This window comes from Ancylobacter terrae, assembly GCF_045108345.1.
Classification (GTDB): Bacteria; Pseudomonadota; Alphaproteobacteria; order Rhizobiales; family Xanthobacteraceae; genus Ancylobacter.
Genome location: NZ_JBJGXH010000003.1, coordinates 282,005 through 338,192, shown reverse-complemented (window position 1 = coordinate 338,192; position 56,188 = coordinate 282,005). Strand labels below are relative to the sequence as shown.

Here is a 56,188-nt window from a genome sequence, read left to right as displayed (position 1 = left end):
CTACGCCTATGACGTGAAGTACGGCCTGCGCGACCACCGCGGCGGCGGGCGCTCCTCCGCGCGCGAGACGGCGATCCGTGTCGCCGCCGGCGCCATCGCGCGGAAGGTGGTGCCCGGCCTCGTGGTGCGCGGCGCGCTGGTGCAGATGGGCGAGATCGCCGTCGACCGAGCCCGCTGGGACTGGAACGAGATCGACCGCAACCCCTTCTTCTGCCCCGATGCCGCGGCGGCGACGGCGATGGAGGATTATCTCGACGGGCTGCGCAAGGCCGGCTCCTCGGTCGGCGCGGTGATCGAGATCGTCGCCGAGGGCGTGCCGCCCGGCCTCGGCGCCCCGCTCTACGGCAAGCTCGACGCGGATCTGGCCGGCGCGCTGATGGGCATCAACGCGGTGAAGGGCGTCGAGATCGGCGAGGGCTTCGCCAGCGCAGGCCTCACCGGCGAGGCTAATGCCGACGAGATGCGCATGGGCAATGACGGGCGCCCGATCTTCCTGTCGAACCATGCCGGCGGCATCCTCGGCGGCATCTCGACCGGCCAGCCGGTGGTCGCGCGCTTCGCGGTGAAGCCGACCTCCTCCATCCTCACTCCGCGCCGCACCGTGACGCGCTATGGCGATGATGCGGAAGTGCGCACCAAGGGCCGGCACGACCCCTGCGTCGGCATCCGCGCGGTGCCGGTCGGCGAGGCGATGGTCGCCTGCGTCGTCGCCGATCATTTCCTGCGCCATCGCGGCCAGGTCGGCACGCCGCCCGTCTGGCCGTTCCCGCGCTGATCTTTCAGTATTACTGAAAGTTCGCCCGCTCTTCATTGCGGACGAAGGGTCGGCGCCCTATAACACCGTCATGAAGCTCGACGCCTGGCTGGAGATGACCGGAACCTCGCGCAGCGCCTTTGCTCGCGCGGCCGGCCTGTCGCCGGCGAGCGTCACGGCCCTGTGCAAGGACGAGGGCGCGTGGATCTCCCGCGACACGGCCGGGCGCATCGCCGCGGCGACCGGCGGCGCGGTGACGCCGAACGACTTCCTCGGGATCGATATCCAGAAGGTGGTGCAGATGACCGATACCATGCAGGCCCGCGTCGAGGCGGCGATCGAGGCCTTTGCCCGCGGCGAGATGCTGGTGGTGACCGACGACGACGACCGCGAGAACGAGGGCGACCTCATCGTCGCCGCCCAGTTCGCCACCCCCGAGAAGCTCGCCTTCATCGTCCGCCACACCTCCGGCATCGTCTGCACGCCGCTCACCGCCGAGCACGCCAAGCGGCTGCGCCTCAGCCCGATGGTGAGCGACAACGACGCCCCCCACGCCACCGCCTTCACCATCTCGGTGGACTACCGCCACGGCACCACCACCGGCATCTCCGCCGACGACCGCACCGCCACGGTGCGCGGCCTCGCCAATCCCAATGCCGGCGCCGCCGATTTCGTGCGTCCCGGCCATATCTTCCCGCTGATCGCCAAGGAAGGCGGCGTGCTGATGCGCTCCGGCCATACCGAGGCGGCGGTCGACCTGTGCAAGCTGGCCAATCTGGAGCCGGTCGGGGTCATCTGCGAACTCGTCAACGACGACGGCTCGGTGATGCGAGGCACCCGCGTCGCCGACTTCGCCGCCGCCCACAAGCTGCTGCGCATCTCGGTGGCCGATCTCATCGCCTACCGGCAGGCGCGCGAGCGTCTCGTCACCCGCATGGCCGAGTTCACCACGCCGACCGTGGTGGGCGACATGCACGCCATCTCCTACGTCACCCCGTTCGAATCGGTGAACCACCTCGCCCTCGTCCATGGCCGTATCGGCGATGGCCGCGACGTGCTGGTGCGGCTCCACCGCGCCGACCCGATCGGCGACGTCTTCACCGGCGGGCGCGCCATCCTCTCCTCGCTGGAGCGGATCCGGGCCGAGGGCCGCGGCGTGTTGGTCTATCTGCGCGACGGCACCGCCGGCGTGCCGCCCACCGCCATGGGCCCCGAGGACGGCAAGAGCGATTCGCAGGCCCTGCGCGACCAGAACTGGCGCGAGGTCGGGCTCGGTGCCCAGATCCTGAAGGATCTCGGCATCTCCTCCATCCGCCTGCTCGCCTCGCGCACTCGCACCTATGTCGGCATCGCCGGCTTCGGGATCGAGATTGTCGGGACGGAACCGCTGGATGGCTGACGGTATCGGTGGAGCCGGCCCCCGCAGGGCCGGCGATCACGAAAACGGGTAGCGGCACAGCGCCCGCTGCCGCCAATTTCGGCTCGTGCGGACCCGCCTCGCATGGCACCATGTCGTTGACGCGTCATGGACACGTCGATGTGCCTCTCGAACGGGGGACGCGATGGTGCAAGCGGTGCGCATACGCAGCAGGCGAAGCGGGAGGCGGCCGGCCCTCGCCGCCGTCGTCCTCTGGCGGGTCCTGGTGCTTCTGGCCGGCGCCGTGCTGCTGGGCCAGCTAGCGGCGGTCACGTCCGCGAAGGCGGCCGACGAACCGGTCGACGTCGAACTGGTGCTGGCGGTCGACGTCTCCTACTCGATGGACCTCGACGAACTCGCCCTTCAGCGCGAGGGCTATACCCAGGCGGTTACCTCCCCAGAATTCCTCAACGCGCTCAGGCTCGGCCCGAACGGCCGGGTGGCGCTCACCTATGTCGAATGGGCGGGCGTCGAGGAGCAGAAGCAGGTGGTTGGCTGGACCGTGGTCGACGGTCCCGACACCGCGCGGGCCTTTGCCGCGGCGATCGCCCGCGCGCCGCTGCGCCGCGTCTACCGGACCTCGATCTCCGGCGCGATGGAGTTCTCCGCCGGCCTGTTCGAGGGCAATGGGCTGCGCGGCCTGCGCCGGGTGATCGACATCTCCGGCGACGGCACCAACAATCAGGGGCCGCTGGTCGAGCCGACCCGCGACGACATCGTCGGCCGCGGCATCACCATCAACGGCCTGCCGCTGCTGCTGAAGGTGCCGGCCGGCTCCATGCTCGATATCGACCAGCTCGACGTCTACTACGAGGACTGCGTCATCGGCGGCCCCGGCGCCTTCGTCATCCCGATCCGGGCGAAGCACGAATTCGCCGATGCCATCAAGACCAAGCTGGTGCTGGAGGTGGCGGGCGTGAAGCCCCCGCCCGAGGTCGCGGTGCGCTACGCCGCCAGCCCGCCGCGCATCTCCTGCTCCATCGGCGAGCGCATGTGGATGGAGCGCTGGGGCAACTGAGCCCGCTCAGGCGGGGCGGGGCGCGCCCAGTTCCACCAGCACGATTTCCGGCGGCACGCCGATCCGCACCGGCAGGCTGGTGCAGCCGAGCCCGCCGGAAACGATGAGGTGGCGCCCATCCTCGACGATGTGGCCGTAGGCGAAGCGGTTGCCGAATTCGGACGGCACGATCGGCGACCAGCCGGCGATCCGGACCTGCCCGCCATGGGTGTGCCCGCACAGGGTCAGCGCCACCCGGTCCGGCATGTCCACGAAGATGTCCGGCTCATGCACCAGCATCACCACCGGAGCGTCGTCGGTGATCTGGGCCAGCGTGCCCGGCAGGTCGTCGACGCCGAGGAAGTTGCTGTGGCCGGGCAGGCGGAAGGCGATGGTGTCGCCCAGCCCCGCTAGCCAGAACGGGCGCCCGTTATGGATGAGGCGCACCACATCGTTCTGCATCACCGGAATGCCCGCGCCCTTGAGCGCCAGTTCCGAGGGGGTCGGCCCCCGCCGCAGCAATTGCGCTTGCGGGTCGTCCCACCAGTCGTGATTGCCGAGGATCGAATAGACCCCGAGCGGCGCCTTCAGCCTGGCGAGTTCGCGCGCCGCGACGTCGAGCGGCACCGGCGTGGTGACGATGCGCGGGGTCGGCGTGTAGTCGCCGAGCAGCACGATGAGATCGGCCCCCAGTGCATTGGTGCGCGCGACGATCTCCTCGATGCGGTCCACCCCCATGATCGGCGCGCCGACATGCAGGTCGGTGATGACGGCGATGGTGAGCGGGAAGTCGGCGGGCCAATTCGCCGGACGCGGCCGGTAGGTGGTGACCACCAGCCGCACCGTCGGCTCGACATAGCCGGCATATCCCGCCATCGCTGCGCCGCTGCCGAAGAAGGTGACGCTGCCGGCGAGCACGGCGCGCCGGCTGAGAAGGCGCGTCATGGCGGCTCCGGTCGCGGGCAAAGGACCGGAGCCTATCAGCCGAGAGTTGCGACTTTCTCAAGGCGCGGGCCGGGGCAAGGCCCCGGGATCACGCGGCCTTGAGATTCTCGCGCGTCACCCAGTCGAGCGTGCGGTCGAGCGCGCGCGTGAGGCGATCGAACAGCTCGTCGATCTCGGCCGGCGAGATCACCAGCGGCGGGCAGATGGTCACCGCGTCGCCGAACACGTTGCGCACGATCAGCCCTTCCTCCTGGGCGAAGGCGACCACCTTGGCGGCGACGCCGCGCTTGGGGTCGAACTGCGCCTTGCTGCGCTTGTCGGCGACGATCTCGATGCCGGCAACGAGGCCCGCCCCGCGCGCCTCGCCCACCAGCGGATGGTCCTCCAGCGCCGCGCGGCGGGCGACGAAATGCGGGATCTTCGCCTTCACCCGCTCGAACACGTTGTCGCGCTCGTAGATCTCCAGCGTCTTCAGCGCCACCGCGGCGGCGACCGGATGGCCGGAATAGGTGAAGCCGTGGCCGAACGAGCCGAGCTTGCGGCTCTCCTCCAGCAGGGCCTGGTACATGCTCTCGGGGATCATCACCGCGCCGATCGGCTGGTAGGCGGAGGAGAGCGCCTTCGCCACCGAGATCGAATCCGGCTTCATGTCCATGGCCGTGGCGCCGAAGGCGGTGCCGAGCCGGCCGAAGCCGGTGATCACCTCGTCGCCGATGAAGAACACGTCGTACTTCTTCAGCACCGCCTCGATCTTCGGATAATAGGTCTTCGGCGGCACGATCACCCCGCCCGCGCCGAGCACCGGCTCGCCGATGAAGGCGGCCACCGTCTCCGGGCCCTCCTTCAGGATCAGCGCCTCCAGGTCGGCGGCGAGGCGGGTGGCGAAATCCTCCTCGCTCTCGCCGGGCTCGGCGAGGCGGTAATGGTGCGGGCAGGTGGTGTGGCGCACGCCGGCGATCGGCAGGTCGAAATCGGTGTGGTTGCCCGGCAGCCCGGTCAGCGAGGCCGAGGCGATGGTGACGCCGTGATAGGCGCGCTGGCGCGAGATGATCTTCTTCTTGTTCGGCCGGCCGAGCGCGTTGTTCATGTACCAGACGAGCTTCATCTGGGTGTCGTTGGCTTCCGAGCCGGAATTGGTGAAGAACACCTTGGAGATCGGCACCGGTGCCATCTCCTTGAGCTTGTCGGCGAGCTCGATCGCGGGGTCGTGGCTCTTGCCGCCGAACAGGTGCGTGAAGGGCAGCTTGCGCATCTGCGCCGCCGCCGTCTCGACCAGCTCCTCGTTGCCATAGCCGAGCGAGGCGCACCACAGCCCGGCCATGCCCTCGAGATAGGCCTTACCGTCGACATCGTGCACCCACACGCCCTGGCCGCGCTCGATGATCAGCGGCCCGTTGTCGCGGAAGGCGGCGAGGTTGGTGTAGGGGTGGACCAGCGTCTCGACGTCGCGAGTCTGCAGGTTGGTGAGCATGGTTGGTCTCCGGCCGTGATCGGTGCGTCGAGCGGCACAGTAGAGCGCCGGACGGCGCGCCGGAAGCCGGCCCTTGGTCTCACTTGCGCGGGGTTTTCCGTACCCGGCCGCCCGATCCGGCCGCCCGTCCCTATGGCCCGGCGGTGCGGTCCGTCTGCCAGTCGCAGATCGCCGCGCCGTTGCGGCGGGGGGCGAGGTCGACATGCAGGTGGGTCTCGTGGAAGCCGTCCGAGCCGGGGCCGAGCACCGTCTTGAAGCGGGCGCAGGCGCTCTCGCGCAGCGCGGTGCGGAAGGCGGCGGGCATGTCGGCCGAGCCGATGTCCAGCTCGCGCCCGTCGATCAGCACATAGCCGCCGGTGTCGAGGGCGTTGCCGCGCCCGTGCTCGCTGATCTTGGCGTTCTCCTGCCGGTTGCGGCCGCGGCATTCGTAGGAGCCGGCTACCTTGACCGTCTCCAGCGCCGTCCCGGCGGTGCGCGCGAGGTCCGGCGCCACCGATTCGCGGATCCACTGCGCCACCGCCAGCGCCATGTCGCAGCGCAGCAGCGCCACCGGCTCCAGCGCCACCAGCGCGCCGTTGGCGAGGCGCACCGCCGCGAGGCGCACCGGCCGGGGGATGCCGCAGCCGTTCTCGCCCGTAACTGGGTCGCCCGGCGCGGCGATGGCGATATTGGCCTGCGCCAGCGTGGTGCAGGCGGCGGCCAGCGTCTCCGGCGTGTCGGCCGGGTTCGGCGCGAGCACCTGCTGCGCCGGAACTGCCGGCGCGGGAGTCGTCGGCGCCGTGGTGGGCGGCCGTGCGGCGAGCGTCGGGCGCGCCGGCTCGCCCGGCCGGGCGGGACGGGGAACGGGCAGCGGCACCGGCCGGCCGGCGAGCCGCGCCGGCGCGGTGGCGGCGGGACCGAAGGTGGAGGTCGGCGGCGCGGCGTAGGGGGTCAGCGAGGGCACCGACGGATCGGGGGCGGTCGCCGGCGCGGTAACCACCGTTGTCGGTGCCGGGCGACCGGCCCCTTCGCCCGGAGTCGCCGGCGGCGGGGCGGGTGGGGCCGGCACGGTCGCCGTCATCGGCGGCGTCGATGGTAGGGGAGCCGCGGCGGCGGGCGGCGCGGCTCCGGGCGCGTTGTCCTGACGGCTCGCCGCCACGGGCGGCGCCGGGGCTGGCGCGGCCGCGCCGGGGGAGGGCATGTCCACGGCCGGCGCGGCAGGCGCCGCCGCGAAGGGGCCGGGTTCCGACGCCGGCGGAGCGCCCGGCGGGACCGGGGTTGGCTGCGCCGGGGCCGCAGCGGCGGTTGCCGCCGGAGAGGGGCGGGGCAGCGGCCGGGGGGCGAGGGCCGGCGGTGTGGCGGCTATCGTCGTTTCCGGCGCTCCCGGCTTCGGGGCCGAGGCCGGCCGCGGCAGCGGGCGCGGCACCCGCGCGGGAGCCGCCGCCACCGGTGTCGGGTTCGTGGCGGCGGGCTGCCGCTTCTTGCCGGTGATGCGCTCGATCGCGCCGTTCAGCGCCTTGCCGACCCGCGAGAAGCTCTCGGTGACGCTGTCGGACTGCGCCGCCGCCGGAAGCGGTGCGAGCGCCAGCAGCAGCGGGATGCCGAGCGCGGCGAGAACCGTCCGCCCGTGCCGGCGCACCCGCCGGCCCGGCCTCGCGCCGCCCGCGCCCGTCCGGTGTCTCGCTGCTGCGCCCGCCATTGCCCCGCCTCGCCCGGTGTGAGCCGTCGAAATTTTATGATATCAGCGCCTTGGCGGCTCTCATACCGATTGGAAACAGTCCACAGTGAATGCGGTTCGCGCGTTTTTGTTCGACAAGGACGGTACGTTGGTCGACTTCGACCGCACCTGGGGTCCCGCCGCCCGCGAAGTGATGCGCCGGCTCGCCGCGGGCGATGCGGCCACGCTCGCCCGGCTGCACGAGGTGAGCCATTTCGTGCCGGAGGAGGATCGCTTCCGCGGCACCTCGCCGCTCGTCGCCGGCTCCTCCGCCCAATATGGCCCGCTCTGGGCGCAGGTGCTGGCGCGGCCCTCGACGCCCGACTTCTTCGCCGAGGTGGATTCCCTCTTCGGCGAGGAGGGGCTGCGCTCGCTCACCGCCATCGGCCGTCCGAGCGAGAGCCTCGCGCGCCTCGCCGGCGCCGGCTTCCCGCTCGGCATCGCCACCAACGACAATGAGGCCAATGCCCGGCTCCAGGCCGAGCATCTCGGCATATTGCCGCTGATGGCCGGCATATACGGCTATGATTCCGGCCACGGCCCCAAGCCGCAGCCGGGCATGGTCGAGGCCTTCGCGCGGCAGGCGGGCGTGCCGGTGGAAACCGTCGCTCTCGTCGGCGACACCCATCACGACTTTGCCACGGCGCGCGCCGCGGGCGCTCTGTTCGTGCTGGTGCGCTCGGGCCCGGAGCGTATCGACGCCTTCGCCGACCAGGCGGATCTCGTGGTCGACGACGTCGCCGAGCTGGTCGACCGCCTGCTCGGCCGGGAGGCGGTGCCGGCATGATCCGCCGCCGCCTCTACATCGACGAGCGCATGTCGAAGCTCGCGGTCTGGAGCCTGCGCCTCGCCGTGTTCGCGATTCCCGTCACGCTGCTCGGCATCGTGCTGCAGCTGACCGAGACGCTCGACATCTATTCCGGCTTCATCACCATGCTGGCCGGGTTCGGCATCGCCGCGCTGGCGCTCGTCGTTGCCATCGCCGCCTTCGCGGTGATCTGGAGCGAGGGGTTGAAGGGTCTCGGCCGGGTCGCCGGGGCGGGGATCCTGGCGCTCATCCTGCTCGGCCCGCCGGCGGCGGTGGTCGCTTACGGCTCGCGCCTGCCGGCGATCCACGACATCACCACCGACACCGACGACCCGCCCGATTTCCATGTGCTGGCCTTCGCCCGCCCGCGCGCGGCCAATCCTCTCGACTATGCCGGCGAGGACGCGGCGCAGGCGCAGCGCGAGGCCTATCCGCAGGTGAAGCCGGTCGATCTCGACGCCACTCCCGACGAGGCCTACAACTCGCTGATGGCGCTGGTCACCCGCCGCAAATGGCAGCTGGTCGACGCCACCCCGCCGCGCGGCGGCCTGCGCGAGGGACGCATCGAGGCGGTCGCCCGCAGCCTCCTGCTCGGCCTGCGCGAGGATGTGGTGATCCGCGTGCGCCCGACCCTCGAGGGCGCCCGCGTCGACATCCGCTCAACCTCGCGCTACGCCCCGCGCGATTTCGGCTCCAATGCCAGCCGCATCGACGGGCTGCTGGCCGATCTCGCCGACGAGCGCGGCCGGCGCCGGCGCTGATCAGGCCGGCCGGAAGCGCCCGTCGAGGGCGGGCGGGCCGTCGGCGCGCACCGCGCCGCGCGCCACCAGCTCCTCGAGATGGGCGAGCGTCGACAGCCCCGCCGCCCCGGCGAGCCGGGGGTCGAGCCCGATATAGATTGCCCGCACCATCTCCGGGATGGTCGTCGCCCCGCGCGCCAGCGCCCGCAGGATGGCGCCCTCGCGCGCCTCGCGGTGGTTGATGTAGCGCCGCACGAAGGCGGGCGCGTCGCGCACCGGCCCGCCATGGCCGGGCAGATAGAGCCGCTCGGGTCGGGCGGCGAGCCTGCGCAGCGAGGCCATGTAGTCGCCCATGGCGCCGTCCGGCGGGGCGACGATGCTGGTCGCCCACGCCATCACATGGTCGCCGGCGAACAGGAGCTCGCCTTCGGCATGGGCGAAGGCGAGGTGGTTTGCGGTGTGCCCCGGCGTCGCCACCGCCGTCAGCGTCCAGCCCGGGCCGGTGACGGCGTCACCGTCGGCGAGCGTGACGTCGGGGCGGAAGCCGGTGTCGGCGGCGGCGTCGAGCGGATTGACCTCGCCTAGGTGCAGCGCCCGCGCCGGCCGGTGCGGGCCCTCGGCATAGCTCGGCGCCCCGGTCGCCGCCTGCACCGCCGCCAGCGCGCCGGAATGGTCGCGATGGGTGTGGGTGATGAGGATATGGCTCACCCGCTCGCCCGTCACCGCCGCCAGCAGCGCAGCGACATGGCCGGCGTCGTCCGGCCCCGGATCGATGATGGCGACCTCGCCGGTGCCGACGATGTAGCTGCAGGTGCCGGTGAAGGTGAACGGCCCCGGATTGGGCGCCAGCACCCGGCGCACGCCCGGCGTGACCACCTCGGCAACGCCCGGAACCGCGTCGAAGCGGCGGTCGAAGGGGATGTCGTCGGCCATCGTTACCCGCTTGCGCTGCCCGTCCGCCGCGGCCCGCCCCGGCTCCTGACGGCGGCATAGCCGGTCGCGGCGCGCGCGTCGATTCCCGCGTTGCACCCGCCTCCGCTCCCGCCTGCGGCCAGCCGACGCGCCCCGGCCGGCCGGACGAGGGGCGCGGGGGCTTGCCGCGGAGTGATCCGCGAAGGATGGTGCGCCGTTGTGAACACGGCACGCGGCGGACCGGGGCGCCGCAGAGGGATGAGGGACGCATGGACGAACTGGTCGACGGCTACAAGCGCTTCCGCGAGGCTTCCTGGCCCGAACGCCGGGCACTGTTCGAAAAGCTCGCCTCCCGCGGCCAGAGCCCGCAGACCATGGTCATCGCCTGTTCGGACAGCCGCGTCGACCCCTCCATGATCTTCGATGCCGGCCCGGGCGAGCTCTTCGTGGTGCGCAACGTCGCCAATCTCGTGCCGGCCTACGGCACGCCCGACCACGGCCATCACGGCACCAGCGCCGCGCTCGAATTCGCCGTGCGGGTCCTCGCCGTCCGCCACATCGTCGTGCTCGGCCACGCGCTGTGCGGCGGCGCCCGCGCGGCGCTGGAGGGCGCCCCGCCGGAGGCGCAGGACTTTCTGCCGGACTGGATCCGCATCGCCGAGCCGGCTGTCACCGTCGCGCTGAACCTGAGCACCGACCCCGAGGAACGCCGCCGCATCGCCGAATATGCCTGCGTCAAGCTCTCGCTGCGCAACCTCGAGACCTTCCCGTGGATCCGCGAGCGGCTCGAGGGCGGCCACCTGACCTTGCACGGCGCCTATTTCGCCGTGGCCACCGGCCTGCTGGAGCGGCTCAAATCCGACGGGACCTTCGCTCCGGCGTGACGCCATCGCCCGCGCCGGCGTCCGCGTGTTGGTGATTTCGCGCCGGCGCAAACGATTCTACACTGCCCGCCAGCCGTCCGGATGAAGGCGGTCATGCGTGGAGGAGTTTTGCGAATGCTGAAGGAACCCGCGGAAGGCCAGCTGATTCGTGGCCTGGGCGTGATCGAGACCACCGAGACCGACAATGTCCTGCGCTGGGACGGGACGATGCTCTATGTCGAGCACGACATCTACCACAATGGCCAGCTGGTCCACCGCAAGTACCGCCGTCGGGTGACGCGCGAGGTGGCCAAGGCGCTGCTGACGGTGATCACCCCGTCCAGCTGAGCCCCCCTCAGCTCCCGAAGATGACCCGCCGGAAGCGGCGCAGCGCGAGCGCGAAATAGACCGCGCCGATCGCGCTGAGCGCCGCCACGTCCCGCCACACCACGTCGAGCCCGGCGCCGCGGTAGAGCACGCCCTGCGCGAAGGCGACGAAGTGCGGCGTCGGCGTGCCCGCCAGCATGGTGTAGCGCAGCCAGGCGGGCATGCTTTCCATCGGCGTGGTGCTGCCCGACAGCAGCTGCAGCACCACCATCACCGGGATCGCCAGCAGGCCGAACTGGCCCATCGACTGGGCGATGGTGCCGAGCAGGATGCCGAGCGCCCCGATCGCGAGCGAATAGAGCGCCGCGCCGGCGAGGAACAGCGCGATGGCGCGGGGCCCTCCGGTCGGCACGCCGAGCCACCAGCCCACCACGAAGGTCAGCGACAGCGCCGAGGCCCCCAGCACCACGAGGCCGTTGGCGGCGATCTTCGCCAGCATGATCTCGGCCGGCACCACCGGCATGACGAGGAGATGCTCGACCGTGCCCTGCTCGCGCTCGCGGATCAGCGCGGCGCCGGTGAGGATGAGCCCGAGTATGGTGATGGAGTTGATCACCTGCATCACCGAGGTGAACCAGCTCGACAGCAGGTTCGGGTTGAACTTCACCCGCACCACGACATTGATCGGCGGGCTGGCGAGCCCCTCGCGTCCGGCCAGGAAGGCGTTCACCTCGCTGGTGATGATGCTCTGGATATAGACCGCGCCGTTGCCGGCCTGGGTCATGGCGGTGGCGTCGACATTCACCTGCACCGAGGGGGTGCGGCCGGCGAGCAGGTCCGCCTCGAATTTCGGCGGGATCTCGACCACGAAGACGAGGCCGCCCTTGTCCATCTCGGCGTCGATCGCCGTCGCCTCGATCGCCCGGGTCTCGCGGAACAGCGGCGGGCCCATGGCGTCGCGGATGCGGCGGGAGAGCACCGACTGGTCCTCGTCGACGACGCCGACCGCGAGGTTGGTCGCCTCCGTCGAGGCGCCGCTGGCCACCGTCACCACGGCGACGCTGAAGGTGTAGACCACCAGCACCATCATCACCGGATCGGCGCGGAAGGAGCGCAACTCCTTCACCATCAGCTGCCACAGCGTGGCGAGATGCTCGGCGAGGCGGGTGCGGCGGGATCGCGTTACGGTCTCCATCGCTCACGCCTCCTGCTTGCGCAGCAGAAGCTGCGCCACGACGAGGAACAGCAGGGCGAAGCCGGCGAGGACGAGGATGTTCGGCCAGAGCTCGTCGAGGCCGAGCGACTTGGTGAAGGTGCCGACGCTGACCGGCTGGTACCAGGCCGGCGGAAAGCCGAGGCCGAGGATGCGCGCCCCGCCCGAGAGCGAGGAGACCGGCACCAGCAGGCCGGAGAAGTTCACCGCCGGCACGATGGAGAGGATCGAGGTGGCGAACACCGCCGCCACCTGCGTGCGGGTGAAGGCGGAGACCAGCTGGCCGAAGCCGGTGGTGGCGCAGACATAGGCGAGCGTGCCGAGCGCCAGCGTGCCGAGCGAGCCCTTCACCGGCACGGCGAAGAGCGTGGTCGCCAGCAGCACCAGCATCGCGAAGCTGGCCATGGCGACGGCGACATAGGGCAGCTGCTTGCCGACCAGGAATTCGAACTTGCTGATCGGGGTCGAGCGGAAATTGGCGATGGAGCCGGTTTCCTTCTCGCGCACCACCGCCACCGCCGACATCACCGCCGGGATCAGCACCAGCATCAGCATGACGACGCTGGGCACCATGGCGTTCACGCTCTTGAACGCCTGATTGTAGCGGAAGCGCGTCTCGATGCTGATCGCGCTCACCGCCGCGTTGCGGCCCCGGCTTTGGAGGGCCAGCTCGCGCGCGTATTGCGCCGCGAGGCCGGTCACGTAGCTCTTGGCGGTCTCGCCGCGGAACGGCATGGCGCCGTCGATCCACACCGCCACCTCCGGCGTGCGGTTCGCCATCAGGTCGCGCCCGAAGCTCGGCGGGATCTCGATGGCGAGCTGCAGCTCGCCGCTGCGCAGCCGCGCGTCCATCTCGGCGCTGGTGCGGATGGGCGGTTGCTCGGCGAAGTAGCGCGAGCCGGCGAACTGGTCGAGCAGCGCCCGGCTCTGCGGCGTGTCGTCCTGGTCGAAGGCGGCGTATTTCAGGTTCTCGACGTCGAAGGAGATGCCGAAGCCGAAGGCGATCATCAGGATCATCGGCCCCAGCAGCGCGAAGGTGAGGCGGATCGGGTCGCGCAGCAGCTCCATCGCCTCGCGCCTTGCATAGGCCCAGAGCCGGCGCTGATCGAAGGCGCGGTGCGGGGGCGGCGCTTCCGCCGCGAGGGCGGCGGCTTCGGCCGCCTCGGCCTTGGGCGGCGGCCAGACGATGCCGGCGGCATCCGCCAGATAGCCGATGAAGGCGTCTTCGAGGTTGGCGCTGCCGCGCTCGCGCACGAGCTCGTCCGGCGCCCCCACCGCCAGCACCCGGCCCGCATGCATCAGCGAGATGCGGTCGCAGCGCTCCGCCTCGTTCATGAAATGGGTGGAGAGGAAGATGGTGACGCCGTCGTCGCGCGACAGGTCGATCAGCGTGCGCCAGAAGGCGTCGCGGGCGATCGGGTCGACGCCGGAGGTCGGCTCGTCGAGGATCAGCATGCGGGGGCGGTGCAGCACCGCCACCGCGAGCTGGAGGCGCTGGCGCTGGCCGAGCGGCAGGCTCTCGGGCCGCGCATCGGCGACCTCGGCGAGGTCGAACCGCGCCAGCATCTCCGCCACGCGCGGCCCGCGCTCATCGGCGGGCAGGTGGTAGAGATGGGCGTGCAGGTCGAGATTCTGCCGGACGGTGAGCTCGCCATAGAGCGAGAAGGCCTGGCTCATGTAGCCGACCTGGGCGCGCATCGCCATGTCGTCGGCACCCATCGGCTTGCCGAACAGCGTGGCGGTGCCCTCGCTCGCCGGCAGAAGGCCGGTGAGCATCTTCATCGTGGTCGACTTGCCGCAGCCGTTCGAGCCGAGGAAGCCGAAGATCTCGCCGCGCGCGATGCGGAAGCTGACATGGTCCACCGCGACGAAATCGCCGAAGCGCCGCGTCAGCCCCACCGCCTCGATCGCCGGCGGCTCGTCACCGTCCGCCGCGCGCGGGCGCACGATCACCGGCTGGTGCAGCGCCCGCTTCAAAGGCGGCAGCAGTGCGATGAAGGCGGCTTCCAGCGTCGGCTCGCCCGCCGTGGCGAGGATGTCGGCCGGTGCGCCGTGCGCGATCACCCGGCCGTCATCCATCGCCGCGAGCCAGTCGAACCGCGCCGCCTCGTCCATATAGGCGGTGGCGACGATCACGCTCATCTGCGGCCGGCGCAGGCGGATGGTGTCGATCAACTCCCAGAACTGCCCGCGCGAGAGCGGATCGACGCCCGTTGTCGGCTCGTCGAGGATCAGGAGATCGGGATCGTGGATCAGCGCGCAGCACAGGCCGAGCTTCTGCTTCATGCCGCCCGAGAGCTTGCCCGCCGGCCGGGCGAGGAACGGGTCGAGCCCGGTCGCGGTGACGAGCTCCTGGATCCGCCGCGCCCGCTCCCCCGCGCCCTGCCCGAACAGCCGGCCGAAGAAGTCGAGATTCTCGAACACGCTGAGCGTCGGGTAGAGGTTGCGCCCCAGCCCCTGCGGCATGTAGGCGATGTGCGCGCGCTGGGCCTCGCGGTGGGCGTGGCTGGTCATCGGCCCGCCCAGCACCTCGGCGCTGCCGGCCTGGATCTTCCGCACCCCGGCGATGATGGCCAGCAGCGTCGACTTGCCGACCCCGTCCGGCCCGATCACCCCGGCCATGCCGCCCGCGGGTATGTCGAGGCTGACGCCCTCGAGCGCCGCCCGCGCGCCGTAATGATGGGTGAGGTCCCTCAGCCGGGCGACCGGCGCCCCGCCCATCAGGGCAGCTTCACCGCGAGGTCCGCCGGCCAGTCGGCGTCGGCCCGCGTGCGCACGAAGCCCATGCCGCGCACGCCGGTCTTGACCTGCCGGTGATAGGTGGCGAGCACCTTGGGGTCGACCTGCAGCTTCACGCGGAACATCAGCTTCTCGCGCTCCTCGCGGGTCTCGACGCTCTTCGGCGTGAACTGGGCGTCGGCCGCCACGAAGCTGATCGTCGCCGGCACCACATATTGCGGCACCGGATCGAGGATGATGCGCGCCTCGTCGCCCAGCACCAGCTTGCCGGCCTGAGCGGCGGGCAGGTAGAGGGTCATGTAGACGTCGTTGAGGTCGAGCAGGGTGAGGATGCGGGTGCCCGCCCCGACCACCTCGCCGGCCTCGGCCAGCTTGTACTGCACCCGCCCCGAGCGCGGGGCGACCAGCGTCAGGTCGACCAGGATCGCCTCGACCTGCTCGACATCGGCCTCGGAGGCGCGGATGGCGAATTCGGCCTGGTCGCGCTGGGCCTGCGCCGCCCGGCTCGCGGCTTCGGCCGAATCCAGCTTGTTGCGGCGCTGGTCGAACACCTGCTTCGACAGATAGCCCTTGTCGACCAGCTCCTGGCCGCGATCGAGATCGGCCTTGGCATAGGCGAGGTCGCTGGCGCGCTGGGCGATCAGCGCCTCCGCCTCGGCGAGCGCCTGCTTGGCCTTGAGCACCTGCGCCTGCGCCCCGCGCAGCTGCGCCTCGTATTCCGGCGAGGTGATGCGGGCGAGCACCTGCCCGGCGGTCACCTCGTCGCCTTCCTTCACGGTGACGATCTCCAGCCGGCCGGCATATTTGGCGGCGATGTCGACCTGCGTCGCCTCGATGCGCCCGTTGGACGAGACGATTCCGTCCGGCAGGGTGCGCCCGCGCAGCCGGTCGAGCAGCGACTGCACCAGGGCCGGCATCTGCATCTGCGCCTGCGCCGGGGGCGCGGCGGCCGGGGCCTGCGCGCGCACCGGGGCGGCGGCGCCGGCGAGGGTGGCGAGGATCAGCGTCGGCAGGGCGAGCGAAGAGCGCATCGTGCGGCGGGTCTCCGTCAGGATGTGGCGGGCACGCGCCCGAGCAGGCGCAGCGTGTGCCGGGCGATCATGAGTTCCTCGTCGGTCGGCACGACGAGGATGGCGGCACGGCTCGCCGCGGCTCCGACGTTCCCGGCATGCCGGGCATTGGCCTCTTCGTCGAGGGCGAGGCCGCACCAGCCGAGCCGGGCGACGACATCGGCCCGCACCGAGGCCGAATGTTCGCCGATTCCGGCTGTGAACACCAGCGCGTCGATCCCGCCCAGCGTCACCGCGAGGCTGGCGACCGCCTGCGCCACGCGCTGGCCGAAGAAATCGAGCGCCATGCGCGCGCGCGGATCGCCGCTCGCCTCGAGTTCGCGCACGTCGTTGCTGATGCCGGAGAGGCCGAGCAGCCCGCTTTCGCGATAGAGCATCTCGCCGACCTGATGCGCGCTCATGCCCTTCTGCTCGATCAGGTGCAGCACCACGCCCGGATCGAGCGAGCCCGAACGCGTGCCCATCGGCAGCCCGTCGAGCGCGGTGAAGCCGAGCGTCGATTCGATGCTCTTGCCCGCGCGGATCGCACAGACTGAGGCGCCCGAGCCGAGATGGGCGATGATCACCCGGCCATTGGCGATCTCGGGGGCGATCGTCCGAAGCGCCCCGGCGACATATTCGTAGGACAGCCCGTGGAAGCCGTAGCGCCGCACCCCCTCGTCATAGAGCACGCGCGGCAGCGCGAAGCGGTCGGAGAGTTCGGGGTGGCCGCGGTGGAAGGCGGTGTCGAAGCAGGCGACCTGCGGCAGGTCCGGCCGGCGCTCGCGCAGCACGCGGATCGGCTCCAGATTGCTGAGCTGGTGCAGCGGCGCCAGCGGGATGAAGCTGGTCAGCTCGGCCATCACCGCGTCGTCGATCCGCACGGGCTCGGCGAAGGTCATGCCGCCATGCACCACACGGTGGCCGACCGCGACGATGGCGACCCGCATATGGGCGAGCAGCCAGTCGCCGATCGCCTTCTGCGCGGCGGTGGCGTTGGGGATCTCGGCCTGCGTGAAGCGGCGCTCGATCAGCACGGCGCCGTCGCCGCCGCTGACCTTGAGGCACGGCCGGCTGCCGATGCCGTCGAGCGCGCCGCCGAGCTCGAGGCCGAGCCCCGCGCCCTCGATCCGGTAGAGCTTGAACTTGATGCTGGACGAGCCGGCGTTCACGACGAGGATGGCATCGGTCATCGTGCCGGTCTCCGGTTGAGGCGCAGGGGCCGGGGGGAAGGGCGAAGTCAGGCGGAACGCGCAGGGCAGCCGCGCCGCCGGCGCGGCGCTCCGGGGATAGTTCCACGCCGCGCGGCTCCGGCAAAGCGGGCGATGCCGCCCGCCGCCCGTGTGAGGATCATGCCCCGGCCGTCTTGGAGCCGATCGCGCGCGCCGCGTCCTTGATCCCGATCATGGCGCCCTTGCGGATCCGCCCGGTGGCCGGCTGGCAAAGCGGCGGCGACCCCCCATATGCGGCATCATCAAGGCGTCGGGGCACGCCGGGGAGAACAACATGTCGGGTTCGGATCCCAGATTGTGGATGTGGTCGGAAGCGCTAGCGCTGGCGGCACGCGCCGAGCGCCTGCACGGGCAGATGTTCCGCCCGGCGGCCTCGCGAACGCGGGCGCCCTGCTGGGAGCCGCCGGTCGACGTATTGGAGACCGAGCGCGAGGTGCTGGTGCTCGCCGCGCTGCCGGGGGTGGATCCCGAGCGCATGCAGGTCGCCATCAACAACGGCACTTTGTCGATTTCCGGCGAGCGCGTGCTGCCGCCGCAGCTGCGCACCGCCTCCATTCACCGGATGGAGCTGCCGCAGGGTCGGTTCGAGCGGCAGGTGCCGCTGCCGCCCGGCCGCTATGAGGTCAACCGCCCGAGCGTGGTCAACGGGTGCCTCGCCATCGTTCTGCGCAAGGTTTGAGGGGGATTTGATGCATTACCCCGTCTTCACACGGTCCATACCCGCCCATGCCGCCGATGACGGCGGCCTTTCCATGGCGCCCGCCGGGGCGAACGGCGCCAACGGCACCACCGTGCCGGCCGACCAGCTGATCATCCTGCCGGTGCGCGGGCTGGTGCTGTTCCCCGGCGTCGTCATGCCGCTCGCGGTCTCGCGCCCGGGCTCGGTCGCCGCCGCCCAGCAGGCGATCCGCGAGGGTCGGCCGATCGGCATACTCGGCCAGCGCGATCCCGCGCAGGACGAGCCCGCCGCCACCGACCTGCACCGCATGGGCGTCGTCGCCAATATTTTGCGCTTCGTCACCGCGCCGGACGGCTCGCACCACATCGTCGTGCAGGGCGAGCAGCGCTTCCACGTCGAGACCTTCGCGCGGGAGAAGCCGTTCATCACCGCGCAGGTGCGCCGCATCGAGGACGAGGCGCCGCGCACGCCGGACATGGAGGCGCGCTTCGTCAACCTGCAGGGCCTCGCCCTGGAGGCGCTGGAGCTGTTGCCGCAGACCCCGCCCGAGCTGGTCGGCGCGGTGCGCGGCACCACGGCGCCGGGCGCGCTCGCGGACCTCGTCGGCGCCTACATCGACGTCGGCACCGATGAGAAGCAGGAGCTGCTGGAGACCATCGACGTCCCCGCCCGGGTGAACAAGGTTGCGCGCCTGCTCGCCCAGCGCATCGAGGTGCTGCGCCTGTCGCAGGAGATCGGCCGCCAGACCAAGGCCTCGCTGGACGAGCGCCAGCGCGAGGTGCTGCTGCGCGAGCAGATGGCGGCGATCCAGAAGCAGCTCGGCGAGGACGGCGGCAATTCCGAGGAGATCGCCGAGCTCGACAAGGCCATCGCCGAGGCCGGCATGCCCCAGGACGTCGAGCAGATGGCCCGCAAGGAGCTCGGCCGGCTGCGCCGCATGCAGGACGCCAGCACCGAATACGGCATGGTCCGCACCTATCTCGACTGGCTGATCGCGCTGCCCTGGAAGCTGCCCGACACCGCGCCGATCGACATCGCCGAGGCGCGCAGGATCCTCGACGAGGACCATTTCGGCCTCGACAAGATCAAGCGCCGCATCGTCGAATATCTCGCCGTGCGCAAGCTGGCACCCAACGGGAAAGCGCCGATCCTGTGCTTCGCCGGCCCTCCCGGCGTCGGCAAGACCTCGCTCGGCCAATCGATCGCCCGCGCCATGGGCCGCAAGTTCGTGCGCGTCTCGCTCGGCGGCGTCCATGACGAGGCAGAGATCCGCGGCCACCGGCGCACCTATGTCGGCGCGCTGCCCGGCAACATCATCCAGGGCCTGCGCAAGGCCGGATCGCGCGACTGCGTGATGATGCTCGACGAGATCGACAAGATGGGCTCGGGCATCCAGGGCGACCCCTCGGCCGCCATGCTGGAGGTGCTCGACCCCGAGCAGAACGGCACGTTCCGGGACAATTACCTCGGCCTGCCGTTCGACCTCTCGCGCGTCGTCTTCATCGCCACCGCCAACATGCTCGACACCATCCCCGGCCCGTTGCGCGACCGCATGGAGATCATCACCCTGTCGGGCTACACCGACCAGGAGAAGCTGCAGATCGCCCGCCGCTATCTCGTGCGCCGCCAGCTCGAGGCGAACGGGGTGAACCCGGAGCAGGTCGAGTTCGACGACGAGGCGCTCAAGGGCATGATCCGCGCCTATACGCGGGAAGCCGGCGTGCGCAATCTCGAGCGCGAGGTCGGCCGCGCCGTGCGCCATGTCGCGGTCGGCATCGCCGAGGGCAGCGTCGCCCATGCCCGCATCGGCGTGACGGACCTGCCCGAGCTGCTGGGGCCGCCGATCTTCGAGGACGAGGTCGCCCTGCGCGTCTCGGTGCCCGGCGTGGCCACCGGCCTCGCCTGGACCCCGGTCGGCGGTGACATCCTGTTCATCGAGGCGACCCGCATCCCGGGCCGCGGCGGGCTGATCCTCACCGGCCAGCTCGGCGACGTGATGAAGGAGAGCGCGCAGGCGGCCTGGAGTCTCGTCAAGAGCCGCGCCAGCGAGCTCGGCATCGATCCCGAGCTGTTCGGCAAGCTCGACGTGCACGTCCACGTGCCGGCCGGCGCCACGCCGAAGGACGGCCCGAGCGCCGGCGTCGCCATGTTCACGGCGCTGGTTTCGCTGCTCACCGGTCGCACGGTGCGCAAGGACACGGCGATGACCGGCGAGATCTCGCTGCGCGGTCTGGTGCTGCCGGTCGGTGGCATCAAGGAAAAGGTGGTCGCCGCGGCCCGCGCCGGGCTGACGCGGGTCATGCTGCCCGCGCGCAACCGGCGCGACTATGAGGACATCCCGCAGGATGTCCGCGACCGGCTGGAATTCGTCTGGCTGGAGAAGGTCGACGAGGCCATCGCCGCAGCGCTGGAGCCTTCGGGCGCCGAGCGGGCGGTCGAGGCGGCGGCCTGATCGGAAGCACGCCGGGGGTTGCTTAAACCCCCGGCGGTCCGGCGCTCAGGATGTTCCGTCCGGTGCGAGCCCGGCGGAGCATCCTGCGGGGGGCGCGTCACTGCGCGACGAGGCTCGGCACGCCGACGTCGCGGATCACCGAGGGCGGGTTCCACTTGCCCGTCAGCGCGGGCGAGCGGGGCGCGTAGAGTCGCATCGTCAGGTTGAACGCTCCCTTCGGCGCGGGAAGCCAGTTGGCCTCCTTGTCCGCGCCGGGCGATTCGTTCTGGAAGTAGAGGTCCAGCGAGCCGTCGGCGTTGTAGACGAACGGCATCCAGCTCGAGACCGCGAAGCGGTTGAGCGGGTTCGCCACCTGGAAGCCCTGCGAATCGTAGAGCGTGACCGACCAGAAGGCGTCGACCGGCGGCAGGTTGGCCTTGTCGAAATGGATCGTGTAGCCCGAGGAGCCGTCGAGCGGCTTGCCGCTGCGGTCGAACAGGTTCATCGGGTAGATCGCGTCCTCGACCAGGTTGGCGCCGAGGCCGAGCTGGGTGACGATCGCCCGCTTCAGGTAGAAATTGCCGTAGACGCCCATCGTGTCGGTGTTCATCGACCAGCCATTGGCGACGCGGGCGAGCGAGGCGACCTTCCACTTCATCAGCTGCTGGGCGTGGCCGGGCACGTCCTTCAGCGCCGCGGCGATCGCCGGGTCGAGCTTGCTCATGTCGAAGCTCTTGCCGACCTCGAGGCCGATCTTCTTCATCAGCGCGACGATCGGCTGGTCGGTGATGTGCGGGGGATGCAGCTTCAGAAGCTCCGCGCCATAGGCGAAGAACTTGTCCGCCGGCATCTTGTCCACCGCCTCCTTGGGCGGCGTCTTGACGTCGACCGAGGGGTCGGCCGGGGTCGGCGGCGCGGTATAGGCCTGGCCCCACTTCGAGAGCGGGGTGACGGTGAAGCCGTCCTGGATCTTGTTGACGGCGGCGTAGTCCGAGGGACCGTTGGTCTGGGTGCGGCCGATGACCCACACATAGGGGGTCGGCGCCTCGATGCGCTGCGTCGAGGCCGGGAGCTTGAACTCCTCCACGAAGCGGTCCTTCAGGTCCGGACGCCAGCCGGGCGGGGTGATGAGGAACTGGCCCGCGCCGGTGCCGGTGGTCCGCCAGCCGGGCGAGGCGAAGACGTCGGTCCACATGTCGAGCATCGGCAGCAGGTAGTAGCGCCCGCCGGTGTCGGGCACGCTCACCACCACCGGCTCCTTGGTCAGGTCGAGCCAGGCGCTGGAATAGAGCGTGTCGAAATTGGGCCGCACCACGCTGCGCATGTCGGCGCTCGGGAACGCCCGCACATTGACGAAGCTGTTCATCGGCCCGCCGAGGCCCGAGCTGGGCGGCAGATGGGTCAGCTGCTGCCGCGTCAGGTCCATGGTGACCAGCGAGTAGAGATAGGTATAGGCCTGCACGCCGATATCGCGGGCTTCATCCGGCGTTAGGGCCGGCGCGGCCTGTACGGGCGCGGCGCCCGCGGCAAGGCCGGCGCCCAGCACCATGGCCAGCGACAGGCCCCGCCATGTCCGTTCGTTCGTTGGTTTCGTCAGAAAGTCGAGCATCGCTTCCCCCTCCAAGGGTGCCGGAAGCTAGCATGGGGGGGCGTCGGCAATTTGACTTGTTGGGACTAAATTACCCCGGAATTCGAATAAATTGACCGGTGCCGAGCCTGCCCGAACGTCATCCCGGGGGGCTGCGCGGTGCGTGGCGGGGGCGCGCGCGGCATGGTAATTTCGCGCCGCCGACGCGGCGCACCTCTATCGCCGCGATCGGCCAATCACCGAGGAGAGGCTTGCATGAAACGCCTTCTGTTCCTGGCCGCTGCGCTGCTCGCGCCGCTGCCCGCCGCCGCGACCCAGATCGATCTGTCGACCAGCACCTGCCAGCAGTTCCAGTCGAGCGACAAGACCGAGATCATGCTGACCCTCGCCTGGCTCGATGCCTATTACAAGGACGAGGACGCCCCGCCGGTGATCGACACCGACAAGCTGGTCGCCAACGCCCAGAAGCTGGGCGAATACTGCGCCGCCAACCCCACCATCGGCCTCATCACCGCCACCGACAAGCTCTTCGGCGAGTAGGCCGGCCAGACGGGGCCGGCGGCGCGACCGCCGCGTCACGGACCAGCGGAGGCGCAGCCGGAGCGCAGCGCCGGGACCCAGGAGAGAGACTGCCGAAGGCGCTTCGATAAAGGATTTCGAGGCTTCGCCACTTCTCCCCTGGGTCCCGGATCGGCGCTGCACCGCGTGCAGCTTGTCCGGGAAGCAGGAGTGCCCAGACAGGCTCTCAGCCGTTCTGGCGCACCTGCCAGGCGAGATAGAACACCGCCGCGCCGACGCTGATCAGCTGGATGCCGAGCATCACCCCGATCAGCCACACCGCCGTCACCGGCAGGCTCGCCCACAGCACCAGCGACAGCACGATGCCGACGAGGCCGCTGGCGCACACCCAGCCCCAGTTGGGGAAGGGGCGGATGGTCAGCGAGAACACCACCTTCGAGATGCCCTCGATCATGAAGAACACGATCAGCAGCAGCGTCGTGGTCAGCAACGCCTGCCCGGGATCGCGCAGGAACAGCACGCCGACGAGGATGGCGAGGATCACCGAGATCAGCTGAAGCCAGAAATGCGGCACGTGCCGCGCGCCGATCAGGCTGAACCCCTGCACGACGCCGCTGAGGATCAGCAGCCAGCCCAGCGTCAGGATCACCGTCAGCGAGGAGATCAGCGGGAAGATGATGGCGGCGAGCCCGGCCAGCATCAGCAGCACGCCCTGGATCAGGTACCAGATCGAATGCCGCTTCACCGCCTCCCGCATCGCTTCGCGGAAGACCTCGGCGGCGGCGTCGAGCGACATGGCCATGGGTATGCCTCCTGGGACGGGCGCGCCTCGGGACCGGGGGGCGGCGCAAGCGGGCGAATCATGGCGAGATTGCGGCTTATCGGGCGGCTCCGCAATGGCCGGCGCGCCGTCGTACGGCCCGGGGCGGGCTCATCCGAGCAGGCGGAGCAGCCGCAACACCTCGCGGCGATCCTGGGCGAGCAGCGGCGCCAGCGTCGCCTCGGTGATTTCGGCCGCGACACCCACCGCCACCGTCGCCACCGCCCCGCCCCGCGCCGTAAGCGCCACCGCGCGCCGCCGCCGATCGGCCGGATCATCCGCCGCCACGACGAATCCGCGGGCGGCGAGGCGGTCTACGACGCCCTTTATGGTTGCTGCGTCCAGATGGACCAGCCGGCCGAGCCGGTTCTGCGAGCACGGACCCACCTCCCGCAGCTTGGCGAGCGCGGCGAACTGGGGCGCCGTCAGCCCCTCGACCATGCGCGCGGCGAAGATCGCCGCATGCCGCTGGGTCGCCACCCGCAGCAGAAATCCGATTTGATCATCAAGCACATAATGCGATTGGCCGGGCGCCTGCGGCACGCCGCTGCCCGCGTCCTTCTCAAACGACATCGAACCGCCCCCGGTCATGCAGCCGCGATAAAACGATCAATCTGGTGAGTTAACTATGGAATCAGGTGCGAAGTCGGCCAGCCTGCCGACATAGGCCTTGCTGCCCGGGGAGGCATAGGCACCGCGCTTGGCGGTCCGCAGGCCGATGCCGGTCAACCCCTCGCAGAGCGCGACGGCGCTGGCGACACCGTCGACGACCGGCACGCCGTGCTCCAGCGAAAGGCTCCTCGCCAGATCGGCCATGCCCGCGCAGCCCAGCACGATCGCTTCGGCCCTGTCCTCGGCAATGGCCCGGCCGATCTCCGCGGAAATGCGCTCGCGCGCGTTCGAGCCCGGCTCCTCGAGCTCCAGCACCGCCACATCCGAGGCCCTGACGCTGGCGCAGCGCCGGTCGAGGCCGTAGTTCGCGAGATTGGTCTCGATCACCGGGATCGAACGCGCCAGCGTCGTCACTACCGAGAAACGGTGCGCGATCAGGCTGGCGAGATGAAAACCGGCCTCGCCGATCCCGATTACCGGCGCCCTTGCAAGACTTCGGGCGGCCTCGAGACCGGTATCGTCGAAGCAGGCGATGACATGGGCGTCGGCGCCTTCCGCTTCGGCAGACGCGATGGCCGCGAGCAGGCCGGGCAGGGCGAGAGCACCGTCGTAATAACCCTCGATCGATGCCGGACCCATCTGCGAGGTGGCGGCGATGATCGTGGTATCGGGCCGGGCGACCGCGCGCGCGGCTGCCGCAACCTTGTCGGTCATCGAGCGGGTAGTGTTGGGATTGACGATGTGAAGGCGCACGCGGAAATCCGGCTCTGGCGGGAAAGGCTGCGCACGATAGCGTGATCCGCGGCGGTTGGAACGCCCTCCTCGCACCGGCGTTATCGCGGCGGAAAGGTTTCGCCCGATGATCCCCGCGCGCGTATTGTCTCTCCCTCCGCTGCCGATCAAGGCTCTTGCCGACGCCAACCGGCGTGAGGATCGGTCTCCGCTTCAGGCCGGCGACGACGACCTTCGTCATCCCTCCAGCCACGGCCAGCAGATGCAGGCCGGCTGCGATGCGCGGACGGCGCGCGATTACGGCGATCAGCGCCGGAGGCAGGCCGCGATGGCGACGAACGACGAGCGCGTGTGACGCGCCGGTCCGCGTCCGCTCCCGTCCTCCTCTACAGATAACTCCACGCTGCCATGATCGCGGCCATCCCCAGCGCCACCGCGCCGATTGCGAGCGCGGGCCAGGCGCCGCTCACATGGTTTCCAGTCGGCGTGACGTAATCGTCCTCGTCCTGCAGGAAATCGTCCATCGAGTTGTCGGTGTCGCGCATCGGTCTACACCCTCTGCTGACCATCCTATCCGACGCAACGAGCAGACGGCAACGAAGGTTCCCGAATCCGGAAGACGGGGCGGGGGCGCCTCAGACCGCATTCCGTCCCGTGATGATGTCCGTCAAGGCTGTGGCGGCCCGGCTCGGGGCGCGCTCGCGGTGCTGGAGCAGGTGGAACGGGCGTTCCGGCAGTCGAAACGGCACGTGGCGGAGCAAGCCCGCTTCAAGACTCGGCGCCGCTACCGAGGCGGATAGCGCGGTAGCGCCCATCCCGGCCTCGACCGCCGCGCGCACCGCTTCGTTCGACGGCAATTCCAGCACGATGCGCAACGCCGAGCCATCGGTCAAATGCGGGCGCATCGCCTCCTCGAATACGGAGCGCGTGCCCGATCCCGGCTCCCGCAGGACCCACTCGCCGGCCAGCATCTCCGCGACACCGAGGTCGGTTCGACCGGCCCAGGGGTGGCCGGGAGCGACGAGCACGATGAGCTGGTCCCGCGCCACCGGGACGACGTGGAAGTGGTCGTGCACCACCTCGGCCTCGACGAAGCCGATATCGGCGGCGCCGCTGTCGACCGCCGCCGCCACCTCCGTGGTGTTGCCGACGGCGAGATGGATGTCGATGCGCGGATAGGCCCGCCGGAACGCCACGAGATGACGCGGCAGCCAGTAGCTAGCGATCGTCTGGCTGGCCTGAACGGCAAGCGTGCCGCGCATCAGCGTGCCGAATTCGGTCAGCATCAGCTCGGCTCTCTCCACCCGCGCCAGCACGGCCCGTGCCTCCATGAGGAAGGCGTTTCCCGCCTCGGTCAGCTCGATATGCCGACCCACGCGGTTGAACAGCTTGGTGTCATGGCGTGCCTCGAGCGCCGCGATGGCGTGGCTGGCCGCCGACTGCGCGAGATTGAGCGCCTGCGCCGCCTTGGTGACATGCTGGCGCTCCGCCACGGCGACGAAGATGCGGAGCTGGTCGAGCGTCATGCGGACTTCCCCGGCGCCATCCCGGAACGTGCAGGGGTATCCTGTCCGACCGGCGCCATTCCCCCACATTCGCGGAAGATACGCGCGGTGCAAGTCGCACAGATGTTTTGGTCGAGACGCGCATAGATGTCGGCCAGGGCCTCGCGCTTCGAGCCAAAAATATGATCGGCCCCGAGCTGCGTGATGAAACCCGTACGCGCCCACGCTTCCCGGACGGCCGAGCGCGGCCGATGAAAGTAGAGATCCCCGCCCTCGGCGCGCCGCTGGGCGAGTTCGTGGGTCCACAGTTCGAGGCCTGCGACGTCGATGAAGTTCATGCTCTTCACCATGACCAGCAGATGCTTCTGGCCGCGGTGCGAACGGATCTGCTGGAGATGCTTGCCGACATGGCCGGCCGCGCCGAAATAGAGCGATCCCTCGACGCGTATGAGCTTGAGCTGCGGGCATTCCACCACGGGCCCGGGCAAATCCTCCAGCGGCGTGAACGGCCGGTCGGCCAGGCGCCCGTCGGGGGTCAGCGTGCGCACCGCGGGGTGGGCGGTGCGATGGAGATAGGCAACCAGCGCCAGCCCGCAGCCGAGCAGGATGGCCTGCTGGAACGGCAGGGTCAGCATGGCGACGAACGTCACCAGGGCCACGATGAAATCAGCGCGCCCCGCCCGCCATAGCCAGCGGAAGCGCTGCAGGTCGAGCAGGCCGAAGGCGATGTAGAGCAGCAGCGCCCCGATGGAAGGCAGCGGCAGGCGTTCCAGCAGCGGACGGCAGACAATGACGAGCACCACCAGGAACACCGCCGACAGCACCGCTGCCATCGGCGTGCGGGCGCCGGCGAGGTAGTTGGGCAGCGACCGGTTCAGCGAGCCGCAGGAGACATAGGAGGAGAAGAAGGCACCGGCGATATTCGACAGACCCTGGCCGACGAACTCCCTGTCGACATCGACATATTCGCCCGACCGGCGCGCCAGTGCCTTGGCGATCGACACCGACTGCCCGAGCGCCACGATCGACAGGGCGGCCGCGATCGCCACCAGATCGGGCAACCGGTCGAGGGGGACGAGCGGAAGCGAAAACGGCGGCAGCGCGCTCGGAATCGCGCCGACGCGCGCCATCTCGGGCAGGCCCAGCGTGCGGACGAGGAACTCGCTCATGCCATAGCCCACGCTCACGCCCAGAAGCATGTAGGGCAGACGCCGGGAGATGCGCGCACATCCCGCGGTGACGACCAGAGTGGTCGCCGCGACGAGGACGGCGCTGGGATTGATGTGGCCGATGTGGGCGGCAAGGGCCGCGATCGTCCGGGCGGCGCCGTGGATGCCGTCGAGATGCAGCCCGAGAATGTCCGGGAGGGCGTAGAGACCGATCAGCAGCGCGGCGCCACTCATGAAGCCGGCAAGTACCGACGGTGAGATGAAGTCGGTGAGCCAGCCCAGCCGGAATAGCCCGAGCGCCAGCTGCATCGCGCCGACGAGCAGCGTGACGGCGAGGGCGATCGCGATGAAGGCGGGGCTGCCCGGTATCGCGAGCGGAACCAGCGCGGACATCAGGGCGAGGGAATTCGCGTTGGTCGGTCCCGAGACGACATAGCGGCTCGAGCCGAACAGGGCCGCCACGATGCAGGGCACGATGGCGGTGTAGATGCCGTATTCCGGTGGCATCCCCGCCAGCGCCGCAAACGCGATGCCCTGCGGCAGGGCCAGAACCGCGCCCAGAAAGCCGGCCAGCGCGTCGGCCGGGAGCGTGCGCGGCGAGACGAGGCCGGCGATGTGCGGGCCGATCATGTCCGCCCGTAATAGAGCATGACGGTGTGCTTCGCGTCGGCGAAGAACAGCCAGCGCTCGACCAGCAGCCCGGCGATCTGGGCCGCGGCCGCGAGCGCGGCGGTGGTGACCGCGACCGGACCCGGGAGCAGCGCGGCGAGAATCAGCAGGGCGGCCGGTACGGCGAAGGCGAGCATCTGGGCGATGAGGCGAAGCCGGTCGCGGTGCTTGCGCGCCACCCGGAAGCCCATCTCCTTCAGGAGATAGTTCTCCTCCGAATGCGGCCACTCGACGCTCACCACCCGCCCCCCGGCGAGACCGGTCGCCGAATTCGCCGTCGCGGGCAGGCCGATCGCATCGTCGTGCCGCCACGTTGCGCGCTTCCAGTACCAGCCGACGAGGGTTAGCCCCGCCGCGGCGATGCTGGGGAGGCCCGCCCCGTGGCCGAAGGCGAGCAACAGGGCGTTGAGCAGCGTCAGCCCGCTCATCCCGGCGAAGAGGAGATAGCCGGGCAGGGTGAAGCGGCTGTGCCACTGCGCCACCGGCTTCAGGGAGGCATAGATCATCGCGGTGCAATAGACGGTCACCACCGCGCCGAGGGCCGCCAGCCCGCCGGCCGCCGCCACCCAGCCGTCCGTGCGCTGGGTGAGGACCCAGCCGAGCCCGAACGCCGCGCCGGGCACGAAGGTGGCGATCGCGCAGACGCCTTCCCGCGACAGCCAGGACGAGCGCCATTGGGAAAAGGCGCGCCAGGCGCGTTCGGGCCGGCCGAGATGGCCGGTCGAGGACAGAAGCCCCGCCCCGATCAGCCCGAATGCCAGCCCCGGGGCGACGAGAGACGGTCCCAGCCCCATCGGGAGCACGCCGAGGATCGCCATCAGCCCGAGCAGAGCCAGCAGGCCGTAGCCTGCGCCGGTGCTGGTGGTGAAGAAGATGACGGAATAGGCGGGGTGCATGCGCCTACCTCGCCAGCAGGCGGTCGACCCAGCCGAGGAACCCGCCCTGCGGCGCCGCATCCTCGAGGGCCGCGGCGGCCACCTTTGGCGCGCGGTCCGAATGCGCGCGCGGGGGCAGGTAGCGGTTGGTCGGCGCGTAGCCGAGCTCGTCCATCAGCGCCACGCCGCCGCGCTCGCGCACGAGCGTCGACACCGCCGAATCGGGATCGCCCAGATCGCCGAAATGGCGCGCCCCGGTGGGGCAGGCCGCCACGCAGGCCGGCACCCGGTCTTCGGCGCGCAGATTGTCGTTGTAGATGCGGTCGACGCACAGCGTGCACTTCTTCATCACGCCGACATCGACATCGAATTCGCGCGCGCCATAGGGACAGGCCCAGCTGCACAGCTTGCAACCGATGCACTTGGCCTCGTCCACCAGAACGATGCCGTCGGAGCTGCGCTTGTAGGAGGCGCCGGTGGGGCACACGCTGACACAGGCCGGCTGCGCGCAGTGGAGGCACGAGCGCGGGAAATGGACCGTCCGCCCGCCGGCCTCCGTCACGTGCTCGAAGGTGTGGACGCGGTTGAACCACACGCCGTCGACGCCCCCGCCATACGGCTTCATGTCCGTGAGCGGCGCCATGTGGCCGCCCGCGTTCCACTCCTTGCAGGAGGTGACGCAGGCCTGGCAGCCGACGCAGGTATCGAGATCGATGACCAGCCCGAGGCTCGTCTCGGTGGTGGCGGGGATGCAGGTCATCGTGCGAACGCCTTCTTGAACTGGGCGCCGAAGCTGAGCCTTTCCGGCGCCGGAGGGATCGAGGGCGGCAGCGGCAGGGCATCGAAGCGCGGTTCCGTGACGCACTCCTGGGTTTCGCACCGGCGCAATCGCACCCGGAGATCGAACCATGCGGCCTGCCCGGTGATCGGGTCCGAGTTCGAGTAGCGCTTGCCGTTGCCGTCCGCCGGCAACAGGTCGCCGATCGCATGGTTGAGCAGGAAGCCGCGGTTGCTTTCGGCGGCGTCGTCCTTCAGCGCCCAGGCGCCGCGGCGCTTGCCGATGGCGTTCCAGGTCCAGACGGTGTTGCGCTCGACGCCGTCCACGAGGCGGACCTGCCCCTTCACGCTGCCATTGACGCTTTCGATCCACACCCACTCGTCGTCGGCGATACCAAGCTCGGCCGCGAGATCGTGATGGACGAACAGCCGGTTCTGGCTGGTGATCTGCCGCAGCCAGGCGTTCTGCGATCCCCAGGAGTGGTACATGTGCATGGGACGCTGGGTGATCGCCGCCAGCGGATAGGCGGCCGGATCGACCAGGGCCTGCTCGAACGGCGTGTACCAGATCGGCAGCGGGTCCATATGTGCTTCGATGCGCGCCCGCTCGGCCTCGGGCGGCTGCACCGCGCCGTGCCCGCGCGCGGCGAGCCGAAAGCGTTGCAGCGGCTCCGAATAGAGCTGGAACACCACTGGCTCGACCTTCGGAACGAACCCCATCTGCTGGGCGAACTCCAGATAGGATCGGTTCGCCATCTTGTAGAAGCGCTGGTCCTGATCGAGTTCGTGATGCCAGAAGCCGCCATTGGCGATGTAGCGGTCGAGTTGGGACGTGTTGGGCGCTCCCCGGCCGATCGCATCGCCGGCCTCGCCGCGCCAGCCGGCCAGCGGGCCGATGCCCGGCATGCGCTCGTGGTTGACGATGTAGTCGGCATAGTCGCGATACTTGGCGCTGCCATCGTCATTGACGAAGCCGGGCAGGCCGAGCCGCGCGCCGAGTTCGATCAGCACACTCTGGAAGGGGCGCACATCGCGATCGGGCGCGACGACCGGGTGGCGGATCGCATCGCCCGGCCCGTCCGCATGGCTGATCGGGCGGTCGAGCAGGCTGATGCAGTCGTGGCGCTCGAGATAGGTCGTGTCGGGAAGCACCAGATCGGCGAAGGCCACCGTCTCCGAATAATAGGCATCGGCGTAGATGAAGAAGGGGATGCGGTAATTGCCGTCCGCATCCGTGTCGGTCAGCATCTTCATGGTCTCGTCGGTGTTCATCGACGAGTTCCAGGCCATGTTGGCCATGTACATCATCAGCGTGTCGATCGGGTAGGGATCGCCCGCCCAGGCATTGCGGATGACGGTGTGCATCATGCCGTGGGAGGCGAGCGGCGCTTCCCACGAATAGGCCTTGTCGATGCGGATCGGCCGGCCCTCGGCATCGACCAGAAGGTCCTCGGGCGCATGCACGAAGCCGAGCGGCATGCCCGAAAGCGGCGTGTTCGGCTTGCCGCCGTCCTTTCCGGCCGGCTTGGGGCCGGGCGGGGGCGGCTTCGGGAAAGGCGGCTTGAAGCGCCAGCCGCCGGGCACGTCGACGGTGCCGAGCAGAACCTGAAGCAGATGGATCGCCCGGCAGGTCTGGAACCCGTTGGAATGGGCCGAGATGCCGCGCATGGCGTGCATCGCCACCGGACGGCCCCGCATCGTTGCGTGCCGGCGCCCGTTCATGTCGGTCCACGGCACGTCGAGCTCGATGCTCTCCTCGAAGGCGACATGGGCGAGTTCGGCGGCGACGCGCCGGATCGTCTCCGCTGGCACGCCGCAGCCTTCCGCCGCCGCCTCGGGGGCGTAGCTCGCATCGAGGTAACGCTCGGCGAGGAGCTGGAACACCGGGACGCAGTCGCGCCCATCGATGTCGAACGCCCCCGTCATCGCCGGGGCGAGTTCGGGATCGTCCAGCGGCACCGCCGTCTGGCGCACCCGATCCCAGGCGAGAACGCGGCCCTCCGCGTCGCGGGCGAACAACCCGTCCTCCGCCGCCCCCGGCGCGCGCATCACGAGCACGGCGGCATTGGTGTAGCGGGCGAGGTAGTCGACATCGACCCGCCCGGCCCGCAGCAGTTCATGAATGATGGCGAGGACGAAGATGCCATCGGTGCCCGGACGAATGGCGATCCACTCGTCGGCGATCGCGTTGTAGCCGGTGCGGCACGGGTTGATCGAAACGAACTTGCCGCCCCGCGCCTTCAGCTTGCCGAGCCCGATCTTGATCGGGTTGGAATCATGGTCCTCGGCGACGCCGAACAGCATGAAATATTTGGCGCGATCCCAGTCCGGCTCGCCGAACTCCCAGAACGCGCCGCCGACCGTGTAGAGGCCGGCGGTGGCCATGTTGACCGAGCAGAAGCCGCCATGGGCGGCGAAGTTCGGCGTACCGAATTTCGAGGCCCACCAGCCGGTCAGCGATTGCGACTGGTCGCGGCCGGTGAAGAAGGCGAGCTTCTTGGGGTCGGTGGCGCGGATGCGGCCGAGACGCTCGGTGACGATGGCAAGCGCTTCGTCCCACTCGATCTCGCGGAACCGACCGGACCCGCGCGGCCCCGAGCGCAGCAGCGGCTTGCGCAACCGTGCCGGGCTGTAGTGCTGCATGATGCCGGCGCTGCCCTTGCCGCACAGCACCCCGCGATTGACCGGGTGATCCTTGTTGCCGTTGATGTACCGGACCTCGCCGTCACGCAGATGCACCTCGATGCCGCAGCGGCAGGCGCACATGTAGCAGGTCGTCTTCGCGACGGCGTCGCCGATCCGCGGGGAGGTGTCGACGCCGTCCCCTTCCGCGGGAGGGTGGGGTGAGCGCAAGGACTGCTGGGACGGGGCCGAATTCGCCCCTCGGCGATGACTGGCATTCATGGGTGGAGTGTGCGGGGCAGGTTGAAAAGCGTCTAATGCTGGTGTCAGATCGAGACGATCGAATTTCCTGATCGGACGATAGGAGGGCCCGGCAGGCTCACCCCATGTGCCAGCCGCCGTTGAGGTGGATCGTCTGGCCGGTGATGAAGCGGGCCGACGGGCCGGCGAGATAGCGCACCAGGCTGGCGAGTTCGGCGGGCTCTCCCGGCCGGCCGAGTGGCACCGGCCGTTGGCGGAAATGCTCGGGCAGAGGGCCCTTGCGCGCGGTTTCCATCTGCGCCGGGGAGATGCAGTTCACGGTGATCCTCTCCGGCGCGAGTTCGGCGGCGAGCGCCCGCGTCAACCCTACGACCCCGGCCTTGGCGGCCGAGACATGGGCGCGCTGGCCCACCCCGACATGCGCAGCGACACCGCCGATGTGGATGATGCTGGCGGCATCGCTGCGCCTCAGCAGCGGTATCGCCGCCTGGTCGCACAGGAACGCGCTGTCGAGGATGCTGCCGAGGATGGCGCGCCATTCGGCATAGCTGATCCCGTCGAACGGGCCGTCCGCGCGTTCGGCCGCGTTGTGGACTAGAATATCGAGGCTCCCGAAGCGTTCCTCGATTTTGGCGTACAGGGCGCGCACCGCGTCGGGATCGGTGAGGTCGGCGAAATGAGCGAAGGCGCCTGCATCGCCGCCGAACGCCTGCTGGCACTGCGCCACCGTCTCGTTCGCAGCGTTTACCGAGGAGCGGGCATGCACAACCACCCTCGCGCCGGCCTGCGCCAGGGCCAACGCAATGGCCCGACCGATATTGCGGGCTGCTCCGGTCACCAGCGCGGTGCGGCCGGCGAGTTCCCTGTTCTCCGTCATATCGTCGCCTTTCGTCAGCTTGGCGTTTTGTCTGTGAGTGTTTCGATGAGAAAAGCCGCCAGCTCGGCCGGCCGCTCTTGCATGATCCAGTGGCCGCACCCCGGCAGGACAGCGGTGGTCGCGTGCGGCGCGGCCGCCACGACCGCGCGGCGCCGTGCGGCAAGGTGCTCGCCGACCGTGGGGTCGCGCGTGCCCCAGATCGCCGCCACCGGCGCCGCGATCGCCGGCAGGATCTCGAGGGCATGGCGGGTGCGGGAGAAGATGCGGCTGTTGAGGCCCGGGCGGCGCGCCGTGTTGCGCTGCTGGATCTCCACCGCCAGCTCGTCGACGCGGACGGGGTCGGCGATCATGAACGCCTGCAGATTATGGGTGGAGACCGCGCGTTTCTCCTCCGCCGTCATGTCCGGGTGCCGGCTGCGCAGGTCGACGGGATCGCGTTCCTCGCCGAGCCCGCCGCCGGCAATGAGGACAAGGCCGGCAAGGCGCGGCCCCAGCTCCTGCGCGAGATGCAAGGCGACCAAGCCGCCGAACGAGAAACCGGCCACGCTCAGGCCCGTAGTCTCAGGCAGCAACTCCTCGAGCCCGCCCGCGAGGCGTTTGGCGAGCAGATCGGGAGTGGCGTCGACAGGGATGGGGTCCGATTCGCTGAAGCCCGGCAGGTCGGGCACTAGGAGTTCGAAGTGCCTCTCGATTGCCCCGATGACCGGAAGCCAATGCAGCCAGCTGCCGAAGCCGCCATGCAGCAGGACCAACGGCGTACCCGAACCGAAGCGACGCCATGCCACGTGCGCGCCCGCGGAACCCGTGCGGACATGAACCGCCCGGCCATCGGCGGTCTCGATGAAGCGGATGGCTTCGTCCGGGGTCACGGGCGGATCGTGGCTTCGACGACGACCGCGCCCTTCGCGTCGCGGGCCCAGAGGTCGTAGCCCCTGCGGTCACCGCTGCCTTCCAGGTGGATGGCTCTTCCGGCGAAGGCTGGCCGCATCGCACGGAATGTGAACTGGCCGATGGCGAAATCGGGCCGTTCGGTGCGGAAGGCCTCGACCAGCAGCGTCGCCGTCAGCTGGCCGTGCACCACCAGTCCCGGATAACCTTCAACCTCGCGTGCATAGGGCGCGTCGTAATGGATGCGGTGGGCATTGAAGGTCGCCGCGGAATAGCGGAACAGCAGGCGGGAATCGGGCGTCACCGGGTGTGACCAGAGCGCCCCGGCTGGAGCCGGCTGCGGCGCGGGTGCCGGATCGCCGGGCGTGGGCGCATCGCGGTAGACCAGTGTCTGCGTCTCCGACAGCATGAGCGCGCCGTTCCGGACATAGGAATGCTCCACCGTCACGAACGCCAGCGCGCCGGTTCGGCCATGCTTCGACGACACCTTGGCGATCCGCGAGCGCTTCTCGATCACGTCGCCGACGCCGATCGGACGATGATAGGTGATCTCGCTTGCCGCCCACATCCGCCGTGGCAGCTCGATCGGCGGCAGGAAGCCACCGCGCTCGGGATGTCCGTCGTCACCGAGTTGCGTCTGCGGCGCGAGCGGCTGGAAATAGAGCCACTGGCCTGTGGGCGGCAGAGGCGTGCCGTCATGAACGGCACCGTCCTGATTCAAGGCTGCGCGCAGCCCCGCCAGCGGCCAGCCGTCGAGCCGTGCCGTGGACGTCTCCATCCGACCTATCCAGGCATCGAGGCCCGCCATCGACGCTCTCCCTAATCGTAGTTGTTATTGCAACAACTAATGCGGCACCGTAGGATGAAGGTCAATGCCCGACGCGGCATCACGGAGGAAGCGATGGCCAAGGTCAGCATCAAGACGGAAATCACGGGCAATGTCTGGAAGATCGAGAAGGCGGTCGGCGACAGGATCGGCGAGGAGGAGGTGATCCTCATCCTCGAGTCCATGAAGATGGAAATTCCCGTTTCGGCCCCAGAGGATGGGGTGATCGTCGAAATTCTCGTGGCCGAAGGCGACGTTGTGACCGAGGGCACGGTCGTCGCCCGCATCGAGGCCTGAGCGATGAAGAGAATTCTCGTTGCCAACCGGGGTGAGATCGCCTGCCGGGTTTTCCGCTCCGCCCGCGCACTGGGCCTGTCGAGCGTCGCGGTGTTTTCCGAAGCGGACGCGGCCAGCGCCCATGTCGAGGCTGCCGACCAGGCGATCGGCGTCGGCCCCGCCCCGGCGCGCGACAGTTATCTGCGGGCCGAGAAGGTGCTCGAGGCGGCGCGCATGTCCGGCGCCGACGCGATCCATCCGGGCTACGGCTTTCTGTCGGAAAACGCGGAATTCGCCCAGAGCGTCATTGATGCCGGGCTGACCTGGATCGGTCCGTCGCCCGAAACGATCCGCCAGATGGGCGACAAGCAGCGGGCCCGGCAGATCGCCGAGGCTGCAGGGGTACCGATCGTGCCCGGCAGCGCCCGGTTCGAGCCCGGTGCGCTCGATGGACTGGAGCAGGCGGCTGAATTCGTGGGCTATCCGCTGCTGGTCAAGGCGGCGGGGGGTGGCGGAGGCATCGGCATGCGGCGCGTCGATAAACCCGACAAACTGGTCGACACCGTCGTGGCGACGCAGTCCATGGCGCAGAAATCCTTCGGCAACGGCGCGATCTTCCTCGAGCGCTTCGTGCCGAAGGCTCGCCATGTGGAGATACAGGTGTTCGGCTTCGGCGACGGCCGCGCCATCCACCTGTTCGAGCGGGACTGCTCGTTGCAGCGCCGGTTCCAGAAGGTGATCGAGGAGGCCCGTGCCCCTGGCCTGCCCGCCGACGTGGCCGGGGCCATGGCGGAGGCGGCCATCCGCCTCAGCGAAGCGACGAGCTACAGCGGAGCCGGCACGGTCGAGTTCATCGTGGATGCGCAGAGCTTCGAGTTCTTCTTCCTCGAGATGAACACCCGCATCCAGGTCGAGCATCCGGTCACCGAAATGATCACCGGTCGTGATCTCGTCGCTATGCAGATCGAGCTCGCGCGTGGCTCGCTCGCCTTCATCCCGCAGGACGCGATCACCGCGCGGGGTCATGCCATCGAATGCCGGCTGTACGCCGAGGATCCGGCGAAGATGTTCATGCCTTCGCCCGGGCCGCTCGCTACTTTCCGTGCGCCGACAGGCATGGCGCATCTGCGTGTCGACAGCGGCTATCGCGAGGGCGACGTCGTCACGCCGTTCTATGACCCGATGGTGGCCAAGGTGGTGGCCTGGGGCGAGAGCCGCGAGGCGGCGCGGCAACGCGCGATCGAGGCGCTGAGAGCCTTTGCCATTGACGGTATTCGCTGCAACCGCCATTTCCTGTTGGCATGTCTCGGCGATGAGGATTTTGCCGGCGGCGACGTGCATACCGGCTTCATCGATGCCCATCGCACGCGGCTGCTGGCGGCCTGACGGCACCGGGCGGCAGCGTCATCGGAGACGACCTTGGCAGGCAAGCTGGCCATCGCGGCACATGAATCGGGCGATCTCCTCGCCGATCTGAAGCGGCTCGGCTTCACCGAGTACGAGGCGAAGATCTACATCCAGCTGCTGCGCATGCCGCCCTCGACCGCCTACGAGATCTCGAAGGGTGCCAGCGTTCCGCGTCCCAACACCTACCACTCGCTGGAAGCCCTTGCGCAGCGCGGTGCCGTGCTGCCGGTGAGCGAGAATCCGGTGCGCTACGTGGCGGCGCCGCCCAAGGATTTCCTGGCGGCGCTGTCCAGCCAGACCCGTGCCTTGTGTTCCGACCTTTCCGAGCGCCTGTCCGCGATCGCGCCCTCGCCGGACGACCAGTATGTCTGGATGCTCAGGGGCGAGGGCAGCGTCCATGCCAAGATCGACACGCTGATCGAGGAGAGCGCGGTCTCGATCTGGGTCAAGGCCAGCGACACGGTGCTGCGCCGCCATACCGAGGCGCTGCGCCGGGCCGCAGCGCGTGGGCTGGAGATCTTCATCGTCCTGTTCGGGCCGGATGCGGAGGAGTTCCGCTTCGGCCCCACCTGTCGCGTCTATATCCACGAAGGCAACGGTGTGCGCATGGGCACGACCGACAACCTCTTCACCCTGTCGATCGACCACGTCGAGGTCCTCACCGCCATGGTCGAAGGCGAGGTCATCGCCGCTTACACGCGCAACCCGCCGATCGTGAACCTCGCGGAATCGCTGGTGCGTCACGACTATTACATGGCCGAGATCTTCGCCCGGCTGGGCCCGCAGATCGACGAAGCGTTCGGGCCGTATCTGCGCGACCTGCGCCTCGCCTGCTTTTCCCCCGAACAGGCCGCCTCGTTCAAGCTGCGGACGGGCTTGAGCTGACCCCCGCCCGCCCTTCTGCCGGGCTAACCCCGGCGCAGCTGCCGCTCCAGATGGCCGATGCCGGCGAGGGCCTTCGCCGCCGGCGCGATCTCGTCGAATACCGGCACGCCGATGAGGCGCGCCTTGGCGCGATAATGGCGGCGGCGGTCGTCGAGAGCGGCCGACCCGTCGGTCCGCAGGGCGAGCGCGAAATGCGCCGCTCCCGGCCATTTGGCTTTCGTTTGTTCGACCACGGCAAACAGATTGTCGATCGGATCGACCGAACCACGCCCGACGAAGGCCGACAGGTTGAGATGCAGCAGCACCGCGTCTGGATGGGCGTGCCCGTAGACGATGTCGAGAATCTCGCCGGCCACGAAACCGTCTTTCTCCTGCAGCGTGCGCACCGGCGTGTCGATAGGATTGGCCACGCTGGTGCCGGGCGGCAGTTTCATCGCCTCGAGCAGGCGGCGGGCCTCGCCCTGATAGGGAGCCACTTCAAGGCCCACGGCGGCGAAGGCGTCGGTACCTAGCACGCTCGATCCGCCGCCATTGCCGAACAGCGTGACGTTGCGGGTCGGGTGGTCGGGATGCAGGTCGAAATGCTGGAGCGCCAGAAGCAGGTCGATGAACTCGTCGACCGTTGCGACGAGCACGGCAGGGGTCTGCTTCTGCAGCGAGTCCCACGCCTTCTCGTCACCTGCCAGGGCGCCGGTATGTGAGGCGGCGGCCAGTCGGCCGAGCGCCGAGCGCCCGCCCTTCAGGATGACCACGGGCTTGCTGGCCTTGGTGAGCTGTTCATAGAAAGCGCGGCCGCGCTTCACGTCCTCGAGATAGACGCCGATCGCGCGCGTCTGGGGGTCGGCGAGATAATAGGCGAGCAGTTCATGCGGCTCCACGTCGGCGCTGTTGCCGATGGTGACGGCGCCACTGAAGCGCAGGCCCCGCCACTCGCCGCGCTTGATGATGTCCGTCGTGAGCCCGCCCGACTGCGAGACGATGCCGATCGTGCCGATTTCCTTCGGCGCATCGGCCGGAAAGGTCAGGCCGCCGCGCGGCGAATAGGTGCCGAGGCAGTTCGGTCCCAGGACCCGCACCCCGCCGGTGCGCGCGCCCTCGACCAGCGCGTCCTGGAGGGCCTTGCCCTCCTCCACTTCCCCGAACCCGGAGGAGATGACCTGTGCGATCCGGCAGCGCCCGCCGGCGGCGGCGAGGATGTCCGGTATGCGCTCGCTGCCAATCGCGATGTAGGCGTAGTCGACCGGTTCCGGTGTCGCGGCGAAGCTCTGATAGGCCTTGAGGCCTTCGACCTCGTCGGCGGCCGGATGGATCGGGTAGATCGCGCCGCTATAGCCGAACGCCTTCATCCGGCGAATGAACGTGTTAGCGATGGCGACATCCTTCGTCGACGCCCCGAGCACGGCTACCGTCTTCGGCTCGAACAGGGGCTCGAAGGCGTCGAGCGGCGCGGCCTCCATCATCGCCTCACTCGTTCCGAGGTCGTCGGCGGCCCCGAGGATGACGCGGGCGTCCACCGCCACCGCGCCCGTCGCGCTCACGATCACCGGATTAATGTCCAGTTCGGCGATGTCCTGGGCGTGGCGCATCAGCAGCCCGCCCGCACCACCGATGCGCAGCATCACGTCGATGAGAGCCGCTTCGTCGACGCCGGCCTCCCCGCGCGCGCCCTGCAGCAGTGCGCGTCCGCTCAGTTCCGCGAGCATGCTTTCGGCGTCTCCCGCGTCGATCGGGCAGATGCGGAAGGCGACGTCGCGCAGCACCTCGACGAAGATGCCGCCGAGCCCGACCATGATCATCGGACCGAACTGGGGATCGCGATAGCCGCCGATCACCATCTCACGTCCGGCCGGGGCCATCTCCTCGACCAGCCAGCCGTCGATCCGGGCGGCGGCGATCCGCGGCTTTTCCGCCATCGCCCTTACCGCCGCCCGCACGGCGTCCGCGCCGGCGAGTCGCAGCGCGACGCCGCCGGCATCGGACTTGTGGAGAATGTCCGGCGAGACGACCTTCACCACGAAGGGCCCGTCGAGCTCGTCGGCGATCTGCGCCGCATGTTCCGCATCGGCCGCGACCCGCGAGCGCGGCACGCGGATTCCGAAATCGGCGAGCAGCACCTTGCCTGCCGCCTCGTCGAGGCTGGCGCGACCCGCGGCCCGGGCCTCGGCGATCAGCACCTCGCCATGCGCTCCGCGCCGCGCGTGGGTATCCTGAACGGTCATGATTACTCTCCCGTCAGTAGCTGGTCGGCCAGGTGCGCATGAGGTGCTGGCCGACGCCGCCCGAGCGCCGTCGGCGCTGGATGTCCAGCATGCGGATGACCCAGGCACGGGTCTCCTGCGGCTTCACCACTTCCTGCGCCGAGAAGATGCGCGCCATGTCCCAGATCTCGAGATCCTTCTGGATATGCGCCAACGCATCCTCGAAGCCCTCCTGTCCCGCGGAGAGGTTATGGACGATGCTGGTGGCGAAGACCGGGTCCATGAAGCTCACCTCGGCAGTCGGCCAGGCGATCATCGCGTCGTTGTGGGCGCCCCCGCCCATCGCGACATAGGCGCGCCCATACGCCTTGCGGCACAGCACCGTCACTGACGGCACCGTCGTCAGGCATGTGGCATTCATGAAGTTCATGATGTGCCCTGGCGCGCCACGTCGTTCCGCCTCGGTGCCGACGACGAAGCCGGGCGTGTCGACCAGGCGCACGATGGGCAGGTTGAAGCTGTCGCACAGGACGGTGAGATCGATGATCTTGCGGCAGGCTTCCGCCGAGAGCGCCCCGCCGCCGACCTGCGGGTTGTTGGCGACGACGCCGACCGCTTTGCCGTCGAGCCGGGCGAGGCCGACCACGGCCGACCTGCCGAAGCGGGCCTTGATCTCGAAGAAGCTGTCGCGATCGAAGATCACCTCAATGATCTTCTTCATGTTGTAGACCTGCGTGCGCTTCTCCGGCAGCACGTCGAGGATACGCTCCTGGTCGTCGCCCGAACCATCGGGGATCGCCGCACCGGGCGCCAACTCGCCATTGTGGCTGGGCATATAGGAGAGGAACCGGCGGATCGCGGACATCGCCTCCGCGTCGGTGTCGACGAAATAGTCGATCAGGCCGGTCTGCTCGGCATGCAGCCGCCAGCCGCCGAGCTCTTCCAGATCGACCTTCTCGCCGATCGCCATGGAGACGAGCCGCGGGCTCGACACCGACATGATCGAGCCCTTCTTCATCACCGCGAAGTCGGCGCAGCAACACAGCCAAGCGGAAGAGCCGAAGGAGGTGTCGAGCGCCGCCGCCACCCAGGGGGTCTCCCGCATACGCTTGAACTGGGTGGTGTCGTTGCCGAGCAGCGCGCCCATCCCCTTGGAGCCCATCGCGTCGGGAAGCCGCGCGCCGGTGGATTCGCCGATATGGAGGAAAGGCAACCCCCGCTCGGTGCAGGTGCGGCGGATATAGCCCATCTTCTTGGAGTTGGTGGCGCTCGTGGAGGCGCCCTTGGTGGTGAAGTCGTTCACCACTACGCCGACGTCGCGTCCCTCCACCCGGCCGAACCCGGTGATCTTGCCGTCGCGCGGGGTGGCATCGACATCCGCGTCGAAGACGCCGGAGGCGCCGAGCAGGCCGACCTCGAAGAAACTGCCGGGATCCACGAGAGCGTCGAGCCGCTCCTGCGCGTTGAGCTGGCCGCGCTCGGTGCGCTTGGCCAGCTTGTCCGGCCCGCCCATGCGCTGCGCCTGCGTACGGCGCTGGTCAAGTTTCTCAAGCATTGCGTCGTGAGGCATCGTGGAATCCTGCTTCGTGGCGAATGGCGCGCCGGACCGGGGGCGTCGGTGCGCGCGTCAGACGGCGACCTGGTGGGTGGCGATGGTGGCGCGCTCGACCGCCGCGCGGTCGAGCCGCGGTCGATAGCCGGCGGGCATGCGCACCTCGCCGTCCTCGAAGGGCAGCGGGTTCTCGAAGAGTCCGGTCTTGGCCTTCAGGAAACCGTTGAATTCGCCGGCATTGTCGACGGTGTCGAGGGCCACGCAGGCCTCCAGCCACCCCTGGATCTCACTGCCCAGCCCGTCCCCGAGGACCGGGCTCATCCCCCGAGCCCGAACGGCGTTCAGCCCCTTGGCCAAGCGCTCGAGGCTGCCGAACCGTTTCAGCTTCAACTTGCAGAAGCCGACGCCTTCGATCGCACCGGCACGCTCGATATCCTCGAGCGTGCAGATGGGCTCGTCGAGCATCAGCGGTACGGTCGAGGCGTGCGCGACGGCTGCGTTGGCCTCCCAGTCGTCGGAATCGCAGGGCTGCTCGAACAGATCGATGCTGGTGGGATCGAGCCGTGAGGCAAAGGCGACGCCGTCCTCGCGGCTGAAACCGCGATTGGCGTCGAGGCGCAGCGTCGCCCGCCCGTCGACCACCTCTTGTATGCGCGCCACGCGCCGAAGATCGGCCTCCACATCCTTGCCGACCTTCACCTTGAAGGTACGAAATCCCTCGGCGATCCAGCCGTCCACCTCCGGTCCGATCGCGTCGAGCTCCGTCGAGTTGATCGGGGTGAGGAGAGGCTGCCGGCGCGGCTCGGCGACGTCGAGGAATGCGCTGCCCTCGAGAACTTCGATGGCGGTGGCGAGCGCCGTCGCCGCAACTTTGCTCTGGGCGAAATCGGCGAGAATGATCGCCTTCGCCTCCTCCGGCGTCTTGCCGAGGATCGCATCCATCTTGGCGAGGCAGAACGTCCAGCCGCCGTCGCGCGTCTCGGAGCTCGATCCCGGCGAGATGTGTGCGTCGGCAAAGCCGGTTCGCCCGTCGCTATCCTCGACCTCGACAAGATAGGGCTCGAACTCGTCGAAGGTGCGATAGGACAGCCGGTAGGGCCGTATCAACGGCAGGCAGAGGCGGGTGAGACGGATCTGTCGCAGGCGGGACATGGGGCGTTTCCTCGATACGGCGCGTGCACGGCCGCGCCTTGCGGCGCGACGCCTGGCTGCCAAGGCGCTTGGGTCTGCCGATTAGTTGTTGCTATTGCTACTACGAACTTTTAAGCTCTGCAATGTGGATCGGTCGATCCCGCAGCGGATCCGGTCGAGGCCAAGAAGTTCGACGGAGGAATTCAGCGACGAGCCGGCCATACGGGCGACGACTGCGCGTTGTTACGGAAAGTGTCGCGCAATTTATACCTGTATTGTCGCCGCGCGCTGCGTCACGGAGAGTGATGCCGGCACATCGACACGCGAGAAACGCCAGACAGCGGGCGAGTGGCCGGAGATTTACTGGGGAAGGGTTCGCGCAAGACACGGACAAGGCCCGCCATAAGGGCTTCCGGAACTAGGGAGAACGACCATGCTGAAGCTGCTGCTTCGAACCGCCGCCGTTGCGGCTGCTCTTGCTATGATGCCGGCCGGCGCGCGCGCCGATTATCCGGACAAGCCCATCCGCTACCTGCTCCATGTCTCGCCCGGTGGCGCAACCGATGTGATGGCCCGCAAGCTTGCCATTGCCATGGAGAAAATCCTCGGCGTCCCGCTGGTCGTCGAGAACAAGCCCGGCGGACGCGGCGCCACACAGCTCGCCGAACTCGCCGCCGCCAAGCCCGACGGCTACACCATCGGTGCCGTGACCTCGACCCATATCGGTGCGTTCAACCAGACGCTGAAGCAGTACAATGTCGACAGCTTCGACTGGATAGCCCGGCTGGTGAACGAGCCCTATCTGATCGTCGTCAACAAGGAGAGCCAGATCAAGTCCATGAAGGATCTGGTCGATGCCGCCAATGCCAAGCCCGGCAGCGTCGTCATGGCCGGCTTCGTACGCGGATCGGGCGGTCATTTCGCCTGGGAAATCATGGCGAAGTCCGCCGGGCTCGACAGCAAGAAGGTGCGATGGGTGCCTTTCGACAGCGTCGGCGATGCCGTCACCGCCGCCCTCGGCGGCCATGCCGAAGCTGCCATTGCCTATGTCGATCTCGTCAAAACCCATGTCGAATCCGGCGGCCTGCGCGTCATCGGCGTCATGTCCGACAAGCGTGTACCGCAGTTCCCGGACGTCCCGACCCTGAAGGAGCAGGGCTACGCCGCCGATACCTCCTGGCAGCAGATGCGCGGCATCATCGGGCCGAAGGGGATTCCGGAGCCGGTCAAGGCCAAGCTCGCGGAGGCGGTGAAGCAGGCGCTCGAGACACCCGAACTCAAGGCGTACATGAACGAATCGGCGCTCGTTCCCTCCTTCCAGGGGCCCTCCGACTTCACCGCGACAGCAAAGCGGGAAAACGACGTCACCAAGGAATGGATGACGACCCTCGAGTTGACCCGCTGACCGCCCCGCGATCCGCTCCTTCCGGCCATCCACCGAGAGAGCCCGACTGTGACCATGGTAACCCGACACAACGAGCAGATCGTGGCGGCTCCCGCGGGGCGCGACGAACTCACCTTTCGGCTGGAACTGGGCGACACCCTGGCGGGGGCCGCCCTGTTGGCGATGGCCGGCACTTTCTGGCTGCTTGGTGCGGATATCGATGATGGTGGCGGCTCGGGTGTCGGTGCGGCCACTTTTCCGCGCGGCATTGCGCTGCTGCTCGGCATCGGCGCTCTGGTGCTGACGGCGAACGGCATCCGCCATCTGATCGGAACTCCGACCGGGCATCTGGTGAGCACGGGTCGGCCGCTGCGGGTCGTGGCGGGCATGGCGCTGATGCTCGCCTTCGCGCCCGCCATGCGGGCCTTCGGCTACTACCCGACCATGGCGCTGTTCCTCGCCGCCATGCTCTGGGTCGCCGACTGCCGCCGGCCGCTGCCTGTCCTCGCCTATGTCGCGGGCTTCCTGCTGTTCAGCAAGCTGGTCTTCGAGATGCTCCTCTCGATCCCGCTGCCCTGAGGTGCGCCATGATTGACGGTTTTCTCGCCGGGCTTTCGGCCTTCTCCTCCTGGCAGGTCATCGCCGGCCTCTTGGGCGGCGTCGTCATCGGCTACATCGTCGGCGCGCTTCCCGGGCTTTCCGCCGGCGTCGGCATGGCGCTGCTCATCCCCTTCACCTTCGGGCTCGATCCGGTCGTGTCGGTAGTGATGCTCGTCACGCTCTATATGGCTTCCGAATATTCCGGCGCCATTCCGGCGATCCTGATGAACACGCCGGGCGAGCCCTCGTCCGCCATTACCGCGCTCGACGGCTATCCGATGCGCGAGCGTGGTGAGGCTGGGCAGGCTCTCACCCTCTCCATCCTCGGTTCCGCGGTCGGTTCGGTGATCAGCACGATCCTGCTGATTTTCACCGTGATGTGGATGACCAAGATCGCGCTGGCCTTCGGGCCGGCCGAGTATTTCGCGCTTGCCGTCCTCGGCCTCAGCCTGATCTCGACGCTGGCGGGCCACTCCGTGCTGCGCGGCTTCATCGCCCTGCTGTTCGGGCTTCTGCTGACCACGGTCGGCACGGATCCGGTGGACGGCGTGATGCGCTACGTCTTCACCGACGGCCTCCTCGGCGGCTTCCCCTTCATTGCCGCCTTGATCGGATTGTTCGCCCTGTCCGAGGTGCTCCGCATGCTGGAATCGCCGGGCGACCGCACGACGCCGCTGAAGGACCTGCCGGGCCTCTCGGCGCAGTTCAGCCTGCTGAAGCCGCATACCGGAAACATGCTGCGCTCGACCCTGATCGGCTACATCCTCGGCGTGATTCCGGGCGCGGGCGCCACCATCGCCGCGATCACCGCTTATTCTGTCCAGAAGCGCTTCTCGAAGTCGCCGGAGACCTTCGGCAAGGGCAATCCAGAAGGCGTCGTTGCCGCCGAGACCGCCAACAACGCCTGCATGCCGGGCGCGCTGGCGCCCATGCTGGCGCTCGGTATTCCCGGCAAGGCGAGTACGGCGGTGCTGGTTGGCGCGCTCGCCATCCAGGGTGTGCGGCCGGGACCGCTGATCTTTACCCAGCATCCCGAGATCCCCTATTCGATCTACATCGCCCTGCTCGTCGGCATGCCCTTCATGGTGGTGCTCGGGCTGTTCGGCTCGCGGCTCTGGGTGCGTCTCACGACAATCCCGGCATCGGTTGTGACCGCCATCGTCGCGGCGACCTGCCTGCTCGGCACCTATTCGGAATCGAACGAGATCTTCGCCATCGGTGTGGCGGTCGCCTTCGGGATCGTCGGCTACCTGCTGTCCAAGGTGGAAATCGAGCCGGCACCGATCGTCCTCGCGCTGGTACTTGGATATATGATGGAATCGAATTTCCGCCGCAGCCTCGTGATGTCGGGCGACGACATGACGATCTTCCTGCGCAATCCGATCGCCGCCATCTGCCTCGTGCTGGCCGTGGTGATCTTCGCGGCGCCGCTGATCCAGAATGTGCTCGCCTGGCGCCGACGGCAGGGTGCCGCGGACGTCGCCCCGCGCGCGGAGGGCTCGCTCTGACGGTGTATCCACGCAATCGCGTGCCACGCCGATCTGAGGTGCAATCGGCCCTTGGCGAGCATGGCCAGGTAAAGAGCTCGACCGGCAGCGTCGTTCAGCCCGGCGGGCGAGTAGGACCGATCGGAAAGTCGTTACACGACAGCGCGGAGCAGAGGACGACGCCCGCCGCGCAGATCGGCCCGAGCGGGCGCATCGATGCCGCGATCGCCACGGTATCGAGCTGGCATTGGCCTCGACGTTCTCGGCCGCGATCCTCCGGAATATGCGCGCCCGAGCAGGTCGCATGCCGGGCTCCCGAACCGGGAGCCTTGGAGAGGCGCCGGGGCGACCTGACCGATCCGGTGGGCGACCATCGGACCTTCCTCTGTCGACCGCATCCGCGGGGGCGGGGCGCCTGTTCTTCCGTACCGTCGCCCGGCACCGGACAGCCTGAACCCCGCTCGCCTACTCGACGAACACCTCGTCGCGCTTGCGCCGGATCATCGGCAGCGCGCTGACGATCAGGATGAGCGCGGCGAGGGTGAGCAGGGTCGCGCTGATCGGGTGCGCGACGAAGATCGAAGGATCGCCGTGGCTGATGATCATGGCGCGCCGGAAATTCTCTTCCAGCATCGGCCCCAGGATGAAGCTGAGCAGGAGTGGGGTCGGATCGCAGTCGAGGCGCGAGAGCAGGTAGCCGAAGGCTCCCGCGAGCGCGAGGATGACGACGTCGACCGGGCTGTTGTTCACGGCATAGGCGCCGATGCAGCAGAACAGGATGATCGCCGGAACGAGGTGGCGATAGGGGATGCGCAGCACCGCCACCCAGATGCCGATCAGCGGTAGGTTGATGAGAACCAGCAGCGCGTTGCCGATCCACATGCTGGCGATGAGCCCCCAGAACAGCTCCGGCCGCTGGGTCATCACCTGCGGACCGGGCGAGATGCCGTGGATGGTCATTGCCCCGATCATCAGCGCCGTTACCGAACCCGACGGCAGGCCGAGCGTCAGCATGGGAATGAAGCTGGTCTGCGCCGCCGCATTGTTCGCGCTCTCAGGGGCCGCGACGCCCTCGATCGCGCCCTTGCCGAAGCGTTCGGGCGTCTTCGAGATCTTCTTTTCCAGCATATAGGAGACGAAGGCGGCGAGCAGTGTACCGGCGCCGGGCAGGATGCCGATGAGGGTGCCTACACCCGTCCCGCGCAGGATGGGCATGAACGAGGCCTTGAGGTCCGCCCATTTTGGCCACAGACCATCGATCTTGCGCATGAGCACGTCGCGATGCATCGGCGCTTCCAGCGTGCGCAGGATCTCGGCGACGCCGAACAACCCCATGGCGAGCGGGATGAAGTCGATTCCGTCGCGCAGCTCGGGAATGCCGAAGGTGAAGCGGGCCCGTCCGGTGTTCACGTCGGTTCCCACCATGCCGAGCGCGAAGCCGATCAGCACCATCAGCAGCGCGTTGATGACCGAGCCGCGCCCCATGACCACCACGGCGACGATGGCGAGCACCATCAGCGCGACATTCTCCACCGGCCCGAACATGAGGCCGAGCTCGGTTAGCGAACTCGCCGATGCCGCGATGAACATGGTGGAGACGGTGCCGGCGAACAGCGAGCCGATCGCCGCGATCGCCAGTGCGACGCCCGCCCGCCCCTGCCGCGCCATCTGGTGGCCGTCCAGTGCCGTGATGACGCCGGAGCTCTCACCCGGCATGTTGACGAGGATCGCCGTGGTCGACCCGCCATATTGCGCGCCGTAGTAGATGCCCGCGAGCATGATCAGCGAGCCGACCGGCGACAGGTCGAAGGTCACCGGCAGCAGGATGGCGATGGTCGTCGCCGGGCCGATGCCGGGCAGCACGCCGACCAGCGTGCCCAGAACGACACCGATGAAACAATAGAGGATGTTGTCCCAGGTGGCGGCGACGCCGAACCCGAAACCGAGATTGGACAGAAGTTCCATCAGAAAAAGGACGGCAGGATCGGCAGGGGCAGCTCGAGCCCGACGACGAAGACGAGGCTGGAGAAGCCGGCCAGCCCCCCGGCCAGCACCAGCCGTTCGCGCAGGCTGTCGGCCGCCTGCGCCAGCGAGGTAATGACGACGGCCACCATGGCGCTGGCCAGCAGCCCGTAGGGCTGGATGAGGAGCGCGAAGGCGACCGGCCCCGCTGCGATGGTGACCACGCTCTTCCAGTTGATCGCCAGGGCCGCGGGCTCGTCACCGCGGCCGAAGCGTACCTTCACCAGCGCCCGCGCCGCGATGATCAGCGCGACCGCCAGCAGCGCGACCCCGACGAGGCGGGGGACATAGCCGGGGCCCATGCGCAGCGCCGTGCCGAGCGGCAGCGCCCAGCCGGCATAGAGCATCACGAGTGCGAAGGAAGCGGCGAGCGACGCCGTGAGCAGATCGCGGCGGACCGAGGGAGACATGAGACATCCGAATTTTTATAACCGATATACCATATAAAAATACTAGACATTCGATTTGTCAAATCTACTATCGCGGCGATTTCAATCAGGATCGCCGACAATGAAGCGCCGCTTTCAAGCTCTCGCCGCCGCTGCCCTGGCCGCCCTTGCCTCCGGCTCCGCCGCCTTCGCGCAGGACGCGGCCAAATACCCCGCCAAGGCGCCGACGATCATCGTGACGGCCTCGGCGGGCGCCAGCTCCGACACGCTGACCCGCACGGTCGCCCGCAAGCTGGGCGCGATCTGGGGCGTCGAGCCGATCGTGGAGAACATCGGCGGCGCGGGCGGCTCGCTCGGCTTCGAGAAGGCGGCCCGCGCGCCGGCGGACGGGCTGACCATCGTCGTCGGCGGCGACAAGGTTCCGCTCAGCGCTCTCTTCTTCGGGGCGGAACTCGGTTACGATCCGATCAAGGATTTCGCCGCCGTCACCCAGGCCGTGGCCAACCCGCAGATCCTCGTCGTGCGTCCCGAACTCAACGTAAAGACGCTCAACGACTATCTGAAGCTCGCCCGGGCGAAGGACGGCAAGCTGGTCGTGGGAACGCCCGGCACGGGCGGCGTCGGCCATCTGGCGCATGAGGTTCTCGCCCAGGCAACCGGCACCAAATACACCTACGTGCCCTATAAGGGCGGCGCCCCGGCGACCACGGACCTCCTCGGCGGGCATGTCGACGCGGTGATCATCACCCTCGCCGCGGTGACCGAGCATGTGCGCGCCGGCCGGCTGGTCGGGGTCGGCGTCACCACGGCCGAGCGCTCCTCCGCGCTGCCGGACGTGGCGACGTTCCAGGAGCAGGGCGTCAAGGACTATGCCCTCGCCAGCTGGCAGGGCTTCTTCGTCAATTCCAAGACGCCCCGCGCACTCGTCGAGAAGATCAGCGCCGATGTCCGCACCGCGCTGCAGGACAAGGAGGTCAAGAGCTTCCTCGAAGGGCAGGGCTATGTCGTGGTCGCCGGCACGCCGGAGGAAGGCGACAGGCTGGTGCGCGACGATTTCAGGAAATACGGCGAGGTGGTGAAGGCCTCGAACATCAAGGTCGAGTGACGCGCCTGCGCGCGCCGGCCGCCCGTGCCCCCAACCCGTCCCGCCGACTTGTCAGGAATCGACATGAACACGCATGTCCAGCCGCCGGCCCGCACGATCCGGGCGCAGGCCGTCGCCGCGCTGCTCGACGGCGGCGGTGAAATCGCCTTCATCGATGTTCGCGAGGAAGGTCAGTACGGCCTTCTCCACCCGCTTCTCGCCGTCAATATCCCCTATAGCCGGCTCGAACGCGACATCACCCGGCTCGTGCCGCGCCTTCATGTCCCGGTCGTTCTGGTCGACGACGGCGACGGCGTGGCCGCCCGCGCGCAGCAGCAGCTCACGGCGATCGGCTACACCGACGTCCGCGTGCTCGAAGGCGGCATTGCGGCCTGGAGCGAGACGCAGCGACCGCTGTTCGAAGGCGAGAACGTGCCGAGCAAGGCCTTTGCCGAGGTGGTGGAACACGTGTTCGGCACCCCGCATATCGGCGCCCCCGAGCTGAAGGAGCGGCTCGACCGCGGCGACCGCATCGTGGTGATCGACAATCGCACCGCGGAGGAATTCGAGCGCTTCCACGTGCCCGGCGCGATCAATGCCCCCGGCGTCGACCTGGTGCATCGGATTGCCGATCTCGTTCCCTCCGACGATACGTTCGTCGTGGTGTCCTGTGCCGGTCGCACCCGGGGCATCATGGGGGCGCAGAGCCTGATAGCCGCGGGGGTCCCCAATCGGATCGCCGCGCTGGAAGGCGGCACGCAGGGCTGGCGTCTTGCCGGACTGGAGCTCGAACGGGGAAGCCGCGCGAGCGAGCCGCCGAGCGCGTCGGCCCGGCAGGCGGGCGCCCTGCGCGCGGCGGCGCTGATCGCGCAGCACGACCTGCCGGTGATCGGCGCGCATGAACTTGCCGCCTGGCGCGCCGACGAGTCTCGAACGACCTATCTCTTCGATGTCCGCTCGCCGATCGAATATGCCGAGGCTCATGTCGATGGCGCCCGGTCGGCGCCCGGCGGGCAGTTGCTCCAGAAGCTGGACACCGAGGTTGCCGTCCGCGGCGCGCATCTCGTGCTCGCGGATGATGACGGCGTACGCGCCGCCGTCACCGCCTATTGGCTGAAGCAGCTCGGCTGGGAGGTCGCCATCCTCGACCCGGCGACCCCGCGAACCGCGCGGCGGGCGCCGCCCGCGCCGCCGCCCCTTCCGGCCGTGCCCGTCATCGATGCCGCGCAAGCCGCCGCATGGATCGGCTCGGCGCGCCTCATCGCCGTCACGTCGAGCGCGACCTATAGCGCCGGGCACCCCGCCGGCTCCGTCTGGTCGATACGGCCCCGGCTGGCGGCAACGATCAGCCGGCTCGGAACCCCGTCGCGCCTTCTCGTCATCGGCGAGGATGACGGCGTTGCTGCGCTGGCGGCGGCGGATCTCGCCGCGATTACCCCGGCGGAGATCGCGGTGCTCGGCGGCGGGCTGGACGCCTGGAAGGCGGCCGGACTGCCGCTCGAAGCCTCCCCGGACTCCCCCACCGACGCGGCGCGTATCGACTTCCTGTTCTGGAATCACGAGCGCCACACCGGCAACGGGGCGCATTCGCGCGCCTATCTGGAATGGGAGCAGCAACTCCCGGCGCAGATCGAGGCGGATGGCGGCGCGGGGTATCGCCTCACGGCAACTCGCTGAACCCGGCCCCGAGGCGGGCCCGCCCGATCGCCGTCGCGCGCGGCACCCGCTTGATTCCTCCCTGCACGGCCCGGGCCGGCCGCGCGTCCCGCCGTCACGGCACTCCTACGCGCCCACTTACAGCGAGAAGAATAACGATGACCTCTCCCGACACCCGCCCGCTCGCGGGCCGCGTCGCCCTCGTCACGGGTTCCGCGCGGCGCATCGGTCGCGAATCAGCCCTCCTCCTGGCGCAGGAAGGGGCGCATGTGGTCGTCCACGCCAGATCCTCGCGCGACGAGATCGAGGCGGTAGCCTCGGATATCCGCGCGGCAGGCGGGCAGGCGACCGCGCTGTTGGCGGACATCACGGACGAAGCCGAGGCGCAGCGGCTCGTGGATACCATCCTCGACACGCACGGACGCCTCGACATCCTCGTGAACAATGCGGCCGTGCGCGGCGAGACGCCGTTCGAGGCTCTCAGCCTCGAGGCGTACCGCGCCGTCCACTCGGTGATCGTGGAAGGCGCGCTTCTGGTAACGCGCGCGGCCATACCCGCGATGGTGAGGGAGCGTTTCGGCCGCATCATCTCGATCGGAGGCGTGAGCGCCCATTCCGGGGTTTTCCACCGCGTCCATGTCGCCACGGCCAAGGCGGCGCTCATCGGTTTCACCAAGGCGCTGGCGATCGAATTCGGCGAGCGCGGCATCACGGCGAACCTGGTCGTGCCGGGCAGCATCGGCGGCACGCGCTCGACGACCTCCGGCAAGGGCGGCGCCTTTCCCGGCGGTGGCTATCTGCCGGTCGGGCATGAAGGCACTCCCCGCAACGTCGCGGAGATTGTGCGCACCCTCGCCTTGCCGACCGGCGACTTCATCTCCGGGCAGGCGATCCATGTGAACGGCGGCATGTACCTGCCCTGACCGATCAGCCCCGCGCCTTCGACCGAAACCCGGTGGCAGCCATCAAGGCGGGAATAGGCACTCTCGATCGGCAAGGGCAAGACCTCGTTCGCGCCGCCACAGCGGAGCGATATCGCGACGGGTGGTTTGGGAGGCGCTGCTCCTCGCGTTGGCGACGCCGGACACCCCCGATGCGGCACCCGCCTCGGGCGTTGGGGCGCACATGGCGCGATTCCGATCCGCGCCGTATCGGCCCGCTGTGCTGCCGCGCCGGAAGCCCGCCCGACCCCCGCGGATGCGACATGGTCCGGGGGGGCGCAGCCGAGTGAGGGCATCCACGTCGATGACGGCCGCCTCGAGGCTGACGAGGAACCCGCACGCTGGGCACCGGTGTTCCTGAACAGGCGTTGTGCGAGGGCGCTACCGCGCTATCGTGCGTCCCGCGATGGACCTGATCCGAATTCTCCTCGTCGACGATCACCCGGTGGTGCGGGAGGGCTACCGGCGGCTGCTCGGGCGCCAGCCCGGCCTGTCGGTGGTGGCCGAAGCCGGCGACGGCGAAGCCGCGCTGGCGGCATTCCTCGCGCACCGGCCCGACATCGTACTGATGGACCTCTCCATGCCTGGCGGCGGCGGCTTCGCGGCGGTGGAGGCGATCCTCGCCGCCGATGCCGGCGCCCGCATCATTGTCGTGTCGATGCACCAGGGCGCGGTCTTCGCGCAGAAATCGATGGCCGCCGGCGCGCGCGGCTTCGTCTCCAAGGCGAGCCCGCCGGACGAGCTGGTGCGCGCTATCGCGACCGTGATGGGCGGGCGGCGGGCGCTGTCGACCGACGTGGCGCAGGACTTCGCCCGCACCGTGGTCGAGGCCGACCCGGCCGCCATCCTCACCCCGCGCGAGCGGGACATACTGCTGCGGTTGATGCGCGGCATGAACGGACGGGCCATCGCCCGCGACCTCAACCTCTCCTCCAAGACGGTGCAGAACAACCTGTCGGCGATCAGGGCCAAGCTCGGCGCGTCCGGCGATGCCGACCTCGTGCTGAAGGCGCAGCGCGCCGGCCTCGTGCCCGCGCTATGATGCGCGAGCTCCTGCCGCAGCTGGTCCTGCGGGTGCTGGCCGCCGGGCTCGTCACCCTCGTCCTCGCCGCTGGCTGGGTGCTGTGGGACACGGCGAGCTCGGCGCAGCGCGATGCCCGCACCACCGCCACCCGCGTCTCCGACGCCATCGCCGCCCGGCCGAGCTTCGAGGGGCTGGCTTTTGGGGGCGTGGCGCCGACCCCGGTGTTCCGCGACTGGCAGGAATTCCCCGCCTGGAGCCTGATTGCGCCGGGCATCTGCGTCGAGCTCGGCCCGCGCGACCAGCCGGTGCAGCGCCGCTGCGGCCCCTATCTGGCGGCGCCCGCGCCGCCGGACTGGTTCGTCTGGCTAGCGCGGCGCCTCGGCCTCGTCCCCGCGCCGGTCAGCGTGCCGGTGCGCACGCGCTACGTCTCGGACGCCCATGTGACCGCCATCGCCGATCCCGGCGTCATCATCACCCGCGCCTGGGCCCGCACCGGCGACCTCATGCGCGTGGCGGTGGGGATGGCGGTCGGCGGCGCGCTGCTGACCGGCCTCCTGCTGATGCGCCTGCTGGCGCCGTTCCGGCTGCTGCTGCGCGGCATCGAGCGGCTGCAGCAGGGCGATTTCGCGGGACGCCTGCCGGCGCTGCGGGTCGCCGAGTTCGACCGGCTGAGCACGGCGGTGAACGAGACGGCGTCGGCGCTGAAGGAAGCGCAGGCCCAGCGCACCGAGCTGACGCGGCGGCTGTTCGCCGTGCAGGAAAGCGAGCGCCGGGCACTGGCGCGCGAGCTGCACGACGAGTTCGGCCAGTGCCTCACCGCCACCCGCGCCATGGCGGCGGCGATCGCGCAGTCGGGCGAGAGCACCGCGCCGGACGGGGCGCGCATCGCCGAGATCAGCGGCCAGATGATGGACAGCCTCAGGGCGGAGCTCGCCCGGCTGCGCCCGCCGGACCTCGACGACCTAGGCCTGCGCCCGGCGCTGGAGCGCCTCGTCGCCAACTGGCGCGCGCGCGTGCCGGCGGTGCGCTTCGGGCTGGAGTTCGCCGGCGCCGTCGACGCGGTGCCGGACGAACTGGCGCTCAGCCTCTACCGCATCGCGCAGGAATGCCTCACCAACGCCATCCGCCACGGCGCGCCGGCCAGCGTCGTGCTGCGGCTCGAGATCGGCGAGGCGATCACGCTCACCGCCACCGACGACGGCTCGCCCCGCCATGACGGGGAGATCGGCGACGGCTTCGGCCTGCTCGGCATCCGCGAGAGGGTCGACGCGCTCGGCGGCAGCTTCACGCTCGCGCAGGTCGAGGGCGGCATGCGCGCCGTCGCCCGCCTGCCGCTCTGACCCGGGAGAAATTCCCGGGTCGGCCGGGAAGCCGTCTCTGGCGGCCATTGCCGGCCGCGCCCACTCTCGCCGCGCTCGAATCCGGGAGGGGCGGCGTGAACGACATGAGCCATCCGATCGCGCAGCTCGGCACCGCGGTGGCGGCCGGGCTGATCGGCCACGAGGACCTCGTCGAGCGGCTGCTGATCGCGCTGCTGGCCGGCGGCCACGTGCTGATCGAGGGCCCGCCGGGCATCGCCAAGACCCGCGCGGTCAAGCGGCTCGCGGCGCACCTGCCCGGCAGCCATGCGCGGATCCAGTGCACGCCGGACCTGCTGCCCTCCGACCTCACCGGGACGCAGGTGTTCCGCCCCGAGAGCGGCGGCTTCGATTTCGTGCCCGGCCCGCTGTTCCACGCGCTGGTGCTGGTGGACGAGATCAACCGCGCCCCGCCCAAGGTGCAGTCGGCCCTGCTCGAGGCCATGGCCGAGGGGCAGGTGACCAGTGCGGGTGTCAGCCGGCCGCTGCCCGATCCCTTCATGGTGGTGGCGACGCAGAACCCGATCGAGCACGAGGGCACCTTCCCGCTGCCCGAGGCGCAGATGGATCGCTTCCTGCTCCATCTTTCGCTGACCCTGCCGGGCGCGGAGCAGGAGCGCGCCATCCTCGACCTCGTCGCCGCCGAGCGCATGGCGGCGCCCGACATCCTCGCCCGCCCGCTGCCGGCCGACGCGCTGGCGCTGGCGAAGGCCGAGGTGGCGCGGGTCCACCTCGCGCCGGCGCTGAAGGACTTCATCGTCCGCCTGGTCATGGCCTCCCGGCCGGGCGGCGCGGTGGCGGCCTGGGTGGAGCATCCCGTCTCGCCGCGCGGCACGCTGGCGTTGGCGGTCGCGGCGCAGGCTCGGGCGTGGCTGCGGGCGCGCGACTATGTGCTGCCGGAGGACGTGATCGCCCTCGCGCCCGATGCGCTGGCCCATCGCCTCGTGCCGAACTGGACGGCGATCGGCGAGGGCCGCAGCGGGCGCAGCCTCGTCGCCGACATCCTGCGCCTGGTCGAGCCATGGTGAGCGCCGCGCTCGACGCGCCGGGCATCCGGCTCGGCGTTAGTGAATTGCTGGCGCTGCGCGAGGGCCTGCCGCGGCTCGGCCGGGCGCGGCCCGCCACGCGCCGGCCCGGCGCCGTGCCGGCGCGACCGCCGGGTGCGGGGATGGACCTGCGCGAAATCCGCGCCTTCGCCGAGGGCGACGACGCGCGCCGCATCGACCCGGCCGCCACCGCCCGCACCGGCGCCCCGCACATCCGCCTGTTCCACGAGGATCGCGACGACACGCTGCTGCTGCTCGCCGATTTCCGCCCGGCCATGCTGTGGGGAACGGGCGCGGCGCTGCGCTCGGTCCGCGCCGCGCGGCTGCTCGCGCACCGGGGCTGGGAGGCGAGCGCGCGCGGCGCCTCGGTGGCGGCGATCAGTGTCGGCGCCGGGGGCGTGGCGAGCGTGCCGCCGGGCGGCGGGGCGGCGCAGATGGTCCGCATCAGCCACATGCTCGCCGACGGCCACGACCGGGCGCTCGCCGCCGGTGGCGAAGCCCCCTCGCTGGTCGAGGCGCTGATCCGCGCGCAGCGTCTCGCCCCGCCGGGCGGCGCCGTCGTGATCGCCACCGGGCCGGAGGGCCTTGCCGGGGAGGACGAGCCGGCGCTGGCCCGGCTGGCGCGCCGGCGCCGGCTGACGGTGCTGCTGCCGCTCGATCCGGTCGAGACCGCGCCACCCGCCGCGCCGCTGCCGGTCCGCGACGGCGCGCGCGCCCGCCTCGCGCGGCTGCGCC

Annotated in this window: 50 protein-coding genes (2 of these 50 cut by a window edge); 24 read left to right on the top strand and 26 right to left on the bottom strand. The window is 69.6% G+C overall.

Translation table 11 applies throughout. The features are described 5' to 3' along the window. The 3 genes from aroC to ACEUEL_RS18090 form a co-directional block, all read left to right on the top strand. Nucleotides 1-775 carry the 3' portion of a chorismate synthase gene (gene aroC, locus ACEUEL_RS18100; RefSeq protein ID WP_405708203.1) on the top strand. The gene continues 335 nt to the left of window position 1, outside the view, so 775 of the gene's 1,110 nt are visible here — the last part of the coding sequence; its start codon lies beyond the left edge, outside the window; its stop codon occupies nt 773-775. Between the two features lie 70 nt (nt 776-845). Then, the gene (ribB, locus tag ACEUEL_RS18095; RefSeq protein WP_405708200.1) at nt 846-2,153 is read left to right on the top strand and encodes a 3,4-dihydroxy-2-butanone-4-phosphate synthase; all 1,308 of its coding nucleotides are present in this window, start codon (nt 846-848) and stop codon (nt 2,151-2,153) included. Nucleotides 2,154-2,397: 244 nt separating this feature from the next. Next, complete coding sequence (locus ACEUEL_RS18090; RefSeq protein WP_405708197.1) at nt 2,398-3,189, top strand: DUF1194 domain-containing protein; 792 nt, start codon at nt 2,398-2,400, stop codon at nt 3,187-3,189. Nucleotides 3,190-3,195: 6 nt separating this feature from the next. On the opposite strand, the gene ACEUEL_RS18085 is transcribed toward ACEUEL_RS18090, so the two are convergent. The 3 genes from ACEUEL_RS18085 to ACEUEL_RS18075 form a co-directional block, all read right to left on the bottom strand. After that, complete coding sequence (locus ACEUEL_RS18085; protein WP_405708194.1) at nt 3,196-4,113, bottom strand: metallophosphoesterase; 918 nt, start codon at nt 4,111-4,113, stop codon at nt 3,196-3,198. Nucleotides 4,114-4,201: 88 nt separating this feature from the next. Further along, nucleotides 4,202-5,584 (bottom strand): aspartate aminotransferase family protein, encoded by a 1,383-nt coding sequence (locus tag ACEUEL_RS18080; protein WP_405708192.1) that lies wholly within the window; start codon nt 5,582-5,584, stop codon nt 4,202-4,204. A gap of 130 nt (nt 5,585-5,714) precedes the next feature. Then, nucleotides 5,715-7,202 (bottom strand): extensin-like domain-containing protein, encoded by a 1,488-nt coding sequence (locus ACEUEL_RS18075; RefSeq protein ID WP_405708189.1) that lies wholly within the window; start codon nt 7,200-7,202, stop codon nt 5,715-5,717. Between the two features lie 145 nt (nt 7,203-7,347). Between ACEUEL_RS18075 and ACEUEL_RS18070 the strand changes: the two genes are divergently transcribed. After that, a complete protein-coding gene (locus ACEUEL_RS18070) occupies nt 7,348-8,067 on the top strand; it encodes an HAD family hydrolase (protein WP_405708186.1) in 720 nt (239 codons plus the stop codon). Further along, nucleotides 8,064-8,849 (top strand): DUF1499 domain-containing protein, encoded by a 786-nt coding sequence (locus ACEUEL_RS18065; RefSeq protein WP_405708183.1) that lies wholly within the window; start codon nt 8,064-8,066, stop codon nt 8,847-8,849. Before ACEUEL_RS18070 ends, ACEUEL_RS18065 begins: the two co-directional genes overlap by 4 nt. Here the strand turns inward: ACEUEL_RS18065 and ACEUEL_RS18060 are convergent, their stop codons facing one another. Then, nucleotides 8,850-9,761 (bottom strand): MBL fold metallo-hydrolase, encoded by a 912-nt coding sequence (locus ACEUEL_RS18060; protein ID WP_405708180.1) that lies wholly within the window; start codon nt 9,759-9,761, stop codon nt 8,850-8,852. A gap of 248 nt (nt 9,762-10,009) precedes the next feature. Here ACEUEL_RS18060 and ACEUEL_RS18055 point away from each other — a divergent pair, with 248 nt between their 5' ends. Together ACEUEL_RS18055 and ACEUEL_RS18050 are read left to right on the top strand one after the other, a co-directional pair. Further along, on the top strand, nt 10,010-10,624 hold the full coding sequence (locus ACEUEL_RS18055; RefSeq protein WP_405708177.1) for a carbonic anhydrase: 615 nt from the start codon (nt 10,010-10,012) through the stop codon (nt 10,622-10,624). A gap of 114 nt (nt 10,625-10,738) precedes the next feature. Further along, on the top strand, nt 10,739-10,951 hold the full coding sequence (locus ACEUEL_RS18050; protein ID WP_405708174.1) for a hypothetical protein: 213 nt from the start codon (nt 10,739-10,741) through the stop codon (nt 10,949-10,951). 7 nt (nt 10,952-10,958) lie between these two features. Here the strand turns inward: ACEUEL_RS18050 and ACEUEL_RS18045 are convergent, their stop codons facing one another. Genes ACEUEL_RS18045 through ACEUEL_RS18030 form a run of 4 tightly spaced genes read right to left on the bottom strand, consistent with a single transcriptional unit; the run spans nt 10,959 to nt 17,124 of the window. Then, nucleotides 10,959-12,125 carry an ABC transporter permease gene (locus ACEUEL_RS18045; protein ID WP_405708171.1) on the bottom strand — a complete coding sequence of 389 codons (1,167 nt, stop codon included), beginning with the start codon at nt 12,123-12,125 and terminating at the stop codon, nt 10,959-10,961. A 3-nt stretch (nt 12,126-12,128) separates the two neighbouring features. Continuing rightward, nucleotides 12,129-14,864, bottom strand: coding sequence for a ribosome-associated ATPase/putative transporter RbbA (gene rbbA, locus ACEUEL_RS18040; protein WP_405708168.1), 2,736 nt, complete (start codon nt 14,862-14,864; stop codon nt 12,129-12,131). Next, nucleotides 14,864-15,934 carry an HlyD family secretion protein gene (locus ACEUEL_RS18035; protein ID WP_405708451.1) on the bottom strand — a complete coding sequence of 357 codons (1,071 nt, stop codon included), beginning with the start codon at nt 15,932-15,934 and terminating at the stop codon, nt 14,864-14,866. Before ACEUEL_RS18035 ends, rbbA begins: the two co-directional genes overlap by 1 nt. Further along, nucleotides 15,931-17,124: an acetate/propionate family kinase gene (locus tag ACEUEL_RS18030; protein ID WP_405708165.1), complete on the bottom strand. Its 1,194-nt coding sequence runs from the start codon at nt 17,122-17,124 to the stop codon at nt 15,931-15,933. The genes ACEUEL_RS18035 and ACEUEL_RS18030 overlap by 4 nt, the downstream gene beginning before the upstream one ends. A 313-nt stretch (nt 17,125-17,437) precedes the next feature. Here ACEUEL_RS18030 and ACEUEL_RS18025 point away from each other — a divergent pair, with 313 nt between their 5' ends. Both ACEUEL_RS18025 and lon read left to right on the top strand, forming a co-directional pair. Next, a complete protein-coding gene (locus tag ACEUEL_RS18025) occupies nt 17,438-17,842 on the top strand; it encodes an Hsp20/alpha crystallin family protein (protein WP_405708162.1) in 405 nt (134 codons plus the stop codon). Nucleotides 17,843-17,852: 10 nt separating this feature from the next. Further along, on the top strand, nt 17,853-20,294 hold the full coding sequence (lon, locus tag ACEUEL_RS18020; RefSeq protein ID WP_405708159.1) for an endopeptidase La: 2,442 nt from the start codon (nt 17,853-17,855) through the stop codon (nt 20,292-20,294). 97 nt (nt 20,295-20,391) lie between these two features. On the opposite strand, the gene ACEUEL_RS18015 is transcribed toward lon, so the two are convergent. Further along, entirely contained in the window at nt 20,392-21,882 is a 1,491-nt protein-coding gene (locus ACEUEL_RS18015; RefSeq protein WP_405708156.1) for a DUF1254 domain-containing protein, read from the bottom strand. A gap of 234 nt (nt 21,883-22,116) precedes the next feature. Between ACEUEL_RS18015 and ACEUEL_RS18010 the strand changes: the two genes are divergently transcribed. Further along, nucleotides 22,117-22,401, top strand: a complete 285-nt coding sequence (locus ACEUEL_RS18010) for an HdeA/HdeB family chaperone (protein ID WP_405708153.1) — start codon at nt 22,117-22,119, stop codon at nt 22,399-22,401. Between the two features lie 205 nt (nt 22,402-22,606). Here ACEUEL_RS18010 and ACEUEL_RS18005 read toward each other — a convergent pair whose 3' ends face one another. The 3 genes from ACEUEL_RS18005 to ACEUEL_RS17995 form a co-directional block, all read right to left on the bottom strand. Continuing rightward, on the bottom strand, nt 22,607-23,182 hold the full coding sequence (locus ACEUEL_RS18005) for an HdeD family acid-resistance protein (protein ID WP_405708150.1): 576 nt from the start codon (nt 23,180-23,182) through the stop codon (nt 22,607-22,609). Between the two features lie 129 nt (nt 23,183-23,311). After that, nucleotides 23,312-23,773, bottom strand: coding sequence for a MarR family winged helix-turn-helix transcriptional regulator (locus ACEUEL_RS18000; protein WP_405708147.1), 462 nt, complete (start codon nt 23,771-23,773; stop codon nt 23,312-23,314). A 36-nt stretch (nt 23,774-23,809) separates the two neighbouring features. After that, entirely contained in the window at nt 23,810-24,565 is a 756-nt protein-coding gene (locus ACEUEL_RS17995) for an aspartate/glutamate racemase family protein (protein WP_405708144.1), read from the bottom strand. Between the two features lie 106 nt (nt 24,566-24,671). Between ACEUEL_RS17995 and ACEUEL_RS17990 the strand changes: the two genes are divergently transcribed. Beyond that, the gene (locus ACEUEL_RS17990) at nt 24,672-24,899 is read left to right on the top strand and encodes a hypothetical protein (protein ID WP_405708141.1); all 228 of its coding nucleotides are present in this window, start codon (nt 24,672-24,674) and stop codon (nt 24,897-24,899) included. Nucleotides 24,900-24,930: 31 nt separating this feature from the next. Here the strand turns inward: ACEUEL_RS17990 and ACEUEL_RS17985 are convergent, their stop codons facing one another. From ACEUEL_RS17985 to ACEUEL_RS17945, 9 genes are all read right to left on the bottom strand, one after another. Continuing rightward, a complete protein-coding gene (locus tag ACEUEL_RS17985) occupies nt 24,931-25,089 on the bottom strand; it encodes a hypothetical protein (RefSeq protein WP_405708139.1) in 159 nt (52 codons plus the stop codon). Between the two features lie 90 nt (nt 25,090-25,179). After that, a complete protein-coding gene (locus ACEUEL_RS17980) occupies nt 25,180-26,070 on the bottom strand; it encodes a LysR substrate-binding domain-containing protein (RefSeq protein WP_405708136.1) in 891 nt (296 codons plus the stop codon). After that, complete coding sequence (locus tag ACEUEL_RS17975; protein ID WP_405708133.1) at nt 26,067-27,848, bottom strand: SulP family inorganic anion transporter; 1,782 nt, start codon at nt 27,846-27,848, stop codon at nt 26,067-26,069. Before ACEUEL_RS17975 ends, ACEUEL_RS17980 begins: the two co-directional genes overlap by 4 nt. Then, nucleotides 27,845-28,783 (bottom strand): dimethyl sulfoxide reductase anchor subunit family protein, encoded by a 939-nt coding sequence (locus tag ACEUEL_RS17970; protein ID WP_405708130.1) that lies wholly within the window; start codon nt 28,781-28,783, stop codon nt 27,845-27,847. The genes ACEUEL_RS17975 and ACEUEL_RS17970 overlap by 4 nt, the downstream gene beginning before the upstream one ends. A gap of 4 nt (nt 28,784-28,787) precedes the next feature. Beyond that, a complete protein-coding gene (locus tag ACEUEL_RS17965) occupies nt 28,788-29,522 on the bottom strand; it encodes a 4Fe-4S dicluster domain-containing protein (RefSeq protein WP_405708127.1) in 735 nt (244 codons plus the stop codon). Then, the gene (locus tag ACEUEL_RS17960) at nt 29,519-32,443 is read right to left on the bottom strand and encodes a molybdopterin oxidoreductase family protein (protein ID WP_405708125.1); all 2,925 of its coding nucleotides are present in this window, start codon (nt 32,441-32,443) and stop codon (nt 29,519-29,521) included. Before ACEUEL_RS17960 ends, ACEUEL_RS17965 begins: the two co-directional genes overlap by 4 nt. 97 nt (nt 32,444-32,540) lie before the next feature. Continuing rightward, nucleotides 32,541-33,299 carry an SDR family NAD(P)-dependent oxidoreductase gene (locus tag ACEUEL_RS17955; protein ID WP_405708122.1) on the bottom strand — a complete coding sequence of 253 codons (759 nt, stop codon included), beginning with the start codon at nt 33,297-33,299 and terminating at the stop codon, nt 32,541-32,543. Between the two features lie 14 nt (nt 33,300-33,313). Continuing rightward, the gene (locus ACEUEL_RS17950; protein WP_405708120.1) at nt 33,314-34,168 is read right to left on the bottom strand and encodes an alpha/beta fold hydrolase; all 855 of its coding nucleotides are present in this window, start codon (nt 34,166-34,168) and stop codon (nt 33,314-33,316) included. Further along, on the bottom strand, nt 34,165-34,965 hold the full coding sequence (locus ACEUEL_RS17945; RefSeq protein ID WP_405708118.1) for an FAS1-like dehydratase domain-containing protein: 801 nt from the start codon (nt 34,963-34,965) through the stop codon (nt 34,165-34,167). The genes ACEUEL_RS17950 and ACEUEL_RS17945 overlap by 4 nt, the downstream gene beginning before the upstream one ends. An 84-nt stretch (nt 34,966-35,049) precedes the next feature. On the opposite strand from ACEUEL_RS17945, the gene ACEUEL_RS17940 reads away from it, so the two are divergent. Genes ACEUEL_RS17940 through ACEUEL_RS17930 form a run of 3 tightly spaced genes read left to right on the top strand, consistent with a single transcriptional unit; the run spans nt 35,050 to nt 37,581 of the window. Further along, nucleotides 35,050-35,310, top strand: coding sequence for an acetyl-CoA carboxylase biotin carboxyl carrier protein subunit (locus ACEUEL_RS17940; protein ID WP_405708115.1), 261 nt, complete (start codon nt 35,050-35,052; stop codon nt 35,308-35,310). Between the two features lie 3 nt (nt 35,311-35,313). Continuing rightward, nucleotides 35,314-36,675, top strand: a complete 1,362-nt coding sequence (locus ACEUEL_RS17935; RefSeq protein WP_405708112.1) for an acetyl-CoA carboxylase biotin carboxylase subunit — start codon at nt 35,314-35,316, stop codon at nt 36,673-36,675. 33 nt (nt 36,676-36,708) lie between these two features. Then, complete coding sequence (locus ACEUEL_RS17930) at nt 36,709-37,581, top strand: TrmB family transcriptional regulator (RefSeq protein WP_405708110.1); 873 nt, start codon at nt 36,709-36,711, stop codon at nt 37,579-37,581. Between the two features lie 23 nt (nt 37,582-37,604). Here the strand turns inward: ACEUEL_RS17930 and ACEUEL_RS17925 are convergent, their stop codons facing one another. Genes ACEUEL_RS17925 through ACEUEL_RS17915 form a run of 3 tightly spaced genes read right to left on the bottom strand, consistent with a single transcriptional unit; the run spans nt 37,605 to nt 42,483 of the window. Beyond that, nucleotides 37,605-39,800 (bottom strand): acetate--CoA ligase family protein, encoded by a 2,196-nt coding sequence (locus ACEUEL_RS17925; RefSeq protein WP_405708107.1) that lies wholly within the window; start codon nt 39,798-39,800, stop codon nt 37,605-37,607. A 13-nt stretch (nt 39,801-39,813) separates the two neighbouring features. Continuing rightward, the gene (locus ACEUEL_RS17920; RefSeq protein WP_405708105.1) at nt 39,814-41,349 is read right to left on the bottom strand and encodes an acyl-CoA carboxylase subunit beta; all 1,536 of its coding nucleotides are present in this window, start codon (nt 41,347-41,349) and stop codon (nt 39,814-39,816) included. Between the two features lie 57 nt (nt 41,350-41,406). Next, nucleotides 41,407-42,483, bottom strand: a complete 1,077-nt coding sequence (locus tag ACEUEL_RS17915; protein ID WP_405708102.1) for a mandelate racemase/muconate lactonizing enzyme family protein — start codon at nt 42,481-42,483, stop codon at nt 41,407-41,409. A gap of 412 nt (nt 42,484-42,895) precedes the next feature. Between ACEUEL_RS17915 and ACEUEL_RS17910 the strand changes: the two genes are divergently transcribed. The 3 genes from ACEUEL_RS17910 to ACEUEL_RS17900 are packed head-to-tail and all read left to right on the top strand — an operon-like array spanning nt 42,896 to nt 45,954. Further along, a complete protein-coding gene (locus ACEUEL_RS17910) occupies nt 42,896-43,867 on the top strand; it encodes a tripartite tricarboxylate transporter substrate binding protein (protein ID WP_405708099.1) in 972 nt (323 codons plus the stop codon). 54 nt (nt 43,868-43,921) lie between these two features. Continuing rightward, entirely contained in the window at nt 43,922-44,425 is a 504-nt protein-coding gene (locus ACEUEL_RS17905; RefSeq protein ID WP_405708096.1) for a tripartite tricarboxylate transporter TctB family protein, read from the top strand. Nucleotides 44,426-44,433: 8 nt separating this feature from the next. Next, nucleotides 44,434-45,954 (top strand): tripartite tricarboxylate transporter permease, encoded by a 1,521-nt coding sequence (locus ACEUEL_RS17900; RefSeq protein WP_405708093.1) that lies wholly within the window; start codon nt 44,434-44,436, stop codon nt 45,952-45,954. 444 nt (nt 45,955-46,398) lie between these two features. Here the strand turns inward: ACEUEL_RS17900 and ACEUEL_RS17895 are convergent, their stop codons facing one another. Further along, nucleotides 46,399-47,898, bottom strand: coding sequence for a tripartite tricarboxylate transporter permease (locus ACEUEL_RS17895; protein ID WP_405708091.1), 1,500 nt, complete (start codon nt 47,896-47,898; stop codon nt 46,399-46,401). Further along, nucleotides 47,898-48,365 carry a tripartite tricarboxylate transporter TctB family protein gene (locus ACEUEL_RS17890; protein ID WP_405708088.1) on the bottom strand — a complete coding sequence of 156 codons (468 nt, stop codon included), beginning with the start codon at nt 48,363-48,365 and terminating at the stop codon, nt 47,898-47,900. The genes ACEUEL_RS17895 and ACEUEL_RS17890 overlap by 1 nt, the downstream gene beginning before the upstream one ends. A 100-nt stretch (nt 48,366-48,465) precedes the next feature. Here ACEUEL_RS17890 and ACEUEL_RS17885 point away from each other — a divergent pair, with 100 nt between their 5' ends. From ACEUEL_RS17885 to ACEUEL_RS17855, 7 genes are all read left to right on the top strand, one after another. Beyond that, on the top strand, nt 48,466-49,449 hold the full coding sequence (locus ACEUEL_RS17885) for a Bug family tripartite tricarboxylate transporter substrate binding protein (protein ID WP_405708086.1): 984 nt from the start codon (nt 48,466-48,468) through the stop codon (nt 49,447-49,449). Between the two features lie 63 nt (nt 49,450-49,512). Then, on the top strand, nt 49,513-51,105 hold the full coding sequence (locus ACEUEL_RS17880; protein ID WP_405708084.1) for a rhodanese-like domain-containing protein: 1,593 nt from the start codon (nt 49,513-49,515) through the stop codon (nt 51,103-51,105). A 137-nt stretch (nt 51,106-51,242) separates the two neighbouring features. Then, a complete protein-coding gene (locus ACEUEL_RS17875; RefSeq protein WP_405708081.1) occupies nt 51,243-52,007 on the top strand; it encodes an SDR family NAD(P)-dependent oxidoreductase in 765 nt (254 codons plus the stop codon). Between the two features lie 424 nt (nt 52,008-52,431). Then, on the top strand, nt 52,432-53,067 hold the full coding sequence (locus tag ACEUEL_RS17870) for a response regulator (protein WP_405708078.1): 636 nt from the start codon (nt 52,432-52,434) through the stop codon (nt 53,065-53,067). Further along, on the top strand, nt 53,064-54,389 hold the full coding sequence (locus tag ACEUEL_RS17865; protein ID WP_405708075.1) for a histidine kinase: 1,326 nt from the start codon (nt 53,064-53,066) through the stop codon (nt 54,387-54,389). The genes ACEUEL_RS17870 and ACEUEL_RS17865 overlap by 4 nt, the downstream gene beginning before the upstream one ends. Nucleotides 54,390-54,484: 95 nt before the next feature. Continuing rightward, on the top strand, nt 54,485-55,435 hold the full coding sequence (locus ACEUEL_RS17860; protein ID WP_405708072.1) for an AAA family ATPase: 951 nt from the start codon (nt 54,485-54,487) through the stop codon (nt 55,433-55,435). Next, nucleotides 55,429-56,188, top strand: the 5' portion of a protein-coding gene (locus tag ACEUEL_RS17855) for a DUF58 domain-containing protein (protein WP_405708069.1). 80 nt of this gene lie beyond the right edge of the window; the window shows 760 of its 840 coding nt (coding positions 1-760); the start codon lies at nt 55,429-55,431; the stop codon falls past the right edge of the window. Before ACEUEL_RS17860 ends, ACEUEL_RS17855 begins: the two co-directional genes overlap by 7 nt.

Excerpts from the sequence above, each read along its gene's own strand:
- ribB (WP_405708200.1), top strand. The coding sequence starts at position 846 with ATGAAGCTCGACGCCTGGCTGGAGATGACCGGAACCTCGCGCAGCGCC.
- ACEUEL_RS18085 (WP_405708194.1), bottom strand. The coding sequence starts at position 4,113 with ATGACGCGCCTTCTCAGCCGGCGCGCCGTGCTCGCCGGCAGCGTCACC.
- ACEUEL_RS18080 (WP_405708192.1), bottom strand. The coding sequence starts at position 5,584 with ATGCTCACCAACCTGCAGACTCGCGACGTCGAGACGCTGGTCCACCCC.
- ACEUEL_RS18065 (WP_405708183.1), top strand. The coding sequence starts at position 8,064 with ATGATCCGCCGCCGCCTCTACATCGACGAGCGCATGTCGAAGCTCGCG.
- ACEUEL_RS18060 (WP_405708180.1), bottom strand. The coding sequence starts at position 9,761 with ATGGCCGACGACATCCCCTTCGACCGCCGCTTCGACGCGGTTCCGGGC.
- ACEUEL_RS18055 (WP_405708177.1), top strand. The coding sequence starts at position 10,010 with ATGGACGAACTGGTCGACGGCTACAAGCGCTTCCGCGAGGCTTCCTGG.
- ACEUEL_RS18050 (WP_405708174.1), top strand. The coding sequence starts at position 10,739 with ATGCTGAAGGAACCCGCGGAAGGCCAGCTGATTCGTGGCCTGGGCGTG.
- ACEUEL_RS18045 (WP_405708171.1), bottom strand. The coding sequence starts at position 12,125 with ATGGAGACCGTAACGCGATCCCGCCGCACCCGCCTCGCCGAGCATCTC.
- rbbA (WP_405708168.1), bottom strand. The coding sequence starts at position 14,864 with ATGGGCGGGGCGCCGGTCGCCCGGCTGAGGGACCTCACCCATCATTAC.
- ACEUEL_RS18030 (WP_405708165.1), bottom strand. The coding sequence starts at position 17,124 with ATGACCGATGCCATCCTCGTCGTGAACGCCGGCTCGTCCAGCATCAAG.
- ACEUEL_RS18025 (WP_405708162.1), top strand. The coding sequence starts at position 17,438 with ATGTCGGGTTCGGATCCCAGATTGTGGATGTGGTCGGAAGCGCTAGCG.
- lon (WP_405708159.1), top strand. The coding sequence starts at position 17,853 with ATGCATTACCCCGTCTTCACACGGTCCATACCCGCCCATGCCGCCGAT.
- ACEUEL_RS18015 (WP_405708156.1), bottom strand. The coding sequence starts at position 21,882 with ATGCTCGACTTTCTGACGAAACCAACGAACGAACGGACATGGCGGGGC.
- ACEUEL_RS18010 (WP_405708153.1), top strand. The coding sequence starts at position 22,117 with ATGAAACGCCTTCTGTTCCTGGCCGCTGCGCTGCTCGCGCCGCTGCCC.
- ACEUEL_RS18005 (WP_405708150.1), bottom strand. The coding sequence starts at position 23,182 with ATGGCCATGTCGCTCGACGCCGCCGCCGAGGTCTTCCGCGAAGCGATG.
- ACEUEL_RS18000 (WP_405708147.1), bottom strand. The coding sequence starts at position 23,773 with ATGTCGTTTGAGAAGGACGCGGGCAGCGGCGTGCCGCAGGCGCCCGGC.
- ACEUEL_RS17990 (WP_405708141.1), top strand. The coding sequence starts at position 24,672 with ATGATCCCCGCGCGCGTATTGTCTCTCCCTCCGCTGCCGATCAAGGCT.
- ACEUEL_RS17985 (WP_405708139.1), bottom strand. The coding sequence starts at position 25,089 with ATGCGCGACACCGACAACTCGATGGACGATTTCCTGCAGGACGAGGAC.
- ACEUEL_RS17980 (WP_405708136.1), bottom strand. The coding sequence starts at position 26,070 with ATGACGCTCGACCAGCTCCGCATCTTCGTCGCCGTGGCGGAGCGCCAG.
- ACEUEL_RS17975 (WP_405708133.1), bottom strand. The coding sequence starts at position 27,848 with ATGATCGGCCCGCACATCGCCGGCCTCGTCTCGCCGCGCACGCTCCCG.
- ACEUEL_RS17970 (WP_405708130.1), bottom strand. The coding sequence starts at position 28,783 with ATGCACCCCGCCTATTCCGTCATCTTCTTCACCACCAGCACCGGCGCA.
- ACEUEL_RS17965 (WP_405708127.1), bottom strand. The coding sequence starts at position 29,522 with ATGACCTGCATCCCCGCCACCACCGAGACGAGCCTCGGGCTGGTCATC.
- ACEUEL_RS17960 (WP_405708125.1), bottom strand. The coding sequence starts at position 32,443 with ATGAATGCCAGTCATCGCCGAGGGGCGAATTCGGCCCCGTCCCAGCAG.
- ACEUEL_RS17955 (WP_405708122.1), bottom strand. The coding sequence starts at position 33,299 with ATGACGGAGAACAGGGAACTCGCCGGCCGCACCGCGCTGGTGACCGGA.
- ACEUEL_RS17945 (WP_405708118.1), bottom strand. The coding sequence starts at position 34,965 with ATGGAGACGTCCACGGCACGGCTCGACGGCTGGCCGCTGGCGGGGCTG.
- ACEUEL_RS17940 (WP_405708115.1), top strand. The coding sequence starts at position 35,050 with ATGAAGGTCAATGCCCGACGCGGCATCACGGAGGAAGCGATGGCCAAG.
- ACEUEL_RS17935 (WP_405708112.1), top strand. The coding sequence starts at position 35,314 with ATGAAGAGAATTCTCGTTGCCAACCGGGGTGAGATCGCCTGCCGGGTT.
- ACEUEL_RS17925 (WP_405708107.1), bottom strand. The coding sequence starts at position 39,800 with ATGACCGTTCAGGATACCCACGCGCGGCGCGGAGCGCATGGCGAGGTG.
- ACEUEL_RS17920 (WP_405708105.1), bottom strand. The coding sequence starts at position 41,349 with ATGCCTCACGACGCAATGCTTGAGAAACTTGACCAGCGCCGTACGCAG.
- ACEUEL_RS17915 (WP_405708102.1), bottom strand. The coding sequence starts at position 42,483 with ATGTCCCGCCTGCGACAGATCCGTCTCACCCGCCTCTGCCTGCCGTTG.
- ACEUEL_RS17910 (WP_405708099.1), top strand. The coding sequence starts at position 42,896 with ATGCTGAAGCTGCTGCTTCGAACCGCCGCCGTTGCGGCTGCTCTTGCT.
- ACEUEL_RS17905 (WP_405708096.1), top strand. The coding sequence starts at position 43,922 with ATGGTAACCCGACACAACGAGCAGATCGTGGCGGCTCCCGCGGGGCGC.
- ACEUEL_RS17900 (WP_405708093.1), top strand. The coding sequence starts at position 44,434 with ATGATTGACGGTTTTCTCGCCGGGCTTTCGGCCTTCTCCTCCTGGCAG.
- ACEUEL_RS17895 (WP_405708091.1), bottom strand. The coding sequence starts at position 47,898 with ATGGAACTTCTGTCCAATCTCGGTTTCGGGTTCGGCGTCGCCGCCACC.
- ACEUEL_RS17890 (WP_405708088.1), bottom strand. The coding sequence starts at position 48,365 with ATGTCTCCCTCGGTCCGCCGCGATCTGCTCACGGCGTCGCTCGCCGCT.
- ACEUEL_RS17885 (WP_405708086.1), top strand. The coding sequence starts at position 48,466 with ATGAAGCGCCGCTTTCAAGCTCTCGCCGCCGCTGCCCTGGCCGCCCTT.
- ACEUEL_RS17880 (WP_405708084.1), top strand. The coding sequence starts at position 49,513 with ATGAACACGCATGTCCAGCCGCCGGCCCGCACGATCCGGGCGCAGGCC.
- ACEUEL_RS17875 (WP_405708081.1), top strand. The coding sequence starts at position 51,243 with ATGACCTCTCCCGACACCCGCCCGCTCGCGGGCCGCGTCGCCCTCGTC.
- ACEUEL_RS17870 (WP_405708078.1), top strand. The coding sequence starts at position 52,432 with ATGGACCTGATCCGAATTCTCCTCGTCGACGATCACCCGGTGGTGCGG.
- ACEUEL_RS17865 (WP_405708075.1), top strand. The coding sequence starts at position 53,064 with ATGATGCGCGAGCTCCTGCCGCAGCTGGTCCTGCGGGTGCTGGCCGCC.